The 53433-nt window shown below is 70.1% G+C and carries 66 protein-coding genes (2 of these 66 cut by a window edge); 30 read left to right on the top strand and 36 right to left on the bottom strand.

Annotated features, from left to right (window positions below):
- Both BLR68_RS06320 and purB read left to right on the top strand, forming a co-directional pair.
- Positions 1-447: the 3' portion of a low molecular weight protein-tyrosine-phosphatase gene (locus BLR68_RS06320; protein WP_018187685.1), read on the top strand. 27 nt of this gene lie to the left of the window's left edge; the window shows 447 of its 474 coding nt (coding positions 28-474); its start codon lies beyond the left edge, outside the window; the stop codon is at positions 445-447.
- 27 nt (positions 448-474) lie between these two features.
- Positions 475-1857, top strand: a complete 1383-nt coding sequence (gene purB, locus BLR68_RS06315) for an adenylosuccinate lyase (protein ID WP_018187686.1) — start codon at positions 475-477, stop codon at positions 1855-1857.
- Positions 1858-2072: 215 nt separating this feature from the next.
- Here the strand turns inward: purB and BLR68_RS06310 are convergent, their stop codons facing one another.
- Positions 2073-2429, bottom strand: coding sequence for a hypothetical protein (locus tag BLR68_RS06310; protein WP_018187687.1), 357 nt, complete (start codon positions 2427-2429; stop codon positions 2073-2075).
- Positions 2426-3067, bottom strand: coding sequence for a hypothetical protein (locus BLR68_RS06305; protein ID WP_018187688.1), 642 nt, complete (start codon positions 3065-3067; stop codon positions 2426-2428). The genes BLR68_RS06310 and BLR68_RS06305 overlap by 4 nt, the downstream gene beginning before the upstream one ends.
- A gap of 95 nt (positions 3068-3162) precedes the next feature.
- Here BLR68_RS06305 and BLR68_RS06300 point away from each other — a divergent pair, with 95 nt between their 5' ends.
- Complete coding sequence (locus BLR68_RS06300) at positions 3163-4296, top strand: PQQ-dependent sugar dehydrogenase (RefSeq protein WP_018187689.1); 1134 nt, start codon at positions 3163-3165, stop codon at positions 4294-4296.
- On the opposite strand, the gene BLR68_RS06295 is transcribed toward BLR68_RS06300, so the two are convergent.
- The 4 genes from BLR68_RS06295 to BLR68_RS06280 all read right to left on the bottom strand — a co-directional run bounded on the left by BLR68_RS06295 (position 4271) and on the right by BLR68_RS06280 (position 7377).
- Complete coding sequence (locus tag BLR68_RS06295; protein WP_018187690.1) at positions 4271-4723, bottom strand: hypothetical protein; 453 nt, start codon at positions 4721-4723, stop codon at positions 4271-4273. The genes BLR68_RS06300 and BLR68_RS06295 overlap by 26 nt on opposite strands.
- A 129-nt stretch (positions 4724-4852) precedes the next feature.
- Complete coding sequence (locus tag BLR68_RS06290) at positions 4853-5845, bottom strand: DUF2332 domain-containing protein (RefSeq protein ID WP_018187691.1); 993 nt, start codon at positions 5843-5845, stop codon at positions 4853-4855.
- A 91-nt stretch (positions 5846-5936) separates the two neighbouring features.
- Positions 5937-6734, bottom strand: a complete 798-nt coding sequence (locus tag BLR68_RS06285; protein ID WP_018187692.1) for an alpha/beta fold hydrolase — start codon at positions 6732-6734, stop codon at positions 5937-5939.
- A 28-nt stretch (positions 6735-6762) separates the two neighbouring features.
- Positions 6763-7377, bottom strand: coding sequence for a MerR family transcriptional regulator (locus BLR68_RS06280; protein WP_018187693.1), 615 nt, complete (start codon positions 7375-7377; stop codon positions 6763-6765).
- A 68-nt stretch (positions 7378-7445) separates the two neighbouring features.
- On the opposite strand from BLR68_RS06280, the gene BLR68_RS06275 reads away from it, so the two are divergent.
- Positions 7446-7913 carry a DUF4188 domain-containing protein gene (locus BLR68_RS06275; RefSeq protein ID WP_018187694.1) on the top strand — a complete coding sequence of 156 codons (468 nt, stop codon included), beginning with the start codon at positions 7446-7448 and terminating at the stop codon, positions 7911-7913.
- A 114-nt stretch (positions 7914-8027) separates the two neighbouring features.
- On the opposite strand, the gene BLR68_RS06270 is transcribed toward BLR68_RS06275, so the two are convergent.
- Both BLR68_RS06270 and BLR68_RS06265 read right to left on the bottom strand, forming a co-directional pair.
- Complete coding sequence (locus tag BLR68_RS06270) at positions 8028-9539, bottom strand: MATE family efflux transporter (RefSeq protein WP_018187695.1); 1512 nt, start codon at positions 9537-9539, stop codon at positions 8028-8030.
- A gap of 136 nt (positions 9540-9675) precedes the next feature.
- The gene (locus BLR68_RS06265; protein ID WP_018187696.1) at positions 9676-10506 is read right to left on the bottom strand and encodes an aldo/keto reductase; all 831 of its coding nucleotides are present in this window, start codon (positions 10504-10506) and stop codon (positions 9676-9678) included.
- 128 nt (positions 10507-10634) lie between these two features.
- On the opposite strand from BLR68_RS06265, the gene BLR68_RS06260 reads away from it, so the two are divergent.
- From BLR68_RS06260 to BLR68_RS06250, 3 genes are all read left to right on the top strand, one after another.
- Positions 10635-10880 (top strand): hypothetical protein, encoded by a 246-nt coding sequence (locus BLR68_RS06260; protein WP_018187697.1) that lies wholly within the window; start codon positions 10635-10637, stop codon positions 10878-10880.
- Positions 10877-11815, top strand: coding sequence for an SRPBCC family protein (locus tag BLR68_RS06255; protein WP_018187698.1), 939 nt, complete (start codon positions 10877-10879; stop codon positions 11813-11815). Before BLR68_RS06260 ends, BLR68_RS06255 begins: the two co-directional genes overlap by 4 nt.
- 99 nt (positions 11816-11914) lie before the next feature.
- Positions 11915-12496 carry an RNA polymerase sigma factor gene (locus BLR68_RS06250; protein ID WP_018187699.1) on the top strand — a complete coding sequence of 194 codons (582 nt, stop codon included), beginning with the start codon at positions 11915-11917 and terminating at the stop codon, positions 12494-12496.
- Positions 12497-12635: 139 nt separating this feature from the next.
- Here the strand turns inward: BLR68_RS06250 and BLR68_RS06245 are convergent, their stop codons facing one another.
- The 5 genes from BLR68_RS06245 to BLR68_RS06225 all read right to left on the bottom strand — a co-directional run bounded on the left by BLR68_RS06245 (position 12636) and on the right by BLR68_RS06225 (position 17412).
- Positions 12636-14288, bottom strand: a complete 1653-nt coding sequence (locus BLR68_RS06245) for an FAD-binding dehydrogenase (protein WP_018187700.1) — start codon at positions 14286-14288, stop codon at positions 12636-12638.
- A gap of 52 nt (positions 14289-14340) precedes the next feature.
- Positions 14341-14598: a hypothetical protein gene (locus BLR68_RS06240; RefSeq protein ID WP_143015728.1), complete on the bottom strand. Its 258-nt coding sequence runs from the start codon at positions 14596-14598 to the stop codon at positions 14341-14343.
- Positions 14599-14726: 128 nt separating this feature from the next.
- Positions 14727-15587 (bottom strand): SDR family oxidoreductase, encoded by an 861-nt coding sequence (locus BLR68_RS06235; RefSeq protein WP_018187702.1) that lies wholly within the window; start codon positions 15585-15587, stop codon positions 14727-14729.
- Positions 15584-16363, bottom strand: a complete 780-nt coding sequence (locus tag BLR68_RS06230; protein ID WP_018187703.1) for a thioesterase family protein — start codon at positions 16361-16363, stop codon at positions 15584-15586. Before BLR68_RS06230 ends, BLR68_RS06235 begins: the two co-directional genes overlap by 4 nt.
- A 41-nt stretch (positions 16364-16404) precedes the next feature.
- A complete protein-coding gene (locus BLR68_RS06225; protein ID WP_018187704.1) occupies positions 16405-17412 on the bottom strand; it encodes an SDR family oxidoreductase in 1008 nt (335 codons plus the stop codon).
- Positions 17413-17613: 201 nt separating this feature from the next.
- Between BLR68_RS06225 and BLR68_RS06220 the strand changes: the two genes are divergently transcribed.
- Positions 17614-17856 (top strand): hypothetical protein, encoded by a 243-nt coding sequence (locus BLR68_RS06220; RefSeq protein WP_018187705.1) that lies wholly within the window; start codon positions 17614-17616, stop codon positions 17854-17856.
- A gap of 3 nt (positions 17857-17859) precedes the next feature.
- Here BLR68_RS06220 and BLR68_RS06215 read toward each other — a convergent pair whose 3' ends face one another.
- Positions 17860-18417, bottom strand: a complete 558-nt coding sequence (locus tag BLR68_RS06215; RefSeq protein ID WP_018187706.1) for an NUDIX domain-containing protein — start codon at positions 18415-18417, stop codon at positions 17860-17862.
- Positions 18418-18603: 186 nt separating this feature from the next.
- Here BLR68_RS06215 and BLR68_RS06210 point away from each other — a divergent pair, with 186 nt between their 5' ends.
- Positions 18604-19926: an HNH endonuclease signature motif containing protein gene (locus BLR68_RS06210; RefSeq protein WP_018187707.1), complete on the top strand. Its 1323-nt coding sequence runs from the start codon at positions 18604-18606 to the stop codon at positions 19924-19926.
- A 147-nt stretch (positions 19927-20073) separates the two neighbouring features.
- Here the strand turns inward: BLR68_RS06210 and BLR68_RS06205 are convergent, their stop codons facing one another.
- Together BLR68_RS06205 and BLR68_RS06200 are read right to left on the bottom strand one after the other, a co-directional pair.
- A complete protein-coding gene (locus BLR68_RS06205) occupies positions 20074-21324 on the bottom strand; it encodes an FAD-binding protein (protein WP_018187708.1) in 1251 nt (416 codons plus the stop codon).
- A gap of 39 nt (positions 21325-21363) precedes the next feature.
- On the bottom strand, positions 21364-21933 hold the full coding sequence (locus BLR68_RS06200; protein ID WP_256335330.1) for a M15 family metallopeptidase: 570 nt from the start codon (positions 21931-21933) through the stop codon (positions 21364-21366).
- 86 nt (positions 21934-22019) lie between these two features.
- Here BLR68_RS06200 and BLR68_RS06195 point away from each other — a divergent pair, with 86 nt between their 5' ends.
- Positions 22020-22685, top strand: coding sequence for a response regulator transcription factor (locus tag BLR68_RS06195; protein ID WP_018187710.1), 666 nt, complete (start codon positions 22020-22022; stop codon positions 22683-22685).
- Positions 22682-23773: a sensor histidine kinase gene (locus tag BLR68_RS06190; RefSeq protein WP_018187711.1), complete on the top strand. Its 1092-nt coding sequence runs from the start codon at positions 22682-22684 to the stop codon at positions 23771-23773. Before BLR68_RS06195 ends, BLR68_RS06190 begins: the two co-directional genes overlap by 4 nt.
- Before the next feature lie 10 nt (positions 23774-23783).
- On the opposite strand, the gene BLR68_RS06185 is transcribed toward BLR68_RS06190, so the two are convergent.
- The 4 genes from BLR68_RS06185 to BLR68_RS06170 are packed head-to-tail and all read right to left on the bottom strand — an operon-like array spanning position 23784 to position 26701.
- On the bottom strand, positions 23784-24449 hold the full coding sequence (locus tag BLR68_RS06185) for a cation diffusion facilitator family transporter (RefSeq protein ID WP_051082824.1): 666 nt from the start codon (positions 24447-24449) through the stop codon (positions 23784-23786).
- Positions 24431-24766: a Cd(II)/Pb(II)-sensing metalloregulatory transcriptional regulator CmtR gene (locus tag BLR68_RS06180; RefSeq protein WP_018187713.1), complete on the bottom strand. Its 336-nt coding sequence runs from the start codon at positions 24764-24766 to the stop codon at positions 24431-24433. Before BLR68_RS06180 ends, BLR68_RS06185 begins: the two co-directional genes overlap by 19 nt.
- A 34-nt stretch (positions 24767-24800) precedes the next feature.
- On the bottom strand, positions 24801-26174 hold the full coding sequence (locus BLR68_RS06175; RefSeq protein WP_018187714.1) for an APC family permease: 1374 nt from the start codon (positions 26172-26174) through the stop codon (positions 24801-24803).
- A gap of 56 nt (positions 26175-26230) precedes the next feature.
- A complete protein-coding gene (locus BLR68_RS06170) occupies positions 26231-26701 on the bottom strand; it encodes a DUF2975 domain-containing protein (protein ID WP_018187715.1) in 471 nt (156 codons plus the stop codon).
- Between the two features lie 94 nt (positions 26702-26795).
- Between BLR68_RS06170 and BLR68_RS06165 the strand changes: the two genes are divergently transcribed.
- From BLR68_RS06165 to BLR68_RS06155, 3 genes are read left to right on the top strand one after another with little or no spacing between them, the layout of a single operon-like run.
- On the top strand, positions 26796-27611 hold the full coding sequence (locus BLR68_RS06165; RefSeq protein ID WP_018187716.1) for an EI24 domain-containing protein: 816 nt from the start codon (positions 26796-26798) through the stop codon (positions 27609-27611).
- Complete coding sequence (locus BLR68_RS06160; protein ID WP_018187717.1) at positions 27611-28546, top strand: aldo/keto reductase; 936 nt, start codon at positions 27611-27613, stop codon at positions 28544-28546. The genes BLR68_RS06165 and BLR68_RS06160 overlap by 1 nt, the downstream gene beginning before the upstream one ends.
- A gap of 5 nt (positions 28547-28551) precedes the next feature.
- Positions 28552-28941, top strand: coding sequence for a barstar family protein (locus tag BLR68_RS06155; protein WP_018187718.1), 390 nt, complete (start codon positions 28552-28554; stop codon positions 28939-28941).
- Between the two features lies 1 nt (position 28942).
- Here the strand turns inward: BLR68_RS06155 and BLR68_RS06150 are convergent, their stop codons facing one another.
- Together BLR68_RS06150 and nhaA are read right to left on the bottom strand one after the other, a co-directional pair.
- A complete protein-coding gene (locus tag BLR68_RS06150) occupies positions 28943-29281 on the bottom strand; it encodes a DUF6804 family protein (protein ID WP_018187719.1) in 339 nt (112 codons plus the stop codon).
- A gap of 8 nt (positions 29282-29289) precedes the next feature.
- Positions 29290-30558, bottom strand: coding sequence for a Na+/H+ antiporter NhaA (nhaA, locus tag BLR68_RS06145; protein WP_018187720.1), 1269 nt, complete (start codon positions 30556-30558; stop codon positions 29290-29292).
- A gap of 272 nt (positions 30559-30830) precedes the next feature.
- Between nhaA and BLR68_RS06140 the strand changes: the two genes are divergently transcribed.
- The 4 genes from BLR68_RS06140 (at position 30831) to BLR68_RS06125 (ending at position 32915) form a co-directional block, all read left to right on the top strand.
- A complete protein-coding gene (locus BLR68_RS06140) occupies positions 30831-31283 on the top strand; it encodes an Asp23/Gls24 family envelope stress response protein (protein WP_018187721.1) in 453 nt (150 codons plus the stop codon).
- Positions 31284-31285: 2 nt separating this feature from the next.
- Positions 31286-31501 carry a hypothetical protein gene (locus tag BLR68_RS06135; RefSeq protein WP_018187722.1) on the top strand — a complete coding sequence of 72 codons (216 nt, stop codon included), beginning with the start codon at positions 31286-31288 and terminating at the stop codon, positions 31499-31501.
- 45 nt (positions 31502-31546) lie between these two features.
- Positions 31547-31816: a GlsB/YeaQ/YmgE family stress response membrane protein gene (locus BLR68_RS06130; RefSeq protein WP_018187723.1), complete on the top strand. Its 270-nt coding sequence runs from the start codon at positions 31547-31549 to the stop codon at positions 31814-31816.
- 94 nt (positions 31817-31910) lie between these two features.
- Complete coding sequence (locus BLR68_RS06125; protein WP_018187724.1) at positions 31911-32915, top strand: adenosine deaminase; 1005 nt, start codon at positions 31911-31913, stop codon at positions 32913-32915.
- 1 nt (position 32916) lies between these two features.
- Here the strand turns inward: BLR68_RS06125 and BLR68_RS06120 are convergent, their stop codons facing one another.
- From BLR68_RS06120 to BLR68_RS06100, 5 genes are read right to left on the bottom strand one after another with little or no spacing between them, the layout of a single operon-like run.
- On the bottom strand, positions 32917-33369 hold the full coding sequence (locus BLR68_RS06120) for an MSMEG_6728 family protein (RefSeq protein WP_018187725.1): 453 nt from the start codon (positions 33367-33369) through the stop codon (positions 32917-32919).
- Between the two features lies 1 nt (position 33370).
- Positions 33371-33745 (bottom strand): DUF2256 and DUF3253 domain-containing protein, encoded by a 375-nt coding sequence (locus BLR68_RS06115; protein ID WP_018187726.1) that lies wholly within the window; start codon positions 33743-33745, stop codon positions 33371-33373.
- Positions 33746-33802: 57 nt separating this feature from the next.
- Positions 33803-34600, bottom strand: a complete 798-nt coding sequence (locus tag BLR68_RS06110; protein ID WP_018187727.1) for a DNA-formamidopyrimidine glycosylase family protein — start codon at positions 34598-34600, stop codon at positions 33803-33805.
- Positions 34601-34633: 33 nt separating this feature from the next.
- Complete coding sequence (locus BLR68_RS06105) at positions 34634-35626, bottom strand: alpha/beta fold hydrolase (protein WP_018187728.1); 993 nt, start codon at positions 35624-35626, stop codon at positions 34634-34636.
- 52 nt (positions 35627-35678) lie between these two features.
- Positions 35679-36665, bottom strand: coding sequence for an aldo/keto reductase (locus BLR68_RS06100; protein ID WP_018187729.1), 987 nt, complete (start codon positions 36663-36665; stop codon positions 35679-35681).
- A gap of 137 nt (positions 36666-36802) precedes the next feature.
- On the opposite strand from BLR68_RS06100, the gene BLR68_RS06095 reads away from it, so the two are divergent.
- The gene (locus BLR68_RS06095) at positions 36803-38350 is read left to right on the top strand and encodes a cryptochrome/photolyase family protein (protein ID WP_018187730.1); all 1548 of its coding nucleotides are present in this window, start codon (positions 36803-36805) and stop codon (positions 38348-38350) included.
- Between the two features lie 14 nt (positions 38351-38364).
- Complete coding sequence (locus BLR68_RS06090) at positions 38365-39102, top strand: SDR family NAD(P)-dependent oxidoreductase (RefSeq protein WP_018187731.1); 738 nt, start codon at positions 38365-38367, stop codon at positions 39100-39102.
- Between the two features lie 7 nt (positions 39103-39109).
- Here BLR68_RS06090 and BLR68_RS06085 read toward each other — a convergent pair whose 3' ends face one another.
- Positions 39110-39547, bottom strand: coding sequence for a hypothetical protein (locus tag BLR68_RS06085; protein WP_018187732.1), 438 nt, complete (start codon positions 39545-39547; stop codon positions 39110-39112).
- Between the two features lie 79 nt (positions 39548-39626).
- Positions 39627-40055 (bottom strand): SRPBCC family protein, encoded by a 429-nt coding sequence (locus BLR68_RS06080; RefSeq protein ID WP_018187733.1) that lies wholly within the window; start codon positions 40053-40055, stop codon positions 39627-39629.
- A gap of 98 nt (positions 40056-40153) precedes the next feature.
- Here BLR68_RS06080 and BLR68_RS06075 point away from each other — a divergent pair, with 98 nt between their 5' ends.
- Both BLR68_RS06075 and BLR68_RS06070 read left to right on the top strand, forming a co-directional pair.
- Entirely contained in the window at positions 40154-40690 is a 537-nt protein-coding gene (locus BLR68_RS06075) for a hypothetical protein (RefSeq protein ID WP_018187734.1), read from the top strand.
- Between the two features lie 87 nt (positions 40691-40777).
- Positions 40778-40948 carry a CsbD family protein gene (locus BLR68_RS06070; RefSeq protein ID WP_018187735.1) on the top strand — a complete coding sequence of 57 codons (171 nt, stop codon included), beginning with the start codon at positions 40778-40780 and terminating at the stop codon, positions 40946-40948.
- Positions 40949-41021: 73 nt separating this feature from the next.
- Here BLR68_RS06070 and BLR68_RS06065 read toward each other — a convergent pair whose 3' ends face one another.
- Entirely contained in the window at positions 41022-41657 is a 636-nt protein-coding gene (locus BLR68_RS06065; protein WP_051082826.1) for a VanZ family protein, read from the bottom strand.
- A 199-nt stretch (positions 41658-41856) separates the two neighbouring features.
- On the opposite strand from BLR68_RS06065, the gene BLR68_RS06060 reads away from it, so the two are divergent.
- From BLR68_RS06060 to BLR68_RS06050, 3 genes are all read left to right on the top strand, one after another.
- Positions 41857-42375, top strand: coding sequence for a GNAT family N-acetyltransferase (locus tag BLR68_RS06060; RefSeq protein WP_026302939.1), 519 nt, complete (start codon positions 41857-41859; stop codon positions 42373-42375).
- A gap of 92 nt (positions 42376-42467) precedes the next feature.
- Positions 42468-42851, top strand: coding sequence for a cytidine deaminase family protein (locus BLR68_RS06055; RefSeq protein ID WP_018187738.1), 384 nt, complete (start codon positions 42468-42470; stop codon positions 42849-42851).
- 40 nt (positions 42852-42891) lie between these two features.
- Entirely contained in the window at positions 42892-44178 is a 1287-nt protein-coding gene (locus tag BLR68_RS06050) for an MFS transporter (RefSeq protein ID WP_018187739.1), read from the top strand.
- On the opposite strand, the gene BLR68_RS06045 is transcribed toward BLR68_RS06050, so the two are convergent.
- From BLR68_RS06045 to BLR68_RS06020, 6 genes are all read right to left on the bottom strand, one after another.
- The gene (locus BLR68_RS06045; RefSeq protein WP_018187740.1) at positions 44175-44687 is read right to left on the bottom strand and encodes a tetratricopeptide repeat protein; all 513 of its coding nucleotides are present in this window, start codon (positions 44685-44687) and stop codon (positions 44175-44177) included. The two genes, BLR68_RS06050 and BLR68_RS06045, sit on opposite strands and share 4 nt — an antisense overlap.
- On the bottom strand, positions 44680-45192 hold the full coding sequence (locus BLR68_RS06040; RefSeq protein ID WP_040570604.1) for a GNAT family N-acetyltransferase: 513 nt from the start codon (positions 45190-45192) through the stop codon (positions 44680-44682). Before BLR68_RS06040 ends, BLR68_RS06045 begins: the two co-directional genes overlap by 8 nt.
- A 262-nt stretch (positions 45193-45454) precedes the next feature.
- Complete coding sequence (locus tag BLR68_RS06035; protein ID WP_018187742.1) at positions 45455-47632, bottom strand: heavy metal translocating P-type ATPase; 2178 nt, start codon at positions 47630-47632, stop codon at positions 45455-45457.
- Positions 47629-47910, bottom strand: a complete 282-nt coding sequence (locus BLR68_RS06030; RefSeq protein ID WP_018187743.1) for a heavy-metal-associated domain-containing protein — start codon at positions 47908-47910, stop codon at positions 47629-47631. Before BLR68_RS06030 ends, BLR68_RS06035 begins: the two co-directional genes overlap by 4 nt.
- A gap of 19 nt (positions 47911-47929) precedes the next feature.
- The gene (locus BLR68_RS06025) at positions 47930-48211 is read right to left on the bottom strand and encodes a metal-sensitive transcriptional regulator (RefSeq protein WP_018187744.1); all 282 of its coding nucleotides are present in this window, start codon (positions 48209-48211) and stop codon (positions 47930-47932) included.
- Positions 48212-48257: 46 nt separating this feature from the next.
- Positions 48258-48962 (bottom strand): FadR/GntR family transcriptional regulator, encoded by a 705-nt coding sequence (locus BLR68_RS06020; RefSeq protein WP_018187745.1) that lies wholly within the window; start codon positions 48960-48962, stop codon positions 48258-48260.
- A 138-nt stretch (positions 48963-49100) separates the two neighbouring features.
- Here BLR68_RS06020 and BLR68_RS06015 point away from each other — a divergent pair, with 138 nt between their 5' ends.
- From BLR68_RS06015 to BLR68_RS05995, 5 genes are all read left to right on the top strand, one after another.
- Positions 49101-50483 carry a GntP family permease gene (locus tag BLR68_RS06015; protein WP_018187746.1) on the top strand — a complete coding sequence of 461 codons (1383 nt, stop codon included), beginning with the start codon at positions 49101-49103 and terminating at the stop codon, positions 50481-50483.
- On the top strand, positions 50476-51243 hold the full coding sequence (locus tag BLR68_RS06010; protein WP_018187747.1) for an SDR family oxidoreductase: 768 nt from the start codon (positions 50476-50478) through the stop codon (positions 51241-51243). Before BLR68_RS06015 ends, BLR68_RS06010 begins: the two co-directional genes overlap by 8 nt.
- Before the next feature lie 17 nt (positions 51244-51260).
- Positions 51261-52283: an L-idonate 5-dehydrogenase gene (locus BLR68_RS06005; protein WP_018187748.1), complete on the top strand. Its 1023-nt coding sequence runs from the start codon at positions 51261-51263 to the stop codon at positions 52281-52283.
- Positions 52280-52774 (top strand): gluconokinase, encoded by a 495-nt coding sequence (locus BLR68_RS06000; RefSeq protein ID WP_018187749.1) that lies wholly within the window; start codon positions 52280-52282, stop codon positions 52772-52774. The genes BLR68_RS06005 and BLR68_RS06000 overlap by 4 nt, the downstream gene beginning before the upstream one ends.
- Before the next feature lie 188 nt (positions 52775-52962).
- On the top strand, positions 52963-53433 hold the 5' portion of the coding sequence (locus BLR68_RS05995; protein ID WP_018187750.1) for a class I SAM-dependent methyltransferase. 111 nt of this gene lie beyond the right edge of the window; only the first 471 of its 582 coding nucleotides appear in the window; the start codon lies at positions 52963-52965; its stop codon lies off the right edge, out of view.

The following is a 53433-nucleotide window of genomic DNA, read 5'->3' as shown; positions in this document are numbered from 1 at the left end:
TGCCGCTCCCCCATGGCGGAGGTCGTCTTCCGGTGGTTCGCCGATCAGGCGGGACTCGGCGACCGCGTCGTCTCGACGAGCGCCGGCACGGGCGAATGGCACGTCGGGGAGCGCGCGGACAGCCGCACCCTCGATGCGCTCGAGCGGCGCGGCTACGACGGCACCCGCCACCGGGCGAAGCAGTTCTCGCGTGAGGATTTCGACCGCAACGACCTGGTGATCGCGCTCGACCGCTCGCACGAACGGATCCTGTCGGAGTGGGCACGGAGCCCCGCTGACGTCGACAAGCTCGCACTCCTGCTGAACTTCGACGCGCGCGCGGACGGTGCGCTCGACGTCCCGGACCCGTACTACGGCGGCCCCACGATGTTCGACGAGGTGCTCGGTATGATCGAGAGCGCGAGCCGGGCTCTGTTCCGGCAGCTCGAACCCGCGCTTCGCCGGTGAGCGCACCCCCCCACCGAACGGAGTCGCGTGTCCTCCCTGCCCTCGATGTCGCTGAGCCCCCTCGACGGACGCTACGCCCCCGCCGTCGCTCCCCTGACCGAGTACCTCTCCGAAGCCGGCCTGAACCGGGCCCGCGTCGAGGTCGAGGTCGAGTGGATCATCACGCTCACCGATCGCGGACTGTTCGGTTCGTCCGCGTTGACGGACGCGCAGAAGGAGTCGCTCCGCGCCCTCTACCGCGACTTCGGCGCCGACGAGATCGACTGGCTCGCCGAGAAGGAAGCGGTCACCCGCCACGACGTCAAGGCGATCGAGTACCTCGTCCGCGACCGCCTCTCGACCCTCGGACTCGACGCGATCGCCGAGCTCACGCACTTCGCCTGCACCAGCGAGGACATCAACTCCGCCTCGTACGCCCTCACCGTCCAGCGCGCCGTCGAGCGCGTGTGGCTGCCGAAGCTCCATGCCGTGGTCGAGTCGCTGACGCAGCTGGCCGAAGAGCACCGGGATGCCGTCATGCTGTCGCGCACGCACGGTCAGCCGGCGACGCCCTCGACCATGGGCAAGGAGCTCGCCGTCTTCGCCTGGCGCCTGCAGCGCGTCGCCGCCCAGATCTCGCAGGGCGAGTACCTCGCGAAGTTCTCCGGCGCGACCGGCACGTGGTCGGCGCACCTCGCCGCCGAGCCCGACGTCGACTGGCCCGCCCTGTCGCGCGGCTTCATCGAGGGTCTCGGCATCGGCTTCAACGAGCTGACGACGCAGATCGAGTCGCACGACTGGCAGGTCGAGCTCTACGACCGCGTGCGGCACGCGGGCGGCATCCTGCACAATCTCGCCACCGACGTGTGGACCTACATCTCGATGGGCTTCTTCGCCCAGATCCCCGTCGCGGGGGCGACCGGGTCGTCGACGATGCCGCACAAGATCAACCCGATCCGTTTCGAGAACGCCGAAGCGAACCTCGAGATCGCCGGCGGCCTGTTCGGGACGCTCGCGTCGACGCTCGTGACCTCACGTCAGCAGCGCGACCTCACCGACTCGACGACGCAGCGCAACATCGGCGTCGCGTTCGGGCACTCGCTGCTCGCGCTCGACAACCTGCAGCGCGGTCTCACCGAGATCTCGCTGTCGCGCCACGTGCTGCTCGCGGACCTCGACGCGAACTGGGAAGTGCTCGCCGAGGCGATCCAGACCGTCGTCCGCGCCGAGATCGTCGCCGGTCGCTCGCAGATCACCGACCCGTACGCGCTGCTGAAGGACCTCACCCGCGGCCGCCGCGTCGGCGCTCCGGAGCTCGCCGAGTTCGTGAACGGGCTCGACATCGGGGATGCCGCGAAGCAGCGCCTGCTCGCCCTGACGCCCGCCGGCTACGCGGGCCTCGCTGACCGGCTCGTCGACCTGCTGCGCTGACGCGCGGGGCGGGGCGGGGGCGCGTGGCCCCGGCATCCGCTCGCGCCGAATGGCGGGTTCAGCGCGCGCGAAGTCGCACTTTGACGCGGCTGAACGCCGGCCCTACCGTTCAGTCGCGCCGAATGGCGGGTTCAGCGCGCGCGAGGCCGCACTTTGACGCGACCGAACGCGACAACCGAGCCCAGCGGATGCCGCCGCGCAGGCCGAAGCCCGGGTCAGTGCCCGGAGGGCGGGGCCGGATGGCGACCCGCGTCGCCCTCACCGGGCGTCGACTCGTCCTCGGCGTCGAGCAGCAGTCCCCGCTCGACCGGCTTGGCCATCTGCGCGGGGTCGACGGCGAGCAGCGACAGCGCCATGATCACGAGCGTCGCGATGAAGGTGATGCCCGTGACGATGCCGGCGACAGCCCACGCACGCAGGTGCTGGTCGACGTCGCTCCCCGGCCGCTGATCCTGCAGCACGCCCATCGAGACGAGGGTGACGACACCGGCGAACACCGCCGCCAGCAGGGCGAATCCGAGGAGCTGCACCGGACGCATCAGATCGCGACGGGTGGGGTTCTTCTCGCTCATGCGCGGCCTCCAGCGGCATCCGTGTCGGCCGTCTCGACGGCGGCCGCCGCGTCGGGGCGGGGTGAGAACGCCGCGATTCCCAGGTACACGGCGACGATCGCCGCGTAGCCGCCCAGGACACCCACGCCGATCGTGATGCCGGTGAGGCTGAACGACTGTCGGGCCTGGGCTATGTAGTACTCGAGCAGGTAGTCCCGTTGGACGAACAGCAATGCGACGCCGAGGAGCACCGTGAGGCTGCCGACGAACACCGCCTCGCGCGCGGCGGCGTCGCCGCGACGGCGTCCGAGGATGCCGATGACGAGTTCGGCCGCGCCCGTGACCAGCGCCCAGACGAGGACGGTCGTGAAGAAGCCGTCGACCGTGCGGAGCGCCGGGAACGAGGCGACCATCCCGGCGACGAGGGTCAGCGAGCCGAGGAGCACCGCCTGCCAGCGCTCGCCGGCGCGGAAGACGAGCCAGGCCGAGAGCAGGAGGATCAGCGCGGTGGCGATCGCGAACCCGCTGAACACCGACATCCCGACCGGCGCGGAATGGTCGACCGAGAACGTGATCATGATCGCCGCGAGAGCCGCGAAGAGGGCGCGCCCCATCTGCAGGTGGCGCACCTCGAAGGTGCGGGGGGCGACGTCAGACACAGGCGTGGTTCTCACAGACAGGAACGGGATGCCCCCAGTTTAGGTCGTTCACCTGGGTTCGCTCTCCGCGGGGCCCGATGCGGTTGACTGGGCGCATGTCGCCGCGCCGCCGCACCTCCTCGTCCGTCGCCGGGGTCGGTGTCGCCGCCGCCCTGCTTCTCAGCGCGTGTGCTCCGGCGGAAGAGCCCGACGCCGCATCCCCGACACCCTCCTCGACGCCGAGCGCGAGCCCGCGCCCGACCCCCACCGCGACACCGACGCCGACGCCCGTACCGGTGACGCCCCGCACCGTCGCGAGCGGGCTCGACGCTCCCTGGTCGATGGCTGTGGTCGGCGACGTCGTGTTCGTCAGCGAGCGGGACACCGCCCGTATTCTCGAGGTATCCCTCGACGGGACCACGCGCGTTGCCGCCACCGTGGAGGGCGTCGTGCACAGCGACGAAGGCGGACTCCTGGGCCTCGCGACCGACGGCGACGCGCTGTACGTCTACTCGACCGCCCGCAGCGGCAACCGCGTCGAGAAGTACCCGCTGACCGGGACTCCCGGCTCGTACGGTCTCGGAGAGCCGGCGGCCGTCATCGACGGGATGCCGGCCGGCACCCACCACAACGGCGGTCGTATCGCGTTCGGTCCCGACGACATGCTCTACATCGCGAACGGCGACACGAGCGACGAACCGGCCTCGCAGGACCCGGGCTCGCTGGCGGGCAAGATCCTGCGGATCGCCCCGGACGGCGGCATCCCGTCGGACAATCCCGACCCGCAGTCAGCGGTCTACAGCCTCGGACACCGCAACGTGCAGGGCTTCGCGTGGGCCGAGGACGGGACGATGTTCGCGAGCGAGTTCGGTCGCAACTACCGCGACGAGCTCAACATCATCGAGCCGGGCGGCAACTACGGCTGGCCCTCCGTCGAGGGCACCGGCGGCGAGGCGGACGGGTACATCGATCCCGTCCAGACCTGGCCGACGGATGCCGCCAGCCCCAGCGGCGTCGCCATCGTGAACGACACGATCCTCATCGCCAACCTGCGCGGGCGCGTGCTGCGCGCCGTCCCCGTGGCGGACCCGTCGACGTCCACCGAGCTCAGCGCCGACTACGGCCGGCTCCGTGACGTGACCGTCGGCCCGGACGGCACCGTGTTCGTCCTGACGAACAACACCGACGGACGCGGGTCACCGCGGGACGGCGACGATCGGATCGTCAGTCTCGCGGTGCCGCGGTCCTGACCATCTCGCGGATGCGCTGCTCGACGGCATCCGTCATCTCGATCACCGCGAACGAGACCGGCCACATGGGGCCGTCGTCGAGCTGCGCGGTCTCGTCGAAGCTGACCGTGCCGTAGCGGGTGGTGAACTTGGATGCCGGCTGCCAGAAGACGACGACCTTGCCGTCCTTCGCATAGGCCGGGAAGCCGTAGAACGTCTTCGGGTTGAGGTGCGGCGCCTCCTCGAGGACGATGACGTGCAGTCTCTCGGCGACGATGCGGTCGGTGCCCTCGAGCGCCTCGATGGCGTCGAGGCAGGCCTGGTTCTCCTTCTCGATCTTCGCGAGGCCCTTGAGTCCCTTCATCGCCTTGAGCTCCTCAGCGCGCTGCTTCATCGCGGCCTTCTCGGCGTCGCTGAAGCCGGCGCCGTCACTGGTCTTGCCTGCCATGGTCGATCCTCTCGGTGTCTTCTGCCGATGTTGCCAGGTGCGGGGGTGCGGGGCGAGGGGGTCGGTTCCGGGGACGCGTGGTGTCGCGGGAATGCCGCCGAAGCGGCGCGTGGCGTCCCCGGAGCGCGATCAGAGGCCGCGGTAGCTGCGGCCGTGGGGGTGAGTGAGGGCGACGGGCTCGCCGTCCACGGCGAGGACGAATCGGTGCCGCTCCCCCGGCGGGACGATCCGCTCGAACTCCGGGAACACGCCGAGCCCCTCGTTCGAGAGCCAGACGGCATCCGTGTCGGCCATCGTGCGGCGGAAGCGCTCTCGATCCTCGGGACTCAGGTAGGCGAGCACGGCGGTGTGGAAGACCACGAGGGTCGCGTCGACGGGGGCGGATGCCGCGGCATCCGCGATCAGGTCGTTGAGATCGCCGGCGCGGATCGGTGCGGGATCGGATGCCGCGACCGCCATGGCGGCACGGAGGCGGGCGCGCCGGTCCTCGTGCTCCGGCCACACGAGGGCGTCGAGCCAGGCGAGCGTGTCGGGGTCGGCGGGATCGAGCGGGTTGAGATCGATGCCCCCGCGCCAGACCACGTCGGGCAGATGCGTCGGCGGCGCGGTGTTCTCGATGCGGCAGTCGATGACGACGTCGGTCGGAACCACCGGGTCGATGCGCGTGACGGTGCCGTCGCCGGCGGTGTAGCGGTACGTGTACCGGTCGGGGTAGAGGCAGAGTCCCGCGGACGCTCCAACCTCGAGCAGGGCGAGCGGGCCCGGGATGCGTGCGAGCTGCGGCAGGAGCACGGCGCAGCGCGCGGCTTCGTTCGTCTGGGTCGCGTGGGTCAGCGCGACCTCGCGGATCCGAGGCCACCGCGCGATCGCCTCTCCGCGCGCGCCCTGCCATGACGCGATCGGCACGCCAACGACGCGCATCGCGGCGAAGACGAGGTTCGCCTGCCGCTTGGCTCGGGGGAGTTCATCGATGAGCGCGAGCATCTCGGCGTCGTCCGCGACTCCGAGGGCCCAGCCTTCGTATGTGTCGGACGAGCCGCGGGCCTCGACGGAGCCGAACGTGCGGTAGTGCTCCGCGGTCGGCGAGTCGGAGGCCACGCCCCACGACGAGAGGTCTGTCATGACGCGAGCGTAGTCCGCCGCGAGGTCCCGATTGGGCCGGGTATGCCCCGGCGATTCCCGGCCGGAACGGGACCTCGACGGATGCCGCGCCTTACTCGGCGAGGAAGGCCAGCGCCGCCTCGCGGAACGCGCGGGAACCGGGCGCGTTGAAGTGGTGGCGGTCGGGGATCTCGACGAACCGGCCCTGCGGGGTCGCCGCCGCGAGCGTGCGGGAGCCCTCGATGATGCCGTCCTTCGTCCCCGTCGCGAAGAGCACGGGCTGCGCGGGGGCGTTGCCCGGATCGGGATCGACGGTGCCGGTCGCGCGCATGCCGCGGGCGATCGCCAGCAGGGCGCGCAGGTCGTTGCCGGGCACGCGCTCGGTGAGGGAGATGTAGTTGTGGGTCACGGCATCCGTCACCGGGGTGCCCTCATCGACGTACGCCTGAACCTGGTCGAGGTCGAGTCGTCCGAGCGGAACGCCGTCGGGGACGCCGCCGAGGACGACGCGCGGGATGCGGGGCTCCAGGTCGCGGGCGACCTCCCAGCCGACGCGGGCGCCGAGCGAGTAGCCCACGTAGAGCGCTTCGTCGACGAGGTAGGTGTCGAGCACCGCCTCGACGTCGGTGACCATCGTCCGGAGCTCGTAGGCCCGCGACTCGTGGGGCTTGTCGCTGGCGCCGTGACCGCGCTGGTCGACGGCGAGCACACGGTATCCGGCACGCAGCAGGTCGCGCACCCATCCCGTGTTGACCCAGTTGTCACGCGCGCTCGAGGCGAACCCGTGCACGAGGAGCACCGTCGGGGCATCCGTCGGTCCCCACTCGTAGGTCGCGATCCGGTACCCGTCGCCGACCATGACGAACTGCGGGTCGGGGGTCTCGGTCAACGCGGGGAAGACGGTCGTCATCCCCCGATTGTGCACCCCCAGGTTTATCTCAGGAAACCGCGTCGCCGTACCGGTCGCCCGAGACGAACTCCTCCGCGACGCGACGGAGAGCGAGGAGGAGCGGTTCGACGAGCACCGTCCCCAGCACGACGTACCGCACTGCCGCGTCGGTCGACGTCGTGGGGATCGCGTCGATCTCCGCGTCGACCATCCGACGGATGCCGGCGAGGTAGGCGTCCATGGTGGCCTCGGGCACGGTGAAGCCGGCCCGATCGAGGGTGTCGAGAGCACGGGCGACGCCGGCGAGTTGCTGCGGACCGCAGGCGTCGGGGTTCCATCCCCACCGCGAGATCAGCGCTTCGGCCGCCGACAGATCGAGATCGTCGAGCGCCGGCGGCGAGACGGCGGCATGCGCCATTCCCAGGAGATGGTTCGGGTTGGCGGGCGGATCGTCGAGCGCGGCGATGACCTGTCGCGAGGCGGCGATCCCGACGCCGGAGTCGACGAGCGCGCGGATCAGCCGCAGCCTTTCAGCGTGTGCAGGGCCGTACACGGCCTGCGTCGGAGAGGTCCGCTCACCTTCGGGGAGCAGCTTCTCGCGCAGGTAGTACTTGATCGTCGCGACCGGGACGCCCGTCTCGGCGGAGAGTTCTGAGATCCGCATCGATTCCCCCTTGACATCGATAGTACCGCTATCCATTCTAGATAGCGACACTATCGAAAGGCGTCGACATGGCCCGCATGACCCACTCGTACGACGGCGAACTCGTCGTCTTCCACATCGGTATGACGATCAAGAAGTGGTGGCGTCCCGACGTGTGGATGCCGGTGTCCGCCAGCATGCCGAAGATGCTCGGCGAGCTGTTCAGCGACCCCGAGTCAGGCCTGCTCGGTTCGACGATGCTCCTCGGACGCCGCGGGCCGTACCTCGTGCAGTACTGGTCGTCGCTTGAGAAGCTCTACGCCTACGCGTCGGCGCCCGAGCAGGCGCACCGCCCCGCGTGGACGAGCTTCAACCGCAACGCGCGGAAGCACCCGGGCGCGATCGGCGTGTGGCACGAGACCTACCGGGTCGCGGCCGCGGAGTCGATCTACGTCGACACTCCCCCGATGGGCCTGGGGGCCGCGACCGGACTGGTCGAGATCGGCCGCCGCCACGACCGCGCACGGGCGCGTCTGGAGGACGGCGCGACCTCCTGACGCGCGGGCGGCGGCGTGGGGCCCGATCGAGGTCCCGATCGAGCCGGCAACGTCGAGCGGATTCCCGGCCGGAGTGGGACCTCGGCGCCGACACCCGCGCGAGGCGCCGCGGGGTCAGCGCTTGCGCGAGAGCCGACGCGGCGCGCGGGGGCGGCGCCGGAGCGCCTGACGCATACGGGACGGATGCTGCGGCAGCGGCACCGGCTGCGTGACGACCGTCTCGACCGTCATGGATCCGTCGACCGGTCCGATGACCGCGATCGGGGTCGTCGGGGTGATCGTCATGGGCGCCATCGGCATGGTCGCGAGCATCTTGTGCGCGCGGATGTACGACGGGATGAGGATGACGGCGGCCGAGATCCAGGCGAGCGGGTTCGACCACGCGACGCCGATGAAGCCGAACAGCGACCCGAGCAGGATCGCCGCGGCCGCGCGCGCGATGAGCTCCACGACGCCCGTGACCGTCGGGATGACAGCGTTGCCGAGCCCCTGCAGCGCACCGCGCGTGACGAACAGCACGCCGAGCGCCGTGTAGCTCAGGCCGTTGATGACGAGCATCGAGACGGCCAGGTGGACGACCTCGTCCGCGCCGTCGCCGACGAAGATCCGGACGATGGGACCGCCGAAGGAGATCAGCAGGATGCCGAGGGCCACCGCCGTGCCGAGCGCGATCCACGTCGCCTGCACGACGCCCCGGCGGATGCGGTCGGGGCGACCGGCGCCGTAGTTCTGCGCGACGTACATCGAGACGGCGAGCGACATGGACTGCAGGAGGGCGACGGCGAGACCGTCGACGCGGGATGCCGCGGTGTAGGCGGCGATCGCCTCGCCGCCTAGTGTGTTGAGCGCGACCTGCACGGTGAGCGCACCGATCGCGATGATCGACGCCTGGAACCCCATGGGGAGGCCGAGGCGCAGGTGCGCGACGATGTCGGCGCGGGTGATGCGCCAGTCCTCGCGGCGCAGGTGCAGTTCGGGGATGCGGCGGCGCACGAATTCGAGGCACAGGAGCACCGACGTCGCCTGCGCGATCACCGTCGCGAGGGCCGCTCCGGCGACGCCCATGCCGAGCCAGGCGATGGCGGCGATGACGAGCACGACGTTCAGCCCGCACGAGACGATGAGGAAGATGAGGGGCGTCCGCGAGTCGCCGATGGCCCGGATGACGGCGGAGAGGAAGTTGAAGAACATCAGCGCACCGGCGCCGAGGAAGCTGATCTGGGTGAACACCGTCGCGTCGGCGAGGAGTTCGCGCGGAGTCTGCAGCGCGACGAGTGCCGGCTCGGCGATCAGGGGGGCCCCGACGGTCAGGATGATCGTCGTGATGCCGCTGAGGAACGCGCCGGTCGCGACCGAGCGGCGGACGCCCGCGGCATCCATCGCTCCGTAGGCCTGCGCGGTCGGGATGGCGAAACCCGAGGTCAGTCCCCACGCGAAGCCGAGCAGGAGGAAGAGCAGACTCCCGGTGGCGCCGACGGCGGCGAGCGCGTCGACGCCGAGCAGCCGACCCACGACGATCGTGTCGGCGAAGTGATACATCTGCTGCACCACGTTGCCGATCATGAGCGGCAGGGTGAACAGGAGGATGACGCGCCAGGGGCGGCCCGTCGTCAAAGAGGTGGCCATGCGGGCTTTCGGGGCTTCGGGGGATTTCGAATCGATTCGAGGACGATCGATTGTACCGAGCCCACCCTGGGAGCCGAAAGGGGGGTCGCACAAGAAAAGGGCGCCGATTCCTCGGCGCCCTCCCCTCGTGGATGGATCAGAAGGTGGCGGTGTCCGGGTCGGCACCGACACGCTGGCCGCGGTCGAGCGCGTTGATACCGGCGACCTCGTCAGCGCTCAGCTCGAAGCCGAACACGTCGAAGTTCGTCGCGATGCGCTCGGGCGTCGAGGACTTGGGGAAGACGATGAGGCCCTCCTGCAGGTGCCAGCGGATGACGACCTGAGCCGGGCTCACACCGTGGGCCTCGGCGGCATCCGCCACGGCCTTCTCGCCGAACAGGTCGTACTTGCCCTGCCCGAGGGGGCCCCACGACTCGGTGTGGATGCCCTTGGGCTCCTGGAACGCGCGGAGCTCGCGCTGCGCGAACGCCGGGTGCAGCTCGATCTGGTTGACGGCCGGCACGGTGTCGGTCTCGTCGAACAGTCGCTGCAGGTGCGGCTGATGGAAGTTCGAGACGCCGATCGAGCGCGTCAGACCCTCGGACCGGAAGGTCTCGAACTGCTGCCAGGTCTCGACGTAACGGTTCTTGTCGGGACGCGGCCAGTGGATCAGGTACAGGTCGACGTGGTCGAGTCCGAGCTTCTGCAGGCTCGCCTCGATCGCCGGGCGGGGGGTGTCGGTGCCCTGCTCGGAGTTCCACAGCTTCGTGGTGATGAACAGCTCGTCGCGGGGGATGCCGGAGGCCGCGATCGCGCGGCCGACGCCCTCTTCGTTTCCGTAGACAGCTGCGGTGTCGATGTGGCGGTAGCCGGCTTCGAGGGCGACGCTGACGATGCGCTCGGCCTCGGCCGGGTCGACCTGGAAGACGCCGAAGCCCAGCTGGGGGATGGTGTGTCCGTCGTTGAGTGTGATGGTGGGAACGGTCATGGGTGTCACTTTTCCACCGCAGGATGAGCGATCCCTATGCCTTGACGAATCGCCGCGGATGCGGCATCGGTGTCCGTGTCGAGCAACGAAGGTTGACAACTCGTCGCTCTGTCAACCAAGGTTGCTTCATGGACACTCCCAGCGCGATCGAGGTCGCGAGCGACACGACGGACCCCCGCGCGGGACTCCGCGCCGTCGCATCGCTCCGCATCCTCGCCGACACTCTCGAACTCCGGCAGGTCGAGGCCGCCCTGCGCGGCGGCATGTCGTGGCAGGGCATCGCCGATGCGCTCGGCGTCACCCGCCAGGCCGTGCACAAGAAGTATGCGAAGCGGATCGATCCGACCATCGAGGTCCCCCGGAGGAGAGCATGAGCAAGATGACCACGGCGTTGGGGAACGCGCATCGCCTCACGCGCTACGCGATGGAAGAGGCATCCCGCACCGGCCGCACCGAACTCGGCGTCGAGCACCTGTTCCTCGCCCTCACCCTCGACGAGGCGGATGCCGGTCAGGTCCTGCGAGCGGCGGGGGCGACGATCACGACCGTCCGCGAGGCCGTCGCCGCGGAGGAAGCCGCACACCTCGCCGCGCTCGGCGCAGCGGGGGCGGCCCTCTCGCCCGGCCCCATCGCGGTCGGACCCTCGGCCGGATGGGCGTGGTCTCCGGTGGCCGAGCGGGTGCTGACCTCACCGGGAGACGGGACGAGCTCCGGCATCCTCCGCCGACTCCTCGACGAGCCGAGCGGTGCGATCGAGGCCCTGCTGCGCCGACTGGGCCTGACGGCGGACGATCTGCGTGCGCGGCTCGATGCCGCCGGCGCGCTGCCGCCGGCGACGACGGTGCGGCGGCGGCATCCGCTCGCCCGGTCTGCCGCGTCGTTCGTCGCCGCACCCGTCCACGAGACCTGGGCGCTCGTGTCCGACCCCGAGCGAGTGCCGGAGTGGGAGGAGTCGGTCGGGCACGTGAGCGAGGCACCCGACGGCGGATGGGCCGGAGCGCCTCGCGACGACGTCGAAGCGAAGCCGGCGTTCCGTCACCTGTCCATCTCGCGGACGATGGATGCCGAGGCGCACCTCGTGACCTGGACGTTCCGCTACCCCGACGCACCGAAGGCGAACGCGCGACGCATCGGCCTGCGTCTGGAACCCGCCGCCGGCGGGACGACGGTGCACATCGACTACTCCTGGGAGCGCACCTACTCCCGTCGACGGAGCGCGTTCGGCTGGGTGATGGCACCGCTCTACCGCGTGGTCCTCGCGATGCAGGTGGCGCGCCTGATGGCGACGCTCGGTGCAGCGGTGCGCTGACGACACGTGAAGCGATTCACATGAATGGAATCTCCTAGCACTCTCCCGAGCGTGCGGCAAGCGCTCGTTGCGGGGGTCGCGGAAGCGCACCATTCAGTCATGTCCGAAACACCCGCGTCCGCGACGGATGCCGCGCTGGCGCGACTCATCGCCCGGTCGGCATCCGGCGACGTCGCCTCTTTCACGCGTCTCTACGACGCGACATCCGCGGCGGCGTTCGCCGTCGCGGTGCGCGTGACCGATGACCGACATCTCGCCGAGCAGGTGCTGCAGAGCGCCTTCGTGTCGGTGTGGAACGAGTCGCGACGATACTCGGCGCGCCGGACGTCCCCGCGCACCTGGATCCTGGCCATCGTTCACCGGCACGCCGTCGAGAGCCTGCGCGACGCGCGGCCCGCCGGCGCCGAGGCGCACACCCCGGATCGCACCGCGGCCAATCACCGGGCCCTTCGGAAGCTCCCCGACGAGCAGGAACAGGTCGTCTCGCTCTCCTACTTCGGCGGCCACAGCCAGCCCGAGATCGCCGAGATGACGGGCACTCCCCTGGCCACGGTGAAGGCCCGCACCCGCAGCGCGCTCGACCAGCTCCGCGAGGCGGCGCGCCCCCTCGCCGAGTCGATCGTGCTCCCTTTGACCGGCTCCACCCCGATCCAGCCGCCGCAGACCGGCGCCGTCGCCTAGGACGCCGCTCGCCTGTCACAGAGTGCGGCTCCGCGCGGCGTGTTGCGACAGGGGAACGATCGGGCGAGGCCAGGACGCCGCTCGCCTGTCACAGAGTGCGGCTCCGCGTGGCGTGTTGCGACAGGGGAACGCGCGCGGATCAGACGGCGGCGGCCATCGCGCGGCCGGCGGCGCGTCCCGAGAAGATGCAGCCGCCGAGGAAGGTGCCCTCGAGCGCACGGTACCCGTGCACGCCGCCCCCGCCGAAGCCGCTCGCCTCGCCCGCGGCGTACAGGCCCGGGATCGGCTCACCCGAAGCGGCGAGCGCACGGCCGGACAGGTCGGTCTCGATGCCGCCGAGACTCTTGCGCGTGATGACGTGCAGCTTCACCGCGATGAGCGGTCCGTTCTTCGGGTCGGCGATCGGGCCCGGCGTCGCGACGCGCAGCAGTTTGTCGCCGCGGTAGCGTCGCGCCTGCCGGACCGCGGTGACCTGCGCGTCCTTCGTGAACGGATTCGTCATCTCGCGGTCGCGGGCCTCGAGTTCGAGGCGCACACGATCGATGTCGAGCAGAGCGGATGCCGCCCGCATCCGCTCGAGCAACTGCGGAACCGTGTCGGCGACGATGAAGTCCGCGCCGCGCTCCTTGAACGCCTCGACGGGTGCCGTCGCCCGGTCACCCTTCAGCCGCTGCGCGAGGAGTCGCACATCCTTCCCGGTGAGGTCGGGGTTCTGCTCGCTGCCCGACAGCGCGAACTCCTTCTTCAGGATCGCCTGGTTGAGCACGAACCAGCTGTGGTCGTGGCCTCCACGCACGATGTGTTCGAGCGTGCCGATCGTGTCGAAGCCCGGGAACAGCGGGGTGGGCAGGCGGTGACCGGTGGCATCCAGCCACAGCGACGAGGGACCCGGCAGGATGCGGATGCCGTGGCGCGGCCACACCGGGCTGTGGTTCTGGATGCCCTCGACGTAGTGCCACATGCGGTCGCCGTTGATGAGGTGGGCTCCGGCGGTCTCGGCGACCCCCAGCATCCGTCCGTCGACGTGCGCGGGAACGCCGGAGAGCATCGTCTCGGGCGCACGCCCCATCCGGGCGGGCCACTGCGCGCGGACCAGGTCGTGGTTGCCGCCGATGCCGCCGCTCGAGACGAGCACCGCGCCGGCGCGGAACGAGAACTCGCCCGTCTCGTCGCGGTTGCTCGGGGCGCCGCGCTCAGCGGTGTCGGGGGCGAGGACCGCGCCGCTCACGCCGACGACCGCGCCGCCCTCGACCTCGAGCCGGTCGACCCGGTGCCGGAAGGCGATGCGGGCGCGACCGGTTGCGACACCCGCGAGCACGCGGCGGACGAAGGGTTCGAGGACGCCGGGCCCGGTGCCCCACGTGATGTGGAACCGCGGCACGGAGTTGCCGTGCGCCGTCGCGCGATCGCCGCCGCGCTCGGCCCATCCGACGATGGGGAAGAAGCGGATGCCGCGCTCCCGCAGCCATGCCCGTTTCTCACCGGCGGCGAACTCGAGGTACGCCTCGGCCCACGCACGGGGCCAGCGGTCCTCGGGGCGGTCGAAGCCGGCGGAGCCGAACCAGTCCTGCCGGGCGAGCTCGAGCGAGTCCTTCACCCCGAGGCGCCGCTGCTCGGGCGAATCGACGAGGAACAGGCCGCCGAACGACCACCACGCCTGCCCGCCGAAGCTCGCCTCGGGCTCCTGCTCGACGATGAGGACACGCTTGCCGGCGTCGAGGAGCTCGGAGGCGGCGACCAGCCCCGCGAGTCCCGCTCCGACGACGATCGCGTCCGCGGCATCCGTTGTCATGCGTGCGTCTCCTCCGCCGCACCCATCGTCGGCGACGGGTGCTGAAGAGACTCTAAGCCGCCGGGTCGCCGCGGCGGCGGACCGCGATGACGGCGGTCACCAGCACGATGACGATGACGGCGATAAGCCAGGGCCACACGCTCGTCGGGAGACCTGCGAGCGACTGCGTGTACGACTCGCAGAACGACTCTTCCGGGACGATCGAGTCCGCGCAGCGTCCGACGCCGATGACCGGGGCGAGGACGATCGTCGCGAGGATCAGCGCGACGACACCCCACAGCATCGCGCGCCCCGGCGACCCCGCTCTCATGGGCCGATCCCACCACATCGGCCGTGCTCGCACCAGGTCTCGGTGACGAATGCACGACCCGAGGTGCGGGTGATGCCTGCGCCGCCCGGCGAGGTGACTCCTGCACCAGGCGTCGTGCGGATGTCGCCTTACAGGCTGAAGCCGCCGTCGCTGGTGAGCACCTGCCCGACGATCCAGGCGCCCTCGGTGGTCGACAGCCAGCCGATGAGCGCGGCGGGATCGGTCGGAACGCCGACCCGGCCGAACGGCGTCGATCCGAGCCACTCCTCGAGCGCGGAGGTGTCGCGGTCGGCGGTGTCGGGGTCCATGTAGCCCGTGTTGACGGGGCCCGGGTTGACGGTGTTCAGGACGATCCCGAGTTCGAGCAGTTCCGCCGCGACCGTGCGGGTGATGCCCGCGAGCGCCGCCTTGCTCGTCGCGTACGCGACCTCGCCGCGCATCGCGCCGTGGCCTTGCCCCGAGGTCATCCAGAACACGCGACCGGTCGGCGCGGCGTACGGTTTCGCGCCCTCGATCGCGTCGCCCGGACGCCGCTGACCCGACTGCGGCGGCGCCAGACGGCGGGCGAACTCGGCGGTGAGCAGCAGCGTCGAGCGGGTGTTCGTCTCCCAGAACGCGTCGAGCCGGTCGGCGGTCATGTCGAGGATGCTGCCGTCGTCGCCGCTCTTGGCGTGGTTGCACACGAGGATGTCGAGGCGCCCGGTGAGCGCGGATGCGGCGTCGATGAGACCGGGGACCGTATCGGCATCCGTCAGATCCGCCTCAACGTCGCCGAAGCTCGCGTCGCCGACGAGGGAAGAGCGGATGCCGCCGCGCACCGCATCGAGGTCGTCCCCGCCCCACGGCTGATCGAGGTCGTGCGGCCGCCAGTGCTGCACGAAGACGCTCGCGCCGAGCTCGGCGAGGCGGGAGGCGACCGCGAAGCCGATGCCGCGACGGCGCGAGACGCCCGTGACGAGGGCGTTCTTTCCTGCGAGGGGGAGGGTCATCGGTGCGGCCTCACGGTGAGGGATTGGACGACGGAGCCGACGACACCGCGTTCGTCGTGGAGGACCGTATGGGTCATACCGAGGCCGGTCGCGCCGAAGGTGACCGTGGTGTCGAAACCGATCCAGCCGTCCTCGGGCTGCCGCACGAGGTGCAGGGTGAGGTCGAGGTTCGGGAAGGCGACGTCGCGGGGGTCGGCGCGTGGGGTGACACCGTTGGCGATGTCGATGAGCGAGACGAGGCGCGCGGTCGTCGATACGGCCTCGCCCTCGAGGAGCGGCACGGCGGGGAGGATCCACGTCCACGCGCGACCGGGGGCCTCCTGCCGGCGGCGCACCTCCCCCACCGTGGCGATGAACTCACCGGGCCAGGCCGACGAGGGGTCGACGCGCTCGATCGCGTCGCGCGGCGGCATCGCGGGGTGCGCGGATCCGGCGAGCGCGTCGGTGTCGCGCGTGTGCATCAGCCAGGCGCGTGCGCTCAGGGCCGGCCGGCCCGCCTGCGCGAGGGTCGCCTCGACGAGCTCGATGCTCCGCCCCGGGCGCAGGACCCGGCAGGTCACCTCGACCTCGTCGATCGGGATCACCCCGAGGATGTCCACCGACAGCCGCGAGAGCTGCATCGGCTGCGGGCTGCGCGCCGCGTGATCGACCTCGATCGCGTGGGCGAGCAGGCCGATCGGCGGGGCGACGTGCTGCTCGGTGACGTTCCAGGCTCCGCCGGTGAATGTCGTCGGCTGGAATCTGGTGACGTCGGTTCGTTCGAAATAGGCGGGCACGAGTACGGATGCTACCCGGGGCCTGCGCGGCCCGGGAGGACTCAGCGCCGCAGCAGCTTCACGACCCCGGCGAGTGCCGCGACGACGGCGACGGATGCCGCGGAGTACAGCTCGGGCCGGTGCCGCAGCGCGCGGGTCTGGATGCTCTCGCCGCGCGCCCGGTCGTCGAATGCGCCGTGGGCTCCGTGATCGCCGGGAACCGGTTCGTACAGGTTCGGCGGTGTCGTCGACGAGCCCTTGTCGTCGGCGAACTGGCCCTCCCAGGCGTTCTTGGCGAGGTACCAGTCCATGAAACGGCCCGCGACGCGGGTGCCGAGGACGAGTCCGACGGTCGACTCCCCCACCCAGGTGCGGCGGCGGGGCTTGTCGGCGACGTCGCCGACGGCGCGCGCTCCGACCTCGGGCTGATAGATCGGCGGGACCGGCTGCGGGTGCTTCGAGAAGGGCGACTTCACCCAGCCGAACTGGGTCGTGTTCAGCGCGGGCATGTCGACGATCGAGACGGCGACGGCGCTGTTCTCGTGGGTCAGTTCCGAGACGACCGAGTCGGTGAACCCGTGGACGGCGTGCTTCGAGCCGCAGTAGGCCGCCTGGAGCGGGATGCCGCGGTGGGCGAGAGCCGACCCGATCTGGATGATGTGCCCGCGGTCGCGCACACGCATCCGTCGGAGCGCGGAACGGGTGCCGTTGACCGTGCCGAGGTAGGTGACCTGCGTCGCCCGCTCGTAGTCCTCGGGGGTGGTGTCGAGGAAGGGGGCGATCGATCCCGTCATGACGTTGTTGACCCACAGGTCGATCTCACCGAGCTCCGCTTCGACCTCGGATGCGGCGGCGTCGAGCGCGGCGTGGTCGGCGACGTCTACCGAGATGCCGTGGGCGCGGCGTCCCTTCGCACGGACCTCGGTGGTGGCGGCATCCACCCCGTCACGGCCGCGGGCGAGGACGGCGACATCCCAGCCGCGGTCGGCGAGCTCGCGGACGATCGAGCGGCCGAGTCCTGCACTGCCGCCGGTGACGACGGCGACGCCTCGGGATGTGGTGCTGCTCACGGCGACTCCTCCTGCGGGAGCCCGACCGGGCAGATCCACCCAAGGAGTCGAGCTTCGACCGCTTCGGCCATCCTTCGGCCTTGGCCGGGTACGAGGTATGCGGTTGCCAGGGGTGCGGCGATGGGGTACGGAGCGCAAGCGCATCGTGCGTAGGAGCGCAACCCCGGATTGCGGTGTCTGCCGGCGGGCTACCGTCCCGGCATGAAGAGCTCAGAGATCCGATGGAACGACGAAGCACGCGGCAAGATCCTCGACGACGCCGACCGCGTCCTACGGGAGGCCGTCGTGGACCTCGCGCGATCCGGCGAGATGACCTCGGACGAGGCCTTCGCGGCGCTGACCGGCAAGCTGAAGGACAAGTTCATCGACTGGGAGCCGGGTCCGGACCTGCGCACCTACGCCGACGCCATCGCGAACGGCGACGTCGAGACGGGCGAGGCCTGACGCTCAGCCGACGAGCGGCGCGGCGACTGGGTAGTCGGCCATCGCAACGGGTTCCCAGGCGTCGAGGATCTCGTCGAGGATGAACCGTCCGGCCTCGCGCCACATCTCCACGATGTCCTCGTCGGGGATGCGGTCGAGTTCGCTGCGCGTGACCAAGCGGATGTCCGTGGACTCACCGGCATCCGGAGCGCCCACCGGCTCCTCGTCGGTGACGAGGGCGTAGAGCAGATCGGTGTGGAAGTGCGCCGGTTCGGCTGAAGTGCAGGCGGTGGACGACATGACGGGGACCGGGTGGGCCGCAGCATCCGTCACCTGCCTCATCCGGACGCGCGGCTGGAGGACGCGCACCTGCGACGGGTGGTAGCCGGACTCCTCGACGAGCTCGCGCAGCACCGCGGCCCAGGGTGTCTCGTCGCGCTCGATATGTCCGCCGAACATCATGAGCTTCTGCGCCTTGAGGTGCAGGTGGTAGGTCAGGCGCGCTTCCGGGCCGTCGGTGCGCACGATGAAGAAGCTGACCGTCGCGTCGTGGTCGCCGGGGCGGGTGCGGAGGTGGGGCATGGGTCCTCTGGGAGCGCTTGTGGGGTGGTTTCAGGATGCCGCAAAGGCAGGGGTCTGCGTCGACGAGGTGCTCGGTACCGCGACGCCTCCGAGGATGAACGATCTCTCATCTGCAAGGTGTCGCCGGAGCGCGGATTCCGGCGGTTTTCGGGTCTCGATGTCGGAGGTTGGTGCAAGAGTGCAGGTATGACGGAAGCGATGGAAACCCCCGGTGGCGATGCGTATCTCGCCGCCATATCGGGGATCGTTGCGGACGTCGAGGATGTTGCCGTTGAGCTTGCTCGCGCGCAGATCCGCGAGCTTCGAGTACTCGCCGCCGCGGGCCGGTTGGCGGAGGAACAGGGCGCGCACCCGAACGCGAAAGTCACCCTGCACGACATGGTGCTGCGGTCCATTTCAGCCGAGATCGGCGGGGCGATGCGGACCACCGACCGGACCGTGCAACGCCGGATCGGCGAAGCCCGGGTGACGATCGAAGGGTTCCCGGCCGCGGTGGCGGCCTGGGAGGCCGGGCGGATCGTCCGCGGGCACGTGAAAGCGATCGTCGACGCTGGGGTGAACCTGCCCGCAGAGTTGTGGGCTGAGTTCGAGAAGGTCGCGATCGAACGCTGCAAAGGTGAGACGCCGAACCGGGTTCGAGGTGAGCTCGAGATCCTCGCCCACCGAATGCACCCCCGGACCTTCGCGGAACGACACGAGGAAGCTGCCGCGGGGCGGTGCGTCCGGTTGATCCCCGGGCGGGACGGAATGTCGGACCTGATCGCCACCCTCCCAACCGTGATCACGGAAGGGATCCACGACCGGCTCACCCAGCAGGCGCGGGCGATCATCGATACCCGGGCGGAGCGCGCCGGCGCCGAGAAGGCCGACGTTGTGGCGACCGACGCCCGATCGACGGACCAGGTCCGGGCTGATGTGTTCGCCGACCTGCTCCTCGCCGGCACGCCGACGCTCGACGACACCCGCGACACCACCGCCGGACCGCTCGGTGCGATCCGGGCACGCGTGCAGATTCTGGTTCCTGCCGCGACTCTCACAGGTACTGATGACGGACCGTGCGACCTTGCGGGCCGTTCCCCCATCGATCCCGCAACCGCCCGCACACTCGCCGGCGCGACGCACGTGTGGGAGCGCCTGTTTCACGACCCCACCACCGGAGTCACCGTCGCCACCGACTCGTACCGTGTCCCGTCCGGGATGCGCAGGTTTCTGCAAGCCCGGGATCAGCATTGCCGGTTCCCCGGATGCCGGGTCGCCGCCATCCGCTGCGAGGTCGACCACACCCACGACCACGCCCTCGGCGGGCGGACGGAACTCTCGAACCTCGCTCATCTGTGCCAGAGACATCATTCGATGAAGCAGTTCACCGCCTGGCGGGTCCGACAACTCCAGGGTGGTGTCCTCGAATGGACCTCACCCCTCGGCAGGATCTACCGCGAAGACGCACCCACCCCGGCCGTCGCCTTCACCCCTGCCGCAGCCTCACCCGGAGACCCGGCACCCTTCTGACGGACGCCGATCCGTGCGATCCACGCGATCCACGACCACGAACGCGCGACCACGAGCCGCGCGCCACGAGCCGCGCGCCGAACCACGAGGCCGGCCCTCGCGGACGCACGGGCCGCGCTCAGCGCACGCAGGAGCGCCCCGCCCGCCCTACAGTCCGACCGCGCGGAGGTAGTCGTTCACGAACGCACCGCGAGGATCCAGCGCCCGCTGCAGCTGGACGAACTCCGCCCACCGCGGGTACAGCTCCGCGGGATCGCGCGGGGTGAAGACCTTGCCCCAGTGCGGCCGGGCACCGAAGGGCGCCAGCGCGGCCTCGAGCTCGGGCAGCACCTCGGCCACCCCGGCCTCGTCGTCGGTCCAGGTGAAGTGGAACGCGACCGAGTCTCGGCCCGAGCTGGGCGAGAGCCACAGGTCGTCGCCGGCGATCGTGCGCACCTCGCACACCTGAAGGACGGGCTTCAGCCGATCCGCCAGCTCTCGCACCGCGTCGAACGCGGCCACCGCGTCGGCGAACGGCAACAGGAACTCCGACTGCAGTTCCTCGCCGTTCGACGGCGTGAACTCCAGCTTGAAGTGCGGCAGACGGTCGAGCCAGCGCCCCGCCTTCCCGCCCTGCACGGTGCACGACGCGGCAGAGACACCGGGGAGCGGATGCCGGGCGCCCGACGCCTCGCGATCGCGCAGCGCCGCGGGGATCGGGGTCGCCGCGGCATCCGTCCGCTCCTTGCGCCACACCTGGTCGACGTACATGTCCTCTCGGAACGTCGTGAAGAACGAGACGCTGTACGCCGAACCGGCGATGACGTCGAAGTTCTTGCGGACCGCTTCAAGCGGCACATTCTCGTAGACCGTCTGCGCGATCTCGTACGACGGCTCGATCGCGAGTTCGACGGTCGTCACGATCCCGAGGGCGCCGAGACCGACGACGGCCCCCGCGAGCGCGTCGTCGCGTTCGGTCAGCTGAACCAGCTCGCCTGTCGAAGTGACCAGCTCGAGACCCGTCACCGCCGCGGCGAGCGAGTGGTTGCCCACGCCCGACCCGTGCGTGCCCGTGCTGACGGCGCCGGCGACCGAGATGTGCGGCAGCGACGCCAGGTTCGCGAGCGCCCACCCCTGCCGGTCGAGCTCCTGCGCCAGCTCGCCGTAGCGAACGCCGCCGCCGACGCGCACCCGCTTCTGCGCGGCATCCACTCGGATCGGAAGGTCGAGCTCAGCCGTCGACACCAGCGTCCCCGCCGTGTCGGCGATGCGCGTGAACGAGTGACGCGAGCCCAGCGCCTTCACCGAATCGGATGCGGCGACCACCTCGCGCAGTTCGTCGACCGTCCGCGGCGCGACGAACCGCTCAGCCGAGTAGCGGATGTTCCGGGACCAGTTCTCGCCTGCGCCGTCGCTCATGCGAGCCAGCCTACGGCTGCGCGCGCGACCCGGATCGGATCATCCCGCCATCCGCGGATCCTCGGTCGGATCGAGGTACTGGTCCGGGCATCCGACCATCGACGCATCGGGGCGGAGCTCGAAGTGCCAGGGTTCGTTGACGTACGTCCGGCACAGGCCGAACTCGGCCCCGTGAAGATCGAGCCAGTAGGCGCCGTCGAACGGGCCCACGTCCACGGCGTCGCCCGACACGTGCGCCGACGTCTCGGGAGTCGCCACCCAGCGCGACGCCTCGTCGAGCGACCCGTACGTCGACACGGCATCGCGCAGCAGACGTTCCTGCATCTCCGGCGAGCGCCACCCGCTGTTGATCCGGAGTGTGATGTTCTCGCCCGCCGCCCGGTCGGATGCCGCGGTCAGGGCAGCGCGCAGGTCGCCATCGAGCCGGGCGACGGCAGGAACGTCCGTGTCGTAGACGGTCGTGTCGTCGGGGACCTCCCCCTGGTCGATCGGCGAGAGGACGGGACGGATGCCGGGGCTTCCGCCCGACCCCGCGGCGGCGCATCCCGCCGTCCCGACGACGACGGCAAGCACGAACACGAGCGGAGCAAGAAGGGCCATGGATCTCATGCCCCCATCCCACGGGTCGCGGTGTTGCGAGGGCGTACGCGGAAATCGATACGCCGGCGATACGGCCGGCTTCGTACGATCGACACGTGCGTGTGCTGATCGTCGAGGACGAACCCCTGATGGCGGAAGCCATCCGCGACGGTCTGCGCCTCGAGGCGATCGCGGCCGACATCGCCGGCGACGGTGACACGGCGCTCGAGCTCCTCGCCGTGGGCTCGTACGACATCGCGATCCTCGACCGCGACATCCCGGGGCCGTCCGGAGATGACGTGGCCCGCTCGATCGTCGACTCCGGCAACGGGATGCCGATCCTCATGCTGACGGCCGCGGACCGCCTCGACGACAAGGAGTCCGGGTTCGAGCTCGGAGCCGACGACTACCTCACCAAACCGTTCGAGCTCCGTGAGCTCGTCCTCCGCCTGCGCGCCCTCGACCGGCGCCGTGCGTCGGTGCGGCCCCCCGTTCGGGAGTACGGCGGGCTCCGCGTCGACCCGTTCCGGCGCGAGGTCTATCGGGACGGTCGTTACGTCGCGCTCACGCGCAAGCAGTTCGCCGTGCTCGACGTTCTCGTCGCGGCCGAGGGCGGGGTCGTCAGCGCGGAGTCCCTGCTCGAGCAGGCCTGGGACGCGAACGCCGACCCCTTCACCAACGCCGTGCGCATCACCGTGTCGGCGCTCCGCAAACGACTCGGCGAGCCGTGGCTGATCGTCACCGAGCAGGGCGTCGGGTATCGCATCGAGGCGTCCGCGTGACGCGGCCGCCCGGACTCAGCGCCCGCATCAAGCTCACCCTGAGCTACGTAGCGCTCGTCCTCGTCGCGGGCGCGCTCATCCTCACCATCGTGTGGCTGTTCCTGCTTCGCTACGTTCCCGACGAGCCTCTGTTCACCGGCACCGGTTTCGCCCCCAGTCAGCGCGACCTGCTTCGCGCGTTCGCACCACCTGCCGGAGCGGCGATGATCGCCCTGCTGGTCACCGGTGCCGTCGGCGGTTGGTTCCTCGCTGGGCGGATGCTCGCGCCGCTGCGCCTGCTGACGCAGGCGACGCGGCGAGCCGACACCGGGGACCTGTCGACGCGCGTCCGGATGACGGGTCGGCGAGACGAGTTCCGCGAGCTCGCGGATTCCTTCGACGGGATGCTGCAGCGCATCGAATCGCAGGTCGAGGAGCAGCGACGGTTCGCGACCAACGCATCCCACGAGCTGCGCACTCCGCTCGCGATCACGCGGACTCTGCTCGACGTCGCCCGGTCGGACCCCGATCGTGACGTCGATGATCTCCTCGACCGCCTCACCGCAGTCAACGAGCGCGGCGTCGAACTGGTCGAGGGGCTGCTACTCCTCGGGCGTGCGGACCGGGGCGGGTTCCCCCAGGCATCCGTCGATCTGTCTCTGCTCGCAGAGGACGCGGTCGAAACCCTGCTGCCTCTCGCCGAGGCCCGCGGCGTCGAGTTGATCGTCCACGGCGACGAGACGATCGTGTCCGGATCAGCCGGCCTGCTCGGACAGGTTGTGCTGAACCTCCTGCAGAACGCTCTGATCCACGGCGATGCGGCTGAACCTGTGACGGTCTCGACTCACTGCGATGACGGTGCCGCGGTCCTGATCGTCGAGAACGGCGGCGTGAGACTCGACCCGGCCGCGGTCGCTACGCTCGCCGAACCGTTCCAGCGCGGCACAGCCCGCATCCGCCGGTCCGATCAGGAGCGGAACGGGCTCGGATTGGCGATCGTCAGCGCGATCGTCGGAGCTCACGGGGGCGAGCTGACACTCGCGGCGCGGTCGACGGGGGGACTGCGCGCAACCGTGCGAGTGCCCGCAGGCGTCCGACCGTCGAGCTGACGAGACCGGATCAGTGGTCGTGCTCGTCCTCCAGCAGCATCCCCACCGACGTCGCGCACGCGTCACCGCGCCACGCCTCGACGCCCTCGCGCACCGCGAACACCGCGATGACCAGGCCGGCGACGGCATCCGCCCACCACCAGCCGAATGCGGCGTTGACCAGGAGCCCGACGAGGACCGCAGCCGAGAGATAGGTGCAGATGAGGGTCTGTCTGGAATCCGCCACCGCCGTCGCTGAACCCAGCTCCCTGCCGGCGCGACGCTCGGCGAGCGAGAGGAACGGCATGACGAGCACACTCACCGCCGTGAGCACGATCCCGATCGGAGAAGTCTCGGGTTCGCTGCGAAGGATCAGCGCCGTCGCCGACGACACGGTGACGTAGGTCGCGAGAGCGAAGAAGGCGACCGCGATCACCCGCAGGGTCCCCTGTTCCCAGCGCTCCGGGTCGCGCCGCGTGAACTGCCACGCCACCGCGGCCGCCGAGAGCACTTCGATGGTCGAGTCGAGCCCGAAGCCGACCAGAGCGGCGGACGAGGCGATCGTCCCGGCCGTCACCGCGACCACGGCCTCGATGAGGTTGTACGCGATCGTGGCGGCGACGATCCAGCGGATGCGGCGGCGCAGCAGCTCTCTCCGGGGCGCCTCAGCGAGAGCCGTCACCCGCAACACCGGCATCCGTCGATCGCGCACTCTTCGCCGGCGTCGACCGCCACGACAGCGTCGAGCAGCTGTGCGAGCCCGGCGGTCAGATGCGGATCGGCGATGTCGTACCGCGTGCGCCGACCCTCGGGCGTCGCGACGACGAGGCCACAGCCGCGCAGGCATGCGAGGTGGTTGGACACATTGGTCCGCGTGAGCTCGAGGTCGCGAGCGAGATCGGCGGGGTAGCCGGGTCGCTCCAGGAGTGACAGCAGGATGCGGGACCGCGACGGGTCGGCCATCGCGCGCCCCAGGCGATTCATGACGTCGAGACGAGACGAAAGGGTCAGCACACGCTGACTATACAGCGCGTGCTGACCCTTTCAGTCACCGACCGCCCACCGTGGGGATGGCACCCGTCCGCTCGGCGATCTTGCGGTCGCCGCGACGGCGTCCGGCGCGCGCGAAGAAGAACAGGACAGCGCCGACCACGACGTACACCGCGGTTCCGAGCCAGACCGGACCCTCCTGCTGGGTGAGCAGCACGATCGACGCGATGATCGCGAGGATCGGCACGATGCGCGGGACGGAGAAGTGCGAGTGCTCGACCTTGTCCTTCTTCAGCACCAGGACACTGACGTTCGCCGAGATGAAGACCAGCAGAAGCAGCAGCACCGTCGTGTTCGCGAGCGTCCCGATGTCGCCGATCACGCTGAGCAGCATCGTCACACCGGCGACCACGATGATCGAGACCCACGGCGTCTGACGCTTCGGAAGGACCTTGCCGAAGGCGTGGGGCAGCAGGCCCGACTCTGCGAGGCCGTACCCGACGCGGCTCGCCATGACCATGAACAGCAACGCGCCGTTCGCGATCGCGATGAGCGCGATGACACTGAAGAGCCACGGCGGCAGGGCCGCGCCGCTCGCCTTCACGACCTCCAGCAGAGGAGCCGATGACGCCCCGAGGACGTTCGGGTCGACCACGATGACAGCGCCCACGGCGATGAGCAGGTACACGACGGCAGCCGTGAGGATCGCACCGAACAGAGCCCGCGGGTAGGACCGCGTCGGGTTCTTGACCTCTTCAGCCATGTTGGCCGCGGCCTCGAAGCCGAGGAACGAGAAGAACGCGACGATGGATGCCGCGAACGCGCCCTGCAGCGGAGCCACATCGGGCGCGAACTCGAAGATGCGCGCGGGCTCGCCTCCACCGCTGCCGAAGACGATCCCGGCGATGACGATGATGATGATGAGGCCGGTGACCTCGATCATCGACGCGACCATGTTCGCGGCGAGGGACTCCTTCACGCCGCGCAGGTTGATCAACGTCAGCACGACGATGAAACCGAGGGCGACGGGGATCGGCGGGAGGTTGAACAGCGCCTCGAAGTAGTCGCCCGCGAACGCGTTCGCGAGGGCCGCCGCGGTCGTGATGCCGGACGCCATCATGAGGAAGCCGATGAGGAACGACAGGAACGGGCGACCGAACGCCTTGTCGACGTAGCGCGCCGCACCGCCCGCGTGGGGGTACTTCGTGATGAGCTCCGCGTAGGTGCCCGCCGTCAGGAGGGCGACGACGAGTGCGATGAGCAGGGGCAGCCAGATGACGCCACCGACGTCCTTCGACATCGTTCCGACGAGTGTGTAGATGCCCGCGCCGAGGGTGTCGCCCACGATGAAGGCGAAGAGCAGCCAGGTGCCGACAGCACGTTTCAGACCGGGCTTTTCCTGAGCAGGTGGAGCCGAGGTGTCGTTTGTCATCGCACCACTTCAACGAACATGCGCCTGCGATGCAACCCCTTCCCCGGCGGGTTCTCTCATGCGTGCGCGCCCGCCGCGACCTGATCCTGCAGCAGAACCGCCTGTCTGAGCACCTCGCGCACCCCTCCGAGGATCAGCGCGATGCCGAGCCCGGCGACCATCGCCAGGCCGGTCAGCAGCAGCACGGCACGGTTCCCCGCCCCCGCGGCGAAGGCCACCCCGCAGCCGACGACGACCACGATCATCGCCGCGGCGACGCATCCGATCAGAGCGTCGACCCCGAGGACGGCGCCGTCCTCGAAGAGTCGCCCGTGGTCGGCGCGGGTGAGCAGCCGCCAGAGGCAGACGAGGGCGGCCAGCGCGCAGAGCGACAGGATGCCGGTGATCACCACACCGGCATCCCGAAGCCCGGCGAGTTCCGGCACCCAGCCCACGACGACGTCGACGATGCCCGGCACGACCCACACCTGCAGAACGACGATCACGGTGAAGACGAAGCTGGCCCCTGCTTTCGCGAGTGCGATCATGCGTCCTCCATCTATCGTTATTCGATCTATGTATATCGATAAACAGCGCTCCGTGTCGAGACCGCGCGTTGCGGCGACACGGCAGGATGGGGACATGACCACACCCGCCGCCCCGCGGCATCCGCTCGCCTCGTTCTTCCGCGGCGTCGGCGACCTCGGCCGCGGCTTCGCGTTCTGGGGGCGCCTGCCCGGTGCGATGGCGCTCGGACTGATCCCCGCGGCGATCGTCGGCGCGCTGCTGCTCGGTGGGATCATCACGCTCGCGGTGTTCCTCGGCGACATCGTCACCGCCCTGACCGGATTCGCCGACACGTGGTCGGACTTCTTCGCGGGCCTCGTGCGATTCGGCATCGGCGCGGCGATCCTCGGCGGGGCGATCGTCCTCGCGGTCGTTTCGTTCACCGCCCTGACCCTGCTGGTCGGCGATCCTTTCTACGAGCGCATCTGGCGCTCCGTCGAGGGTCACCTCGGTGACGCTCCGCCCGAGTCGGACTACGGGTTCTGGCGCTCGGTCGGCGACAGCATCGGCCTCATCCTCCGCGGCCTGGTCGCGGCGATCATCGCCGGCCTCATCGGCCTCATCCCGCTCGTCGGCACCGCGCTCGGCGCCGTCGTCGCCGCCTTCCTCACGGGCTGGCTGCTCGCCGACGAGCTCACCTCGCGCGCGCTGGTCGCACGGGGACTGGATGCCGCGGCCCGCCGGGCCCTGCGCAGGGACAACCGCGCGCGGGTGCTCGGATTCGGCGTCGCGACCCAGCTCTGCTTCCTCGTGCCACTCGGCGCGGTCCTCGCGATGCCCGCCGCCGTCGCCGGTTCGACCGTCCTGGCGCGCACCCTGCTCGACGCGCACGCCGCCGCCGGCCACACCGACCCCTCGACCGCGCCCGCCGGGCGCAGAAACGGAGCATGATGCGCCGCGTTCCCTTCGGTCCCACCGATCGCCAGGTCCCCAACGTCGTCGCCGGGATGATGCGCATCGAGGAGATGTCCGACGAGGCCATCCGCGCGCTCTACGACGCGTGCCGCGCCGCCGGCGTCGACTTCTTCGACCACGCCGACCTGTACGGCAGCAGCCGCCACGGCTGCGAGCGCCGCTTCGCCGAGGCGCTCGGCCTCAGCCCGGCGGAGCGCGACGAGATCACGCTGCAGACCAAGACCGGCATCGTCGCCGACGACTGGCACTTCGACCACTCGTACGAGCACATCGTGACGTCTGCCGAGGAGTCCCTGCAGGCCCTCGGCACCGACCGACTCGACGTGCTGCTCCTCCACCGTCCCGACGCGCTCGTCGAGCCCGAGGAGGTCGCGCGCGCGTTCGACCACCTCGAGTCGTCGGGCAAGGTGCGCGCCTTCGGCGTCTCGAACCACACGCCGCGGCAGATCGACCTGCTCAAGACGGCGGTGACCCAGCCGATCGTCGCCAACCAGGTGCAGTTGTCGATCACGCACTCGACGATCGTCGCGCAGGGCCTCGCGTCGAACATGGCGGGCGAGGACGACTCCATCACCCGTGACGGCGGCGGCCTCGTCGACTACTCGCGCATCAATGGCATCACGCTGCAGGCCTGGTCGCCGTTCCAGAAGAACTTCTTCGACGGCGTCATCTTCGGCGCGCCCGAGTACCCCGAGCTGAACGAGATGATGGACCGCCTGGCCGCGAAGTACGACGTGACGCCGACCGCGATCGCGACCGCCTGGATCACCCGGCATCCCGCGCACATGCAGGTCGTGCTCGGCACCACGAATCCCCAGCGCGTCGCGGATGCCGCCGCCGGTTCGGACATCCCCCTCACCCGACCCGAGTGGTATAGCCTCATCACCGCGGCAGGGCACAAGGTCCCCTGAGCCGCGTGGCCGAGTACGTCATCGAGGGGGGCCGCATCGGCGGCATCCCGGATCTCTACGTCGAACTGAACCGCCTCTTCATGACCGGAGAGGACTGGCAGCTCGGCGCCAGTCTCGACGCGCTCGACGACCTGCTCTACGGCGGGTACGGGGCGCTGGCGGAGGATGACGCCGTCCGGATCGTCTGGCGGGATGCCGCGCACAGCCGCGACGCGCTCGGTGTCGCCGAGACCGAGCGGTGGCTCCGCGGAAAGCTCGCGCAGCCGGGGACCTTCCGCGCGGACGACCTGCAACGGCAACTCGACGACCTGCTCGCCGGTACGGGGGCGACGTACTTCGACCGCGTGCTCGAGGTGTTCGCCGGTCACCCGGGTGTCACGCTCGACCTCCGCTGACTCAGACCTCGCGCGGTGTCTTGATCGTCGCCCCGGCGCCGAGGAAGACGAACGCGGCAGCGACCTGAGCGGCGCTCCAGATCGGACCCGAGAACTCGAACGGGAAGATCGGGTTCCAGACCACCGCGATGGCGAGCATCACCGGCACCCACCACCAGTGCTTCGCCTGGAACGCGAACCACCCGATGATGATCGCGAAGATCGTCGCGACGAAGCGCACCGTGAGGAACCAGTCGCTCTCGAGCAGCGCCGGCGCGACGAACAGCACCGCCGCGGCAAGCAGGCTCGGCGCGAGGGCGTTGCGCTGGTACATCGCGGGCGTCGGCTGCGTGCGGCTCACGGGGCTCCTCAGGACGGGGGTGTGGTTCCAGTCTGACGCACCCGTCGGGCCCGCCAGGCGAGCACGACTCCGCCGAGGATCGCGGCGACGACCGACCCGGCGAGGATGCCGATCTTCGCGTGCTCGTCTTCGAGCGATCCGACCCCGTACGAGAGTTCGCCCACGAGCAGCGCGACGGTGAACCCGATGCCGGCGAGCAGGCCGACGCCCACCATGTCACCCCACCGCAGCTCGAACGTCCGCCGGACCGCGGGGATGCGCGTCAGCAGGAACACCGCGAGCAGGATGCCGATCGGCTTGCCGAGGACGAGGCCGACCAGGATGCCGAGGGTCACCGGATCGGCGAAGGCCGCCGTCAGCCCCTCCCAACCGCCGACCGTGACGCCCGCCGAGAAGAAGGCGAAGATCGGCAGCGCGACCAGGGTCGAGATCGGCCCGAAGCGGTCGGCGAAGTGCGCCGTCAACGCATCGTGGATCGGGGAACCGTCGGCATCCGTCCCCACCTGCACGCGGGCCCGCGGCGTCACCGTCGCGGGGACCATGAAGGCGAGGATCACACCGGCGATGGTCGCGTGCACGCCCGATGCGTGCACGAAGCCCCACGTGACGATCGCGAGCGGCATCAGCACCCACCAGTGACGGATGCCGCGCCGCACCGCCAGGGCGAACAGCACCAGCGGGACGACTGCGGCCGCGAGCCAGATCGGCTGCAGATCGTCGGTGTAGACGGTGGCGATGATGGTGATCGCGAAGAGGTCGTCGACGACGGCGAGGGTGAGCAGGAACACGCGCAGCGCGGGAGGCAGGCCCTTCGCGACGACGGCGAAGACCGCGATCGCGAAGGCGATGTCGGTCGCAGTGGGGATCGCCCAGCCGCGCACGGCGTCGCCGGGGACAGCCGCGGTGAAGGCGGTGAAGATGAGCGCCGGGACGATGACGCCGCCGAGCGCGCCGATGACGGGGACGGCGGCGACACGCGGCGAGCGCAGACGCCCGGCGACGATCTCCTCCTTCAGCTCGAGCCCGACGACGAAGAAGAAGATCGCGAGCAGGCCGTCCGCTGCCCAGTGCGCGACGGTGAGGTCGAGGTGGAGGGCTTCGGGGCCGAACGAGGTCTCGCGGACGCCCACGTACCAGTCCGCGAGGGGCGAGTTGGCGAGGACGAGGGCCGCGACCGTGGCGGCCAGCAGCAGGATGCCGCCGAAGGTGTCGGTGCGGACGGTCTGGCGGATCCCGCGCCAGATCTCGTGCGGTGCCGTGTGGGATGAAGAGGACATGACGGATCGCTTTCCGCGGGGGATCGGGGGGTCGCTGAGACGTGGTGGGAGGGGTGCCTCAGGACGCGGACGGCGGACAGCCGACAAACGACGACACGGTGTGCTCGATTCCGCAGCACGCCAGGGTCGTCATACATCGAGGGTATCCCCGGCGACTTTTTTGTGACGTTCCTTGCGTTCCGGCCCTCTCATCTGTGAGGGCGGATTGGGACGCCCTCCCGCGCGGCCGCTTCGGCACGGCGCGGCACAGAGCACACAGTAGGGACACTTCCATGGCTGAGAAGACGACGACCACCCCCGCCACGCGCGTCGACCGTGCGGCATCCACCCGTCACCAGGACGACCAGACGGTCGCCGGCCGGATCACGATCGCCGACGGCGTCGTGGCCAAGGTGGCCGGCATCGCCGCTCGCGAGGTCAGCGGCGTCTACGCGCTCGGCGGCGGCGGGGCTCGTGCGCTCGGCGCGATCCGCGAGGCCGTGAACGCGACCGACCTGACGCAGGGCGTCAAGGTCGAGGTCGGCGAGACGCAGGCCGCCGCCGACCTGAAGGTCGTCGTCGAGTACCCCGCGCCGATCGGACGCGTCGCCGACGAGGTCCGCGACTCGGTCGCCGGCGCCATCGAACGGCTGACGGGACTCGACGTCGTCGAGGTCAACGTCGAGATCCACGACGTCCACATCGCCGATGATGAGGACGAGCAGACCGAGTCGCGCGTCGCCTGACCATGCGCAACAAGATCCTGATCCTCGGCGCGATCGCGTTCGCGGCCTACGTGATCGGCAGCCGGTCGGTGACCGCGAAGAAGTCCGAATCGGTGCCCCACCAGCTCGTACGGTTGCGCGATGAGCGCAAGGCCAAGAAGGACCGTGAACGGAAAGCGAAGAAGGTTGCGGCCGCCGTCAAGGACGTGGCGCACGACGTGCGCAAGCGACTGAACTGACGGCATCCGTTCCAGCGGTATCCGATTCACTACTAAGGAGTCATCATGGGCTTTTTCGGTTTCCTCATCCTCGGCCTGCTCGCGGGCGCGATCGCGAAGCTGATCCTGCCGGGCAAGCAGGGCGGCGGGTGGTTCGTCACGCTGCTGCTCGGCATCGTCGGCGCGCTGCTCGGCGGTTGGCTCGGCGGGCTGATCTTCAACGTCAACCTGAACGAGTTCTTCTCGCTGTCGACGTGGCTGCTCGCCATCGGCGGCTCGCTCATCGTGCTGCTGATCTACGGCGCGCTCGTCGGCCGAAAGGGCGCCAAGCGCTGATCTAGCGCATCGCCGGATCACCACTCGATGCTCGATGTCGGGTGGTGATCCGGCGTTCGGGGGTGCTGGGTGCGGGTGCGTACGATGGCTCCCCGTGACGAGCCCTGATCTGCGCACCCTCCCGAAGGCCGAGCTGCACCTGCACATCGAGGGCACGCTCGAGCCGGAACTCGCGTTCGCTCTCGCCGAGCGCAACGGCGTGACCCTGCCGTTCGCGGACGTCGACGATCTGCGGCGCCGCTACGACTTCGAGGATCTGCAGTCGTTCCTCGACCTGTACTACGCGTGCATGGCGGTGCTGCGAACCGAGCAGGACTTCACCGACCTCGCGACCGCCTATCTCGAGCGGGCCGCGGCCGACGGTGTCCGTCACGTCGAGATGTTCTTCGACCCGCAGGTCCACGCCGTCAACGGCGTGCCGGTCGACGTCGTCATCTACGGGCTCCGCGCCGGGCTCGACATCGGGCGGGAGCGGTTCGGCATCACCGGCGGGCTGATCGTCTGCATCGTCCGCGACCACCCGGTTGCGTCGGCCGAAGCCCTTCTCGACGAGATCGCGCCACGTGCGCACGAGCTGCTCGGCATCGGCCTGGACTCCGCGGAGGTCGGCTACCCGCCGTCGCTGTTCGAGGGCGTCTTCCGCCGGGCCGCCGAGCTGGGACTGCGTCGCGTCGCCCACGCCGGCGAGGAGGCACCGGCCGCGTACGTCTGGGAGGCGCTGCGCCTGCTCGAGGTCGAGCGGGTGGACCACGGCATCCGCTCGATCGACGAGCCCGAGCTGCTCGCGCACCTCGCCGAGCACCGCGTCGCGCTGACGGTCTGCCCGCTCTCGAACGTGCGCCTGCGGGCCGTGCCCGAGCTCAGCGCCCACCCCCTGCGCGAGCTCGTCGACGCGGGCGTCGTCGTGACGATCAACTCCGACGATCCCTCGTACTTCGGCGGATACATCGGCGACAACTACGCCGCCGTCGCCTCGCTCGGCTTCGACACGGCGGAGCTTGCGCAGCTCGCCGCGAACTCGATCGAGGCGTCGTTCGCGGATGCCGGGCGCAAAGCGGACCTCCTCGCGCAGGTGCGGGAGTGGGCGGCATCCGCCTGAGTCAGTCCGCCTCGGCCTTCGGCCAGACGTACGGCAGGTCATCGGGATCGTCGAATCCCTGGGCCCAGTAGTACTCCAGGTCTTTCCGCAGCAGGTTCGAGCGGTGCGAGCGGTGGACGTCCTCGCGGCCGAACCACGGCGGCATCCGCACCGTCCCCGACCGGTACTCGGCGGTATCCTCTGGGATCTCGTCGAGGGTCGCCAGCGTCGAGGCGCGGGTCGTGTCGGCGAACCCGCGGCGGAGCCACTCGTCGACCGTGAGGTCCTGGTACACCATGAGCGCCGCCCGATGGCCGCGCCACATGGCGACCGCGGGATGATGTCGCCAGCCGTAGTCCGGAATCGTGAGCGCGCGCATCACCTGCAGCGTCTCGACGCGCTGCTTGCCGAGCCGCTTCGTGTCGAGCGCCGCCATGCCGCGGGCGAGGTCGTCGAACGGGACGAAGGTCTGCACGTCAGCGTGCCTTCCGGATGCGGATCGGTCCCTTCGCGGTCGACGGATCGACGACCTGACCCCGCTGAGTGATCTCGACCTCGCCGATCGCGACCAGGCGGCGCGCCGCTCGGCGCGCCGGCTCCATGAGGTCGCGCCAGTCCTCACCGCCGACGGCGCGCGCCGCCTCGGACGGGCAGATCGTCGCCGACGCCGCGCGCGCATCGAGCAGATCGCGGATCGACGCCGTGAGCTTCTCGTCGACAGGACGGATGCCGCGCTTCCGGCACGCGTCGGAGCAGTACTTCACGTCGTCCCAGTTCTTCTCCCACTTCTTGCGCCACTGGATCTCGCGTCCGCACGAGGCGCACGTCTTGGGTGCAGGGGTGGAAGCCATGCCGCGACGCTACGTCGCCCGACCGGCGCGGACGAAGGGGTTGCGGATGCCGCACCGTCACGCATCAGGCTGACAGCGCGGGCACCACCACGTGCGGCGACGCTCGGGGTCGTTCGCGACCTCGTCGCGCACGAGAATCCGGGTGCCGCACCGTAGGCACGGGCGCCCGGCGCGACCGGCGACCCAGTGCGATTCGCCCTTCCGCGTCGAGCCGGTCGTCACCTGGTACATGCCCGGCACGGTGGCCGAGATCCGCAGCATCCGGGCTGCCCGCTCGACGAGCGGCCCGAGGTCGGCCGACGCGATCGGCGCGAACGGATGAACCCCCGACAGGAACGCGGTCTCGTTGACCCACAGGTTGCCGAGTCCTGCCATGTTGCGCTGGTCGAGGAGCGCGGCGACGAGGGGCCGCTCGGGCCGTACCGAAAGGCGGCGGACGGCTTCGGCGGCATCCCAGTCGTCGCGCAGCGGATCGGGACCGAGGTACCCGAGCAGCGCACCCTCGTCAGCAGTCGCGACGAGTTCGACAACGGGCAGGTCGATGCCCCACAGCGTCGACCCGTCGTCGAGCCGCATCCGGACGCGAACCCGATGATCCTCTCGGGAAGGGATGCGGCGCCCCGGCCGCGTCACCGTCCAGCTGCCCTGCATCCGCAGGTGCGTGTGCAGCGTCCGCCCGGTGTCGAAGCGGGTCAGCAGGTGCTTGCCGTGCGTGTCGTACGAGATGATCCGCGCTCCGGCGAGCGCTGTGCCCGCCGCCGCGCCGGAACGCAGCTCGCCTGCGACGACGACGTGCCCGACGGATGCCGCGGCCAGCCGCTCCCGCAGCCGGAACACGCTGTCGCCCTCGGGCATCCGTCCCCCTCGCGCCTCAGCGCACCTCGCGCCTCAGCGCACCTCGCGGCGTGGGTCCTGACGGGCGCGGGAGTACACGCGCCAGAGGATGCGGGCGTGCCGTTCCTTCGCGCGTTCGACGCCGGCCTCGTCGCGGCGCGCGGCCGACCACCATTCGGCGGCGCGTTCGCGCATCGCGCTCCAGACCACGCCGATGCCCGCGTGCGGCGGCGGCGGGACGGCGGCCTCCTCGGCCGGCATCCGTCCCTTCGGCGGCAGCGTGTCGTTCGCGTGCGTCACGATGAGCTCGGCCGCCCCGACGGCGTGCGCGTTGATGATCGAGTGCGCCGCACCGCGGATCTCCCAGCGGCGCGCGTTCTGCGCGGCCGCGACCAGCCGCGAGTGGAACCGGCGCGGTGACGTCGCGTCGTACTCGCCGCGGATGAACAGGACGGATGCCTCGACCCGCGGCATCCGCTCGACCAACCGGTATCGGAGCATGTGCGGCAGCACCTGCATGAAGTAGACGAACCCGCAGAGGACGTAGGCCGACAGCGCCGTCATCGCGAGGTGGAACGTCTCGCGCGTCGCGGACTGGGCGAAGCGGAGCGCGACGATCGGGAGTGACGACTCCTGGTCGTTGACGACGGGGCTCACCAGGACGGCGTGACGCACCTGCGGCCGCCGGATCAGCACCTCGGTGACGACCTGCGTGCCCATCGAATGACCGATGACGACAGGATCATCGAGGCCGTAGTGGTCGAAGACCTCTTCGACCCGGTCTGCGAAGAACTCGGCCGTGGGCTGGTCGCCGGGCCGCGGCATCCCTGCGAAGCCGGGCAGGTCGAGCGCGAAGACGTCGCCGTGCTCGGCGAGCGAGGGCGCGAGGAACTCGAAGTACGTCGCCGCGACGCCGACACCGGCCACGAGGACGAACGGCCGTCCGCCGTCGCCGGCCGTGGTCTCGACGCGCGTCACCCGCGTGCGGTGGGTGCCGCGTCCGACGTGCTCGACGTCGACGTCGGGGGCATCCTCGGTCGCGGGCATGCACCCAGGATGCCAGCCCGCGTCGGTACCGCGCGCCGCAGGCCGCCGTCGCTCAGCGGTTCACGTACTCCATGAGGGTCGCGTTGTAGCGGTCGCCGGCGACGCCGACCCGCTGCGCGAGGCCGTCGAGGTCGGCGAGCTCATCCGCCGACAGCGCCACCTCGGTCGCGGCGGCGTTCTCGCGGATGCGCGACGTGCGCCGCGTGCCGGGGATGGGGACGATCGACGGATGCTGCGCGAGCAACCACGCCAGCGCGATCTGGCCGGGCGCGGCATCCTTCGCCTCGGCGAGGACCTTCACGTGATCGACCAGCGCCTGGTTCGCGGCCAGGTTCTCCGCCTCGAAACGCGGCACCCGGCGCCGGATGTCACCGTCGTCGAACGCGGTGTCGGTGCTGACCGTTCCCGTGAGGAATCCCTTGCCCAGCGGGCTGAACGGCACGAAGCCGATCCCGAGTTCGGCCAGGGTCGGCAGAACCTCGACCTCAGGGTCGCGGGTCCACAACGAGTATTCGCTCTGGACAGCGGTCACCGGGAACACGGCGTGCGCGGCGCGGATCGTCGCGGCGGAAGCCTCGGACAGCCCGAAGTGACGCACCTTCCCCTCGGCGACGAGCTCGCCGACCGTCCCCGCGACGTCGGCGATGGGCACGTCCGGGTCGACCCGGTGCTGGTAGAAGAGGTCGAGCGTGTCGGTTCGGAGCCTGCGCAACGAGGCGTCGGCGACGCGACGGATCTGCTCCGGACGGCTGTCGAGTCCGACCGACTGGCCGTTCTGGATGTCCCACCCGAATTTCGTCGCGATGACGACCTGGTCGCGCACCGGTTCGAGGGCCTCGCCGACGAGCTCCTCGTTGACGTACGGGCCGTAGACCTCGGCCGTGTCGAAGAATGTGACGCCCGCGTCGAGCGCCGAACGGAGTACCGCGATCATCTCGCTGCGGTCGCCGGGGTTGGGTCCGTAGCTCTGCGACATCCCCATCGCTCCGAGCCCGATCGCCGAGACCTGCAGGTCCTGTCCAAGTGTCCTGGTGTGCATGTGTCAACCTCCTGCCCTCGACGCTAAGCCCCGCGACCCGGACGAGGGAGTCCCTGGCAGAACACCCCTCCGCTAGCGCAGCCCCGTCGCGCACACAAGCGCTGGGAACCGTCCGACCCTCTTCCTACGCTGGCGCCATGCTGCGACACCTCGTCATCGTGCTGGGCGATCAGCTCGATCACGACTCGAGCGCGTTCGACGACTTCGACCCCGATCAGGATGCCGTCTGGATGGCTGAGGTCGCCGGCGAATCCGAGCACGTCTGGAGCACGAAGCAGCGCACCGCCGTCTTCCTCGCGTCGATGCGGCACTTCGCCGCAGAGCTGACGGATGCCGAGCGTCCCCTGCACTACGCGAAGCTCGACGGTCGGTCGACGAAGCACTCGCTGGCCGACCAGCTCGCGGCCGACGTGACCAAGCTGAAGCCCGAGGGGCTCGTCGTGACGGAGCCCGGCGAGTGGCGGGTGCGCGAAGCGCTGCGCGAAGTGGCCGAGCACAGCGGAATCCCGTTGGACATCCGTGAGGACCGCCACTTCTTCAGCACCGTCGCCGAGTTCGCCGCGCACGCCGAGGGCCGCACTTCGCTGCGGATGGAGTACTTCTACCGCGAGATGCGCAAGAAGCACGACGTGCTGATGACGACCCGTGGCCAGCCTGTCGGCGGTGCGTGGAACTACGACGCCGACAACCGCAAGGCGTTCCCGAAGCAGGGACCGGGGCTGGTTCCCCCGCGCGCTCGGTTCGACCCCGACGAGACCACCCGCGAGGTCATCGCCCTCGTCGACAAGAGGTTCACCGACCACCCCGGCTCGCTCGACTCGTTCGCGTGGCCGGTCACCCGTGCGCAGGCGCTCGAGGCGCTCGACGTGTTCATCGAGGAACGCCTGCCCGGGTTCGGCGAGACGCAGGATGCGATGTGGCCGGGCGAGCCGTGGCTCTGGCACGCGCACCTGTCGTCGTCGTTGAACCTGAAGATGCTGAACCCGCGCGAGGTCGTCGCCGCGGCGGAGGCGGCCTACCGCGACAAGAAGGCGCCGTTGCCTGCCGTCGAGGGCTTCATCCGACAGATCCTCGGGTGGCGCGAGTACGTCCGCGGCATCTACTGGACGCAGATGCCCGGGTATCTCGAGCGGAACGCGTTCGAAGCGTTCGAACCGCTCCCCGACTTCTACTGGACCGGCGACACGGCGATGGCGTGCCTGCAGGACGCGATCGGCACGACGCTCGAGAACGGGTACGCGCACCACATCCAGCGGCTCATGGTCACCGGGCTGTACGCGATGCTGCTCGGCGTCGATCCGAAGGAGGTCCACGCCTGGTACCTCGCGGTCTACGTCGACGCGGTCGAGTGGGCGGAACTTCCGAACACGCTCGGGATGAGCCAATACGCCGACGGCGGGTTGATGGGCAGCAAACCGTATGCCGCTACCGGCAAGTACATCGACCGCATGAGCCCCTACTGCAAGACGTGCCCGTTCGACCCTGCCAAGCGGGTAGGCGACGACGCGTGCCCCTTCACCACCCTTTACTGGGACTACCTCATCCGGCACGAGGAGCCCCTCGCCGCCAATCACCGCATGTCACTGCAGGTGAAGAACGTGTCGCGCCTCGACGACGAGATCGCCAGCATCCGTGAGCGCGCCGACGCGATCCGGCGCGGCGACATCGCGGTTCCGCACACCTGAGCAAGGAGAGCATCATGACCTCGACCGACATCGCCCTCGTGACCGGCGCCCGTGGCGGTGTCGGAAGCGCCCTCGTCGCACGGCTGCGGGCGCGCGGTCTGCGCGTCGCCGCGGTGGGGCGGGATGCCGCATCCCTCGCCTCCGTCGATGCGGACGCGCACATCGAAGCCGACGTGACGACGCCCGAGGGTGCCGCCGCGGCGCTCGAGGGCTGCCGGTCCGAGTTGGGTGACGCACCGGCATGGCTCGCGCACGCGGTCGGCAGCACGCTCATCACCCCGCTGCATCGGACGAAGGCCGACGCCGCGCGCGACATCCTGCGCGTGAACCTCGAGAGCAGCATCTGGATCCTGCAGGCCTGGCTCGAGGCGACGGGTAAGCAGCCGGGTGCCGCTGTGTTCGCGAGTTCGGTCGTCGCCCGCATCGGCGTCGCCAACCACGAGGCGATCGCCGCCGCAAAGGGAGGCGTCGAGGCGCTCGTGCGCAGCGCCGCCGCCACGTATGCCGCGCGCGGCATCCGTGTCAACGCGGTCGCCCCGGGCATGACCGACACCCCGATGACCGCCGGCATGCTGAGCGTGCCGATGCAGCGCGAGGGCGCCGAGAAGCAGTACCCGCTCGGTGGTGTGCAGACCGCCGACGATGTCGCGGCCGTCATGGACTGGCTGCTGTCGACGGATGCCGGTCGCATCACCGGTCAGGTGATCCCGGTCGACGGCGGCTTCACGACGGTGCGCCCGCTCGTGAAGTGACAGGCCGTCAGCTCGCTCGGGTGACGATGTAGACGTCGTCCTCGTTCCGCGTGACGGCGACGGTGGCCGTGTCCGTTTTCTCGTACACCGGCCACGGCCCCTCCGAGGAGCAGAGGTCGACGCGTCCGCGTCGGAACTCGGCCGCATCGACGCCGTTCGCCGTCACGGCGACGAGCGCCTGCGCGTCGTCGCGTTTCGACAGATCGGGGAGGTCCTTCGCCGAGACGCCGAGGCGGGTCGCGACATCCGCGGGCAGCTCGTACGGGCACACGATCGTGAACCGCTTCGCGTCCGCGTCGTCGACGAGGTCTGCGACCGGGACGGACGGGCCTCCGCTGACTGCCGTCACGACGTGGTCTTCGACGTCACTACTCCCCGGCGCGCAGGCGGTCGTGAGCCCGGCGGCGGCGAGGACGAGGGACAGGGCGGCGAGTGTGCGCTTCATGCTTCCTGTCTACGCAGTCGTCGCGCGCGGGGCGTCGGCCTGGAGAGGCATCCGTGTCAGCCGAGAGGATGACGCCGGGTCAGGAGCTTTCGAGCATCCGCTTCGCGCGCGTGAGCGACGTCGACAGCGTCGAGCGGATCGAGTCGGCGATCATCGGCTCCGCGAGGCGCATGATCCCGGTCGGCTCGGCGTCGATGCGCACGGCGACGACGGTCGCGCCGTTCGCGTCGGCGAACTGCAGGTCGGAGGACGTGGCCATGATCCCGCTCGTGCTGGTCACCGCCATCCGCGCACCGGGGTCGTAGGCCGTGACGCGCCAGTCGAAGTCGACCTCGCGGCCGACCGCCCGCATCCGCGTGTGGAGAGTCGACCCGACGCCGACGGGCGGCGATGAGGTGAGCTCCTCGGAGATGACGGACTCGTCCCAGCGGGCGCGGCCCTCGGTGAAGAAGTCGAACACCTCGGTCACCGGGCGGTCGATGGTGACGGACTCGGTGACGGTGAACATCCCCTCACCCTAGGTGCCCGATGCGACGCACGGGCCGGCCGTATGGGTTCCGTTCGGACCTGTTCCGCGGGCCTCGGCGAGCGCTTAGGACTGTGCTCATGACGTTGACCACGGTCCTCCCCTCGCTGCGACGCAGCATCCCCGATCCGATCGAACGGCGGGCATGGCCCGAGCACACCGTCGCGGAGGTGCGCGATGTGACCGTGGCGGGTGTGTCGCTGACGCGCCTGGCCGAGCTCGAAGGGACGCCGTGCGTGATGACCGGCGACCGCGCGCACCCGCACACGCAGGATGCCCGCCGTCGCGGCATCGGCATGGACGTCACGGTCCTCGTCTTCCGCGTGACTCTGCGCGTCGACTCGCAGGACGCGCGCCGTCTGGCGCTCGTCGACTGCACCACCCACGACCTCCCCATCCAGTGGGAGCACTGCCGCCTCATCGGTCGCGCATCCACCGCGAAGCAGGCGATGTTCTCGCCGTCGGCGTTGGATGTGGCCCACCGCATCCAACAGCAGGCCGACGAGCTCGACCACGCGGAGCAGGACCTCGTGCGAGGCCGGATCACCCGCGAGGAGTTCGACCTCGTGTGGCTGCACGCCTACGAGGCGACGGCGAGTCGGCGGCGCGAGTTGTGACTCTCACCAATCGGCGCCGAAATCAAGCGGTTGAGTGGAATCGTCGCGAGTCGGATCCTGGGGTTCCCACGAACTGAGGAGTGTGCCATGGGTCTCGACGACAAGATCAAGAACGCTGCGCAGGACATCGCCGGCAAGGCGAAGGAAGCCCTGGGCGAGCACCGCAATGACGAGGACCTTCGCCGCGAGGGCGAAGCCGACCAGCGCGAAGCGAACCTCAAGAAGGCCGGCGAGAACGTCAAGGACGCGTTCAAGTAAGCCAGGTGGACTGAATGTGTGAAGGCCCCGCCGGTCAGCCGGTGGGGCCTTCACGTTTTCGCAGCCGCGGTGACTAAGAGGCGTCCGTTTTCGCAGGTGATCTCGAGGGCGTGGGTCCGCCGACACCGGGTGCGCCCAACGCTGAATCCGAAGCCGGACTTTCGTGCCACCGGAACAGGCGAACGAGCGCGGACAATCCGGGGATCCGCAGAGCGACCAGGTAGACCCCGTACCCGACGACACCTCCGACGGTGTTCCACATCAGGTCGTTGACGTCAGCGATGTGACCGCCGGCGAAGAAGGCTTGCGCCGCGAGCTGCAGGAACTCGATCCCCAGGCTGATCGAGACGGCGATGAGCACAACTTTCGCCCAGGACGCGCGGCGCACGAGGAGCGGAATCAGAACTCCCAGCGGTGCGAAGACCGCGATGTTCATGAGCGCGTCGTCGACCTCGTAGTCGTAGAAGGGCACCAGCGCGAGCTTCGGGGTCCACGGCTCACCGCTGTCAACCGGGGTCAGGTAGATCGGGAAGATCGTGTTGGCGAAGATCCCGGCGGCGTAGACCGCGACGACGAGAGCTGTCACGGCGCGAGCCCATGTGAGCTTCTTCCGCCGCGCCAGCACGGCGATCAGCAGGACGAACAGTGCGACGCCGAGCGGAATCGCCACCGGCAGGACAGGAACTTCGCCGAACGGGTTTGTGGACACTCCGGGACTCTATCCGTGTCGAACGCGGGCTCCTGGCCGGCGTGCTGAGCGTGGAGGCTGTAGGCCGATGCAATGGATGCCGCGCGACACGCCGCGCCCCGGCATCCATCACCGGCGGGGCCGGAAGATCACCTCGACAGGCTGGCTTCGCGGGCTTCCGACCATGACCCCGGATGCCGCCTACTTGTACGTTGGTCAGGTGCCGCCACGCATCAGGTTCGCAACCACGGCGGACGCGACCTCGATCGAACGGACCGAGAACGACGCGGACCGTCTCCTGATCGACCGGCTCGAACCCGATGCATGGTCGCCGGCGCCCCCGGGTGCGGAGCGCATCACGGACCTGGGGTTCGTTCTCGTCGCGGAGATCGACGAGGACGTCGTGGGCTTCGTGCACGTTCTGGAGATCGACGACGCGTGCCACTTGGAGCAGCTGTCCGTCAGTCCGGCGTTCGCGCAGCGGGGCCTGGGCCGGGCCCTGACGGAGGCCGCGAAGCGTCACGCCGGTGAACGCGGGCATTCGCGGATCACGCTCCGGACGTTTGCGGACGTGCCGTGGAACGCACCGTTCTACGCGACGGTGGGCTTCGCCGAGGAGGAGCCCTCGACCGCGTTCCACCGCTCCCTCGTCGAGGTCGAGGCACGCCTCGGACTCGACCGCTACGGGCGGCGCGTGCAGATGGGCGCGACCCTCCGACCCGCCAGCGCCGTGCATTGAGCGGACGCCGCCGCCTAAGTCGACAAGGTGTGCGTCGTCCGAACCTGCGCACCAGCGATGACAAGACCCAGCGCACACTACAGTTGCCCTCCATGCGACCCTCTGAACCTGACCAACAGGTCATCGCCGCGGCTGAGGCCCGTGCCCGCACGCTGGGGGAGAACGCGAACCACACCGTCGCCGCCGCCGTGATCGACATCGACGGTCGCGTCCACGAGGCCGTGAACGTCTTCCACTTCACCGGCGGGCCCTGCGCAGAGTTGGTCGCTCTCGGCGTCGCGGCGACCGCTGGGGCACCGCGACTCCTCGCCATCGCTGCGGCCGGCGACGGTGGGCGCGGCCTGATCCCACCATGCGGCCGGTGCCGTCAGGTCCTGCTCGACCAGCACCCGGACATCCTGGTCGCCATCCCCACTGCCGACGGTCCCGTGATGCGGCCGGTCGGCGAACTGCTCCCGGATGCTTACTTCCGCTGACCGCGCATCACCCGCCCACCCGCGCGGATAGGGTCGCACCATGCGCAACGCGGGCCCGCCGGGATCGTCCGGCGAAGGCCGAACCGAGGTCCTGCGCATCCCGGCATTCCGGCTCTTCTGGACGGCGACGACCATCCGCGGGTTCGGGTCGGCCATCGCGAGCGTCGCGTTCCAAGTGCTCATCGTCACGGTGGTCGCGGCGACGCCGGCGCAGATCGGCATCCTGAACGCGCTGGGCGTCGCGCCGTACCTCTTTCTCGGGTTCATCATCGGAGCGCTGATGGATCGTTGGAACCGGCAGCGCACGCTGGTGCTGACGAGCATTGGCCGCGCGGTCGTCTTCGCGCTGATCCCGGTCCTGCTGCTGCTCGGCCACCTCGACTTCTGGTCGCTCGCGGCGATCATGCTCACGCTCGGAGTCCTGACCCTGTTCGCCCAGTCGGCGGAGCAGCCGTTCGTGCCGCAGATCGTCCCCCGGTCGTCCCTCGTGTCGGCGAACGCGAGACTCGGCCAGAGCGAGACCGTCGCGGGGACGGCGGGCCCTGCTGCCGGGGGCGCACTCCTCACCCTCGTCGGCGCGCCTCTCATCTTCGTGTTCGAGGCCGTCATCCATGCGGTGTCGGCCGTTCTCCAGTCCCGCATCCGGGTCACCGAGTCCGCGCCCGCTCCCCGCAGGGCGGGTCGTCACATCGGTCACGACATCGTCGAAGGCATGCGCTTCACGTACCGGCACAAAACGCTTCGCCCGCTGGCGCTGTCGGTGCACGTCTGGTTCCTCGGCAACAGCATCGTGGCGACCGTGTTCGCCGTCTTCGCGCTCCGAGAACTGGGGATGCCGGCCTGGGCCTACGGCATCGCGGTGGCCGTCGGCGGGGTCGGCGGCTTCCTCGGCGCGATCATCGCGCCCGCCGTCGGCGAGCGGATCGGAGCCGGGCGGGCGATCCTCGTCGGCCGCAGCCTGACGGTCGTGCCGTGGCTGCTCCTGGCGGTCGTCCCTCTCAGCAGCGCGACGACCATGACGGTGCTCCTCGTGATCGTGTCGATCGCGCAGTTCCTCTTCGGCCTGGCGATGGGCGTCGAGGATGCGAACGACATCTCGTATCGTCAGGCGATCGCGCCCGATGCGATCCAGGGCCGCATGAACGCGACGATCCGCACGACGAACCGCATCGTCTTCTTCTTCGGTGCCCTCGGCGCCGGGGTGCTCGCCACCTGGCTCGGGTACGCGGCCAGCCTCGGCGTCGCGGCCGCGGTCTTCGCCGTCGCTGCGTTGGTGATCGTGTTCTCGCCGCTGCGGAACGCGCGCCACGGCGAGGCCGGGGTCTAGCCGGCGGATTCTCCCGAGTCCACGTCGCGCAGATAGGCGGCGTTGCCGCGGATCGCCGGCTTGTAGCGCTCGAGCTCGGGAGAGTCGACGTAGCTGGCGATCACATCGAGGAGCGATCCGAGCGCGGCGTGCACGTGCCCCGCCGCGTGCAGCGTGATCGCCTCGAAGACGGCAAGGGATGCGGCATCCGGGAACTCCGTCCGCGCTCCGGCGAAAAGTGCGAGGGACTCGTCGAAACGACCGAGGTTGCGCAGCGTGCTGCCGTACTGCAGGAGGCAACGGCGTCGGACATCTCCCTCGAGGCCAGCGGCGAGAGCCTGTTCGTAGAGCTCGGCAGCCGCCTCTTCCTGACCGGCCGTGTCGTGCGCGCCGGCGTACTCGTAGAGCACCCGCGCGTCCGTCGGATGCTCGTCGTAAATGACTTTCAGAGCCGCCAGTGTCGGCGCCATGTCGTCGCGATCGCGTGCGGCCAGCAGTCGATCGAGCTCGGCGTACACGGCGTCAGTCATGGTCCGATCGTGTCACGGTGCCGAGGGCGCGTTCGAAGAACACGAGGTCCCCACGTCGGCCGACCTCGTGAAGCCCTGCTTTCTCGAGCACCCGGCGGGATGCCGCGTTCGTGCGTTCGGTGTCGGCCTTCGCGCGGAGCGCACCCCACTGCCCGGCGTGATGCAGGGCGAGCATGACCGCGGCCGATGCGAGCCCATACCCTCGTGCCGCGGGTATCAGGCCGTAGCCGAATTCGACCGCGCCGCTCGCATCGGGCGGCCCGAAGAACCCGAATCCGCCGACGGCGGCGCGGTCATCAGGGCGTCGGATCGCGTACATCGTGAACGGAGTCTCCGACAGTTCCGAGGCCGCCAGCGCGGCCAACGGGTCGAGTTCGTCGACGAACGGGTAGTCGGGATGCCAGTCGTCACCCGGTTGCTCGGTGCGATCGATGATCCGGCGGGCGATGTCAGGAGTGATCGGGGTGAGGAGGACGTGGCTGTTCGCGAGCATCGGCTCCATCATCGCTTGCACCTCCACGCGCTTCGGCGTCCGCCGATGCAAGAGATCCGAAGCGACACGCGGGTGATGGATGCCGGAGTGCGGCGTGTCGCTCGGCATCCATTGCATCGGTGAACATTTCCCTCGACGCTTCCCGCGCGCCACCCTGTCAACGAATGCAAGAGATCCGGGGCGACACCCCGGTGAGGGATGCCGCGGCCCGGCGTGTCGCGCTCGAACTATTGCATCCGCGAACGGGCGCGACGCCCGCGCGCCGAGCACACGCTCAGCCCCGCCCGACCCCCTGGAACCCGCGCAGCCGCAGGCTATTCGTCACGACGAACACGGACGACAGCGCCATGGCGGCCGCGGCAACGAGCGGGTTCAGCAACGCGGCCATCGCGAGCGGGATCGCGGCGACGTTGTACGCGAACGCCCAGAACAGGTTGCCCTTGATGACACCCAGGGTCCGTCGCGCGAGGCGCACCGCATCGGCGACGACGATCAGGTCGCCCGAGACGACGGTGATGTCGGATGCCGCGATCGCCGCATCCGTTCCGCCGCCCATCGCGATGCCGAGGTCGGCAGCGGCGAGCGCCGCGGCGTCGTTGACGCCGTCACCCACCATCGCGACGACCCGGCCCTCACCCTGCAGGCGACGGATCGCGTCGAGCTTGCCCGCCGGAGTCACGCCGGCTTCGACGCGGGAGATCCCGACGTCGCCGGCTACCCGCGCTGCCGATGAGGCCGTGTCGCCGGTCAACAGGATCGGCTCGAGCCCCAGCTCGCGGAACCGGGCGATCGCCGCGGCGCTCGAGTCCTTCACCGTATCGGCGACGACGATCGCACCGAGGTATGCGCCGTCGCGCGCGACCGCGACGACCGTCCCCTCGGGCAGATCCGCGGGCACGGCGACGGCCCACTGCTCGGCCAGCCACGACGGCCGGCCGGCGACGACGGCCGCGCCGTCGACGACGCCCTGCACACCGAATCCGGCGTGCGACTGGAACGACTCGGCAATCCCCGGTGTCGACGCCGCGACGATGGCGCGAGCGACCGGGTGCTCCGACCCCGCCTCGACGGATGCCGCCACCGCAAGAAGCTCCTCGCGCGCCACCCCCGCAGGCAGCACATCGGTGACACTCATCCGCCCCGTCGTGACGGTGCCGGTCTTGTCGAGCACGATCGTGTCGACGGTGCGGGTCTGCTCGAGCACCTGCGGTCCGCGGATCAGGATGCCGAGCTGCGACCCACGTCCGGTTCCTACCAGCAGGGCGGTCGGGGTCGCGAGTCCGAGCGCGCACGGGCACGCGATGATGAGCGTCGCGACGGCGGCGGTGAAGGCGAGCTCCCACGGCGCACCGGCGATCGTCCAGCCGACGAGCGCGGCGAGCGCGAGCCCGATCACGACGGGCACGAAGACCGCCGAGACCCGGTCGGCGAGGCGCTGCACCTGGGCCTTGCCGGTCTGCGCCTCCTCCATGAGCCGCCGCATCCGGGCGAGTTCGGTGTCGGCGCCGACGCGGGTGATCCGCACTTCGAGGCGCCCGCCGACGTTGATCGTCGCGCCGACGACGCGGGATCCTTCGGCGACCTCGACGGGCATCGACTCACCCGTGAGCATGCTCGCGTCGATGCTGCTGAGCCCTGCGGTGACGAGTCCGTCCGACGGGATCTTCTCACCGGGGCGGACGACGACCGTGTCGCCGACGACGAGCTGCGAGACCGGCACGCGCGTCTCGACACCGTTCTGCAGTTTCGCGGCATCCGTCGCCCCGAGTTCGAGGAGCGCGCGGAGCGCCTCGGACGACGCCCGCTTCGCTCGGGCCTCGATGTAGCGGCCCGCCAGGATGAAGACTGTCACGAGCGCGGCGACCTCGAGGTAGATCTCGTGCCCGCCCGCTTGCGGCGCACCGACCAGCGTGAAGGTCATCGTCATGCCGGGCATGCCGGCGCCGCCGAGGAAGAGCGCGTAGAGCGACCAGCCGAACGACGCGATCACACCGAGGCTGATGAGGGTGTCCATCGTCGCCGCGCCGTGGCGCAGATTGACCGCGGCGGCCCGGTGGAACGGCCACGCGCCCCAGACCGCGACGGGAGCGGCGAGGGTCAGCGCGAGCCACTGCCAGTTCTCGAACTGCAGCGGCGGGATCATCGACATCAGCGCAACGGGGAGCGACAGGGCGGCGCTGATCAGCAGCCGCTGTCGGAGGGGCTTCGTCTCGTCCTCGGGCTCGGCCGCTTCCGGCTCGGGCGTGGGTACGGTCGCGGCGTAGCCCGCGGCCTCGACGGCCGCGATGAGCTGCGCTGTCTCGACACCCTCGGCACGGACCCGCGCCTTCTCGGTGGCGTAGTTGACGGATGCCTCGACGCCGGGGAGCTTGTTGAGTTTCCGCTCGATGCGGGTGGCGCACGAGGCACAGGTCATCCCCGAGATTTCGAGCTCGACGTCGGTGGTGCTCACGCCGACACCCGGGTGTATCCGGCCTCCTCGATGGCGGCGGTCAGGGCGTCGTCGTCGAGGGGGGTCGCGCTGTGCACGGTGACGTGCGAGGTGCCGCCGGCGACGAGGTCGACGGACACAGCCTCGACACCGTCGATCTCGGAGAGCTCTTCACGAACGCTCGCGACGCAGTGCGCGCAGGTCATCCCGGTGACGAGGAGTTCTTCGTTGACAGCGGATGCCGGGGCTGCGGCGGACGCGGAGACGTCGGTGAGTCCGAGCTGGATGCGGTCGGTCATGGTGTTCTTCCTCCGGGTTTCAGGAGCGGACGAGACGCGCGATCGCGTCGTTCGCCTCGCGGATCTTGTCGGCGGCGACCTGGCCGCCTTCGGCACTCGCCTCGGCGACGCAGTGGCTGAGGTGGTCGGACAGCAGCGAGAGCGCGACGGTCTCGAGTGCCTTCGTCGCGGCGGACACCTGCGTGAGGATGTCGATGCAGTACTTGTCCTCGTCGACCATGCGCGCGATGCCGCGGACCTGGCCTTCGACGCGGCGCAGCCGCTTCTGCAGATCGTCCTTGTTCGCGTCGTATCCGTTCATGCTGAATACGGTACCCCCCTAGGGTATACGCGTCAAGCGCCCTGAGTCAGACTTCCTCGACCTCGACGGAGACGAGGGTCAGGTGCTCTCGGGCCGACGCCTCCGCGTCGGCACCGCGGCCGTCGCGGATCGCCTGGGCCGTCGCGAGGTGGGCCTCGAGGGTGCCGACGCGCGGCATCCCGGGCGTCAGACCTCGCACCGATCGGCCGCGCAGGATCTCGGCGATGGGGTCACCGAGCTTCTCGAACAGGGCGTTGCCAGAGGCCTTGAGGAGGAGCCGATGGTAGGCGATGTCGGCATCGAGATACTCGTCCGAGTCACCGAGTCCCTGATTTCCGAGGTCGCTGAGCAGCGTCGCCCACCGCACGAGCTCGTCGCGCTCGGCATCCCCCGCCCGTTCCGCGGCCAGCCGGGCGGCGACGGGTTCGACGGCGACGCGCAGGTCGGTCAGCTCGATCAGCACGTCGCGCCGACGCGGGCTGTCGAGCGACCACTCGATGATGTCCGCATTGAGGATGTCCCACTCCGCCTGCGGGCGGACGACGAGTCCGACGCGGCGACGGGAGGTGAGCAGCCCGTGCGCTTCCAGGACCCGGACCGCTTCGCGCACGACCGTCCGCGACGCGGTGAACGACTCTTCGAGACCGGCGAGGGTCAGCCCGGTTCCGGGCGGCAGCTCACCGCCGACGATCCTCCGGCCGAGGGTCTCGACGATGTGGGCGTGGGATGCGGTGGTGGCAGGCGTGGGCATCGGTGTCCTTCGTAGCGATGCTCACGCTACCGCGAAAAGTACGATCATTCGCTTGCGAAAGGTACTACTTATGTGGCACCGTGGGCTCGCTGCCGGGAATGGCCCCGGCACCGGGACGATTCACTGGAGAACACACCCATGGATGAGTGGACGCAAACACTCGGAGCGCTACCGCTCCTCCTGATCGCGGCCGGAGCGGTCGCCCTGATCCTCCTGCTCATCATCAAGGCGCGCCTGCACGCGTTCATCGTGCTGGTGCTGGTCTCGCTGCTCACGGCGCTGGCCACCGGCATCCCCATCGGCAGCATCGGCAAGGTGCTGATCGACAGCTTCAGTTCCACGGTGGGCACGGTCGCGCTCCTCGTCGGTTTCGGAGCGATGCTCGGCGCCCTCATCGAGAGCTCGGGTGGCGCCCGCGTGCTCGCCGAGAAGATGGTCTCGGTCTTCGGCGAGAAGCGAGCCGCGATCGCCCTCAGCGTCGCGTCGCTCCTCATGGGCTTCCCGATGTTCTTCGACGCCGGCCTCGTCGTCATGCTGCCGATCATCTTCGCGGTGGCCCGGCGCATCGGCGGCAAGCACATGCTGCTCTACGGCATCTCGGCCGCCGCCGCCTTCTCGGTCATGCACGTCTTCGTGCCGCCGCACCCCGGCCCCATCACGGCCAGCGAGACCTACGGCGCCAACCTCGGCCTCGTCCTGCTCATCGGCCTCGTCGTCGCGATCCCCACCTGGTACCTCAGTGGTTACCTCTGGGCGCGCTTCATCGACCGCCGCATCCCGCTCGCCATCCCGCGCCTGTTCGGCGAGGACGTCGAGCCCACGAACCCGCCGACGGCCGGCACCGTCATCGGCGTCATCGCCATCCCGCTGGTCCTGATCCTCCTCAACACCGGTTCCGCCGCGCTCGTCTCGTCCGGAGCCGTCGACGGCACCGCCGTCTGGGTGCAGGCGCTCGGCCTCATCGGAACGAGCCAGGTCGCCCTGCTCATCGCGGTGCTCGTCGCCCTGTTCGTCCTCGGCACCCGCCGCGGTGTCGGCGGCAGCGCTCTGGACAAGATCGTCGAGTCCTCGCTGGGGCCGATCTGCTCGGTCGTCCTCATCACCGGCGCCGGTGGCATGTTCGGCGGCGTCCTTCGCGCCTCGGGCATCGGCGACGCGCTCTCGGACTCGCTCGCCTCGATCGGTGTGCCGGTCATCTTCGCCGCCTACATCATCGCCGTCCTCCTCCGCGTGGCGCAGGGTTCGGCCACGGTCGCCCTCGTGACCGCCGCGGGCCTCGTCGCCCCGGCCGTGGTCTCCGGCGGCTTCAACCCGCTGCAGGTCGCCTGCATCGTGCTCGCCACCGCCGCCGGCTCGGTCTTCGCCGGTCACGTCAACGACTCCGGCTTCTGGCTCGTCGGTCGCCTCATGGGCATGGACGTCAAGACGACGCTCAAGACGTGGACCGTGCAGCAGGCCATCGAATCGGTCGTCGGCTTCCTCATCGTGCTCGGCATCTTCGGCGCGGTGTCCCTTGTCTGACGTCTTCGACCTCACCGGCCGCCTGGCCCTCGTGACGGGATCGTCGCGGGGGCTCGGCCAGAGCCTGGCCGTCGGTCTCGCCGAGGCGGGCGCCCGGGTCATCGTGCACGGCCGCGACGCCGAGGCGGTCGGCCGCAGCGCCGACGCGATCGCCGAGCGCACCGGCATCCGTCCCGAGACGACCCTGTTCGACGTGACGGATGCCGCGGCTGTCGAGACGGCGATCGGTGAGCTCGTCGAGCGGGTCGGGACTCCCGACATCCTCGTCAACAACGCCGGCATCCAGCGGCGGGCGCCCTTCGCGGAGTTCCCCGTCGCGGACTGGGATGCCGTCATCTCGAGCAACCTGTCGAGCGCGTTCTACGTGTCGCGCTTCGTGGCCCCCGGCATGATCGCGCGCGGCTCGGGCAAGATCATCAACATCGCCTCGGTCCAGTCGCTGCTCGGCCGTCAGACCATCGCGCCGTACGCCGCGAGCAAAGGCGGTATCGCCCAGCTCAGTCGCGGGATGGCCGCTGACCTGGCGCGCCACGGCATCCAGGTCAACACGCTCTCGCCGGGGTACTTCGCCACCGAGATGAACGCGGCGCTCGTCGCCGACGCCGACTTCTCCAGCTGGGTCGCCCAGCGCACCCCGGCCGGCCGCTGGGGCGACGTCGCGGAGCTGCGCGGACCGCTCGTGTTCCTCGCCTCGGCGGCGAGCGACTTCGTGAACGGCCAGAACCTGTTCGTCGACGGCGGCATGACCGCGGTCGTCTGATCCGAGGAGAGACACACATGGACGCAGTCGTCATCGGCGGCAAGCTCGACCTCACGGTGGCGGATCGTCCCGTCCCCGAGCCCGACGCGGGGCAGGTCCGCGTGCGCGTGGGATACGTGGGCATCTGCGGGTCCGACCTGCACTACTACTCCGAGGGCGCGAACGGCGCGTTCGTGGTGACGGAGCCTCTCGTTCCCGGGCACGAGCTGTCGGGCTGGATCGACCTCGACCCCGACGGTCGCTTCGCACCCGGCACGCCGGTGACGGTGCATCCCGCCCGCTTCGGCCCCGAGGGGTCGACTCCCGTCGAGCCGCACCTGCGTCCCGGCGGCAGCTACCTCGGCAGCGCCGCGACGACCCCGCACACGCAGGGCGCGATGAGCGACTACCTGGTGGTGGATGCCGGCATGATCCGGACCCTGCCCGCCGACCTGCCCGTGCGCCGCGCCGTCCTGGCCGAGCCGCTCGCCGTCGCCCTGCACGGCGCCGGCCGCGCCGGCTCCCTCGCCGGTGCGCGCGTGCTCGTGTGCGGCGCCGGTCCGATCGGGCTCCTCGCCGTCGTCGCCGCGCAGGAGGCGGGAGCGGCGAGCGTCGAGATCACCGACCTGCTGCCCGAGCCGCTGGAGCGCGCACGGGCGCTCGGGGCCGACGGCGTCTGGCGCGTCGGCCAGGATGAGATCCCGTCCGACACGTACGACGTCGTCCTCGAGTGCTCCGGTGCCGCACCCGCGGTGTCGTCCGCGATCGCCGCCGTGCGCCGTCGAGGCACCATCGTGCAGATCGGGATGCTGCCGAACCAGCCGGTCGGCGTGAACATCGCCCCGCTCATCTCCAAGGAGGCGACGCTCACCGGTGCCTTCCGCTTCCTCGACGAGATCGACGAGGCGATCGAGGTCCTGCGGCGTCGCCCCGAGATCGAGGCCGTCATCACCCACGAGTTCCGCCCCGACGCGGCCGTCGACGCGTTCGAGACCGCACGGCGCTCCGCCGAGAGCAGCAAGGTCGTCGTCGCTATGAACTCTGCGAAGGTGGAATCGTGAGCACTGCACCGCGCGTCGTCGTCATGGGTCCGAGCGGATCGGGCAAGACCGCCGTCGGCGCGGCCCTCGCTGTCGACCTCGGCGTGGACTTCGTCGATGCGGACGATCTGCACCCCGCTGCCAACGTCGAGAAGATGGAAGCGGGTCACCCGCTCGACGACGATGATCGCGCGCCCTGGCTCGACATCGTCGGACAGACCCTCGCCAAGGCGCCGGGCCTCGTCGTCGCATGCTCCGCCCTCGCGCGGCGCTATCGCGACCGGATCCGCGCCGCTGCTCCCGACGTGCGCTTCGTCGAGTTGGTCGTCTCGCCCGAGGAGCTGGACCGTCGGATGCGGTCGCGTCAGCATTTCATGCCGCCGGCGCTCCTGGCCTCGCAGCTCGCGACCCTCGAGCACCTCGGGGCGGACGAACCGGGCGTCGCGGTCGAGAACGTCGGACGCATCCTCGACGTCGCGCGCCGCGCCCGGATCGCGCTCGACGTCGCCTAGGGGCGCCCCCGGGGGCATCCCGTTCCCCTGTCACAACACGCCGCCCGCCCGCGCACTTCGCGACAGACGAGGGGGTGCCGCGCGGTCGCGCCCGCTTCTCCTGTCACAACACGCCGCGCGCCCGCGCACTTCGTGACAGGCGAGCGGATGCTGCGCCCGAGAGCCGCGCACCGCGCGAGAATGGCCTGATGGCGGAGGCGAGCGACTGGCAGCAGTACTACTCCGCGGCGGCGGGCCGGGCGCCACGACCGCACCTCATCGCGGCTCTCGAACACGTGACCCGCGTGGGGACGGCGATCGACCTCGGTGCCGGGGACGGCGTCGACTCGCGATTCCTCCTTGATCGGGGCTGGAAGGTCGTGTCCGTCGACGCGACACCCGGACTGCGGGAGCGCATCGCGGCACGTGCGGACGCATCACCGCGTCTCGATGCGCGGGATGCGTCGTTCGAGCATCTCGACGAGTTGCCGGATGCCGATCTCATCCTCGCAAGCTATTCGTTGCCGTTCGCTCGCGCGACCGAATTCGCCCACATCTGGACGCTGATCACTGCGGCGCTTTGCCCGGGTGGCGTCTTCGCGGGTCAGCTCTTCGGACATCGCGACGATTGGGCTGCGCGCGACGACGTGCTCACACACTCGGCGAGCGAGGTTGCGGTC

Origin of the sequence: Microbacterium sp. 77mftsu3.1 (assembly GCF_900100525.1) — a bacterium.
In the GTDB taxonomy this organism is placed as follows: Bacteria; Actinomycetota; Actinomycetes; order Actinomycetales; family Microbacteriaceae; genus Microbacterium; species Microbacterium aquilitoris.
This window is presented reverse-complemented; position numbering and strand designations above follow the sequence as displayed.

Coding starts and splice junctions, on each gene's coding strand:
- BLR68_RS06020 (WP_018187745.1), bottom strand. CDS start 48,962: ATGCCCACGCCTGCCACCACCGCATCCCACGCCCACATCGTCGAGACC.
- BLR68_RS06050 (WP_018187739.1), top strand. CDS start 42,892: ATGCGCAACGCGGGCCCGCCGGGATCGTCCGGCGAAGGCCGAACCGAG.
- BLR68_RS06030 (WP_018187743.1), bottom strand. CDS start 47,910: ATGACCGACCGCATCCAGCTCGGACTCACCGACGTCTCCGCGTCCGCC.
- BLR68_RS06300 (WP_018187689.1), top strand. CDS start 3,163: ATGTCGCCGCGCCGCCGCACCTCCTCGTCCGTCGCCGGGGTCGGTGTC.
- BLR68_RS06265 (WP_018187696.1), bottom strand. CDS start 10,506: ATGACCGTTCCCACCATCACACTCAACGACGGACACACCATCCCCCAG.
- BLR68_RS06005 (WP_018187748.1), top strand. CDS start 51,261: ATGGACGCAGTCGTCATCGGCGGCAAGCTCGACCTCACGGTGGCGGAT.
- BLR68_RS06115 (WP_018187726.1), bottom strand. CDS start 33,745: ATGGCTTCCACCCCTGCACCCAAGACGTGCGCCTCGTGCGGACGCGAG.
- BLR68_RS06280 (WP_018187693.1), bottom strand. CDS start 7,377: ATGCGGATCTCAGAACTCTCCGCCGAGACGGGCGTCCCGGTCGCGACG.
- BLR68_RS06290 (WP_018187691.1), bottom strand. CDS start 5,845: ATGACAGACCTCTCGTCGTGGGGCGTGGCCTCCGACTCGCCGACCGCG.
- BLR68_RS06100 (WP_018187729.1), bottom strand. CDS start 36,665: ATGCACACCAGGACACTTGGACAGGACCTGCAGGTCTCGGCGATCGGG.
- BLR68_RS06135 (WP_018187722.1), top strand. CDS start 31,286: ATGCGCAACAAGATCCTGATCCTCGGCGCGATCGCGTTCGCGGCCTAC.
- BLR68_RS06210 (WP_018187707.1), top strand. CDS start 18,604: ATGACGGAAGCGATGGAAACCCCCGGTGGCGATGCGTATCTCGCCGCC.
- BLR68_RS06185 (WP_051082824.1), bottom strand. CDS start 24,449: ATGCCGGTGTTGCGGGTGACGGCTCTCGCTGAGGCGCCCCGGAGAGAG.
- BLR68_RS06110 (WP_018187727.1), bottom strand. CDS start 34,600: ATGCCCGAGGGCGACAGCGTGTTCCGGCTGCGGGAGCGGCTGGCCGCG.
- BLR68_RS06015 (WP_018187746.1), top strand. CDS start 49,101: ATGGATGAGTGGACGCAAACACTCGGAGCGCTACCGCTCCTCCTGATC.
- BLR68_RS06080 (WP_018187733.1), bottom strand. CDS start 40,055: ATGTTCACCGTCACCGAGTCCGTCACCATCGACCGCCCGGTGACCGAG.
- BLR68_RS06260 (WP_018187697.1), top strand. CDS start 10,635: ATGGACACTCCCAGCGCGATCGAGGTCGCGAGCGACACGACGGACCCC.
- BLR68_RS06095 (WP_018187730.1), top strand. CDS start 36,803: ATGCTGCGACACCTCGTCATCGTGCTGGGCGATCAGCTCGATCACGAC.
- BLR68_RS06025 (WP_018187744.1), bottom strand. CDS start 48,211: ATGAACGGATACGACGCGAACAAGGACGATCTGCAGAAGCGGCTGCGC.
- BLR68_RS06295 (WP_018187690.1), bottom strand. CDS start 4,723: ATGGCAGGCAAGACCAGTGACGGCGCCGGCTTCAGCGACGCCGAGAAG.
- BLR68_RS06040 (WP_040570604.1), bottom strand. CDS start 45,192: ATGATGGAGCCGATGCTCGCGAACAGCCACGTCCTCCTCACCCCGATC.
- BLR68_RS06130 (WP_018187723.1), top strand. CDS start 31,547: ATGGGCTTTTTCGGTTTCCTCATCCTCGGCCTGCTCGCGGGCGCGATC.
- BLR68_RS06310 (WP_018187687.1), bottom strand. CDS start 2,429: ATGAGCGAGAAGAACCCCACCCGTCGCGATCTGATGCGTCCGGTGCAG.
- BLR68_RS06075 (WP_018187734.1), top strand. CDS start 40,154: ATGACGTTGACCACGGTCCTCCCCTCGCTGCGACGCAGCATCCCCGAT.
- BLR68_RS06105 (WP_018187728.1), bottom strand. CDS start 35,626: ATGCCCGCGACCGAGGATGCCCCCGACGTCGACGTCGAGCACGTCGGA.
- BLR68_RS06140 (WP_018187721.1), top strand. CDS start 30,831: ATGGCTGAGAAGACGACGACCACCCCCGCCACGCGCGTCGACCGTGCG.
- BLR68_RS06160 (WP_018187717.1), top strand. CDS start 27,611: ATGCGCCGCGTTCCCTTCGGTCCCACCGATCGCCAGGTCCCCAACGTC.
- BLR68_RS06170 (WP_018187715.1), bottom strand. CDS start 26,701: ATGATCGCACTCGCGAAAGCAGGGGCCAGCTTCGTCTTCACCGTGATC.
- BLR68_RS06090 (WP_018187731.1), top strand. CDS start 38,365: ATGACCTCGACCGACATCGCCCTCGTGACCGGCGCCCGTGGCGGTGTC.
- BLR68_RS06285 (WP_018187692.1), bottom strand. CDS start 6,734: ATGACGACCGTCTTCCCCGCGTTGACCGAGACCCCCGACCCGCAGTTC.
- BLR68_RS06270 (WP_018187695.1), bottom strand. CDS start 9,539: ATGGCCACCTCTTTGACGACGGGCCGCCCCTGGCGCGTCATCCTCCTG.
- nhaA (WP_018187720.1), bottom strand. CDS start 30,558: ATGTCCTCTTCATCCCACACGGCACCGCACGAGATCTGGCGCGGGATC.
- BLR68_RS06215 (WP_018187706.1), bottom strand. CDS start 18,417: ATGCCCCACCTCCGCACCCGCCCCGGCGACCACGACGCGACGGTCAGC.
- BLR68_RS06240 (WP_143015728.1), bottom strand. CDS start 14,598: ATGAGAGCGGGGTCGCCGGGGCGCGCGATGCTGTGGGGTGTCGTCGCG.
- BLR68_RS06175 (WP_018187714.1), bottom strand. CDS start 26,174: ATGACAAACGACACCTCGGCTCCACCTGCTCAGGAAAAGCCCGGTCTG.
- BLR68_RS06200 (WP_256335330.1), bottom strand. CDS start 21,933: ATGAGATCCATGGCCCTTCTTGCTCCGCTCGTGTTCGTGCTTGCCGTC.
- BLR68_RS06165 (WP_018187716.1), top strand. CDS start 26,796: ATGACCACACCCGCCGCCCCGCGGCATCCGCTCGCCTCGTTCTTCCGC.
- BLR68_RS06045 (WP_018187740.1), bottom strand. CDS start 44,687: ATGACTGACGCCGTGTACGCCGAGCTCGATCGACTGCTGGCCGCACGC.
- BLR68_RS06245 (WP_018187700.1), bottom strand. CDS start 14,288: ATGACAACGGATGCCGCGGACGCGATCGTCGTCGGAGCGGGACTCGCG.
- BLR68_RS06255 (WP_018187698.1), top strand. CDS start 10,877: ATGAGCAAGATGACCACGGCGTTGGGGAACGCGCATCGCCTCACGCGC.
- BLR68_RS06250 (WP_018187699.1), top strand. CDS start 11,915: ATGTCCGAAACACCCGCGTCCGCGACGGATGCCGCGCTGGCGCGACTC.
- BLR68_RS06220 (WP_018187705.1), top strand. CDS start 17,614: ATGAAGAGCTCAGAGATCCGATGGAACGACGAAGCACGCGGCAAGATC.
- BLR68_RS06235 (WP_018187702.1), bottom strand. CDS start 15,587: ATGACCCTCCCCCTCGCAGGAAAGAACGCCCTCGTCACGGGCGTCTCG.
- BLR68_RS06085 (WP_018187732.1), bottom strand. CDS start 39,547: ATGAAGCGCACACTCGCCGCCCTGTCCCTCGTCCTCGCCGCCGCCGGG.
- BLR68_RS06070 (WP_018187735.1), top strand. CDS start 40,778: ATGGGTCTCGACGACAAGATCAAGAACGCTGCGCAGGACATCGCCGGC.
- BLR68_RS06275 (WP_018187694.1), top strand. CDS start 7,446: ATGGCCCGCATGACCCACTCGTACGACGGCGAACTCGTCGTCTTCCAC.
- BLR68_RS06055 (WP_018187738.1), top strand. CDS start 42,468: ATGCGACCCTCTGAACCTGACCAACAGGTCATCGCCGCGGCTGAGGCC.
- BLR68_RS06205 (WP_018187708.1), bottom strand. CDS start 21,324: ATGAGCGACGGCGCAGGCGAGAACTGGTCCCGGAACATCCGCTACTCG.